This window comes from Saccharothrix sp. (assembly GCF_031180885.1).
GTDB lineage: Bacteria > Actinomycetota > Actinomycetes > Mycobacteriales > Pseudonocardiaceae > Actinosynnema.
In genome coordinates this window covers 133,850-190,440 of the sequence record NZ_JAPSLK010000003.1, presented here as the reverse complement: position 1 = coordinate 190,440, position 56,591 = coordinate 133,850, and the positions used below count along the sequence as shown (strand labels likewise).

The 56,591-nt window shown below is 73.2% G+C and carries 55 protein-coding genes (2 of these 55 running past the window's edge); 36 read left to right on the top strand and 19 right to left on the bottom strand.

Features of this window, described 5'->3' with window-relative positions; translation table 11 throughout:
* Positions 1-2,043: the 3' portion of a BTAD domain-containing putative transcriptional regulator gene (locus RIN75_RS07155; protein ID WP_309110993.1), read on the top strand. The gene continues 954 nt to the left of window position 1, outside the view; 2,043 of the gene's 2,997 nt are visible here — the last part of the coding sequence; the start codon falls outside the window, past its left edge; the stop codon is at positions 2,041-2,043.
* A gap of 362 nt (positions 2,044-2,405) precedes the next feature.
* Here RIN75_RS07155 and RIN75_RS07150 read toward each other — a convergent pair whose 3' ends face one another.
* Positions 2,406-3,245 carry an alpha/beta hydrolase gene (locus RIN75_RS07150; protein ID WP_309110992.1) on the bottom strand — a complete coding sequence of 280 codons (840 nt, stop codon included), beginning with the start codon at positions 3,243-3,245 and terminating at the stop codon, positions 2,406-2,408.
* Positions 3,246-3,272: 27 nt separating this feature from the next.
* Here RIN75_RS07150 and RIN75_RS07145 point away from each other — a divergent pair, with 27 nt between their 5' ends.
* Positions 3,273-3,737 (top strand): PPOX class F420-dependent oxidoreductase, encoded by a 465-nt coding sequence (locus RIN75_RS07145; protein ID WP_309110991.1) that lies wholly within the window; start codon positions 3,273-3,275, stop codon positions 3,735-3,737.
* Here the strand turns inward: RIN75_RS07145 and RIN75_RS07140 are convergent.
* Positions 3,734-4,348 carry a VOC family protein gene (locus tag RIN75_RS07140; RefSeq protein WP_309110990.1) on the bottom strand — a complete coding sequence of 205 codons (615 nt, stop codon included), beginning with the start codon at positions 4,346-4,348 and terminating at the stop codon, positions 3,734-3,736. The genes RIN75_RS07145 and RIN75_RS07140 overlap by 4 nt on opposite strands.
* Positions 4,349-4,408: 60 nt before the next feature.
* Positions 4,409-6,439 carry an EAL domain-containing protein gene (locus tag RIN75_RS07135; protein ID WP_309110989.1) on the bottom strand — a complete coding sequence of 677 codons (2,031 nt, stop codon included), beginning with the start codon at positions 6,437-6,439 and terminating at the stop codon, positions 4,409-4,411.
* 337 nt (positions 6,440-6,776) lie between these two features.
* Here RIN75_RS07135 and RIN75_RS07130 point away from each other — a divergent pair, with 337 nt between their 5' ends.
* The 4 genes from RIN75_RS07130 to RIN75_RS07115 all read left to right on the top strand — a co-directional run bounded on the left by RIN75_RS07130 (position 6,777) and on the right by RIN75_RS07115 (position 11,038).
* Positions 6,777-7,451: an HAD family phosphatase gene (locus RIN75_RS07130; RefSeq protein WP_309110988.1), complete on the top strand. Its 675-nt coding sequence runs from the start codon at positions 6,777-6,779 to the stop codon at positions 7,449-7,451.
* Complete coding sequence (locus RIN75_RS07125; RefSeq protein WP_309110987.1) at positions 7,448-8,452, top strand: phosphotransferase family protein; 1,005 nt, start codon at positions 7,448-7,450, stop codon at positions 8,450-8,452. Before RIN75_RS07130 ends, RIN75_RS07125 begins: the two co-directional genes overlap by 4 nt.
* Entirely contained in the window at positions 8,452-9,663 is a 1,212-nt protein-coding gene (locus RIN75_RS07120; RefSeq protein ID WP_309110986.1) for an acyl-CoA dehydrogenase family protein, read from the top strand. The genes RIN75_RS07125 and RIN75_RS07120 overlap by 1 nt, the downstream gene beginning before the upstream one ends.
* A 262-nt stretch (positions 9,664-9,925) precedes the next feature.
* On the top strand, positions 9,926-11,038 hold the full coding sequence (locus RIN75_RS07115) for a cytochrome P450 (RefSeq protein WP_309110985.1): 1,113 nt from the start codon (positions 9,926-9,928) through the stop codon (positions 11,036-11,038).
* A 5-nt stretch (positions 11,039-11,043) separates the two neighbouring features.
* Here RIN75_RS07115 and RIN75_RS07110 read toward each other — a convergent pair whose 3' ends face one another.
* Complete coding sequence (locus RIN75_RS07110) at positions 11,044-11,889, bottom strand: helix-turn-helix domain-containing protein (RefSeq protein ID WP_309110984.1); 846 nt, start codon at positions 11,887-11,889, stop codon at positions 11,044-11,046.
* A gap of 61 nt (positions 11,890-11,950) precedes the next feature.
* On the opposite strand from RIN75_RS07110, the gene glyA reads away from it, so the two are divergent.
* A complete protein-coding gene (glyA, locus tag RIN75_RS07105; RefSeq protein WP_309110983.1) occupies positions 11,951-13,294 on the top strand; it encodes a DegT/DnrJ/EryC1/StrS family aminotransferase in 1,344 nt (447 codons plus the stop codon).
* Here glyA and RIN75_RS07100 read toward each other — a convergent pair.
* Positions 13,281-14,234, bottom strand: a complete 954-nt coding sequence (locus RIN75_RS07100) for a YafY family protein (protein ID WP_309110982.1) — start codon at positions 14,232-14,234, stop codon at positions 13,281-13,283. The genes glyA and RIN75_RS07100 overlap by 14 nt on opposite strands.
* Positions 14,235-14,297: 63 nt before the next feature.
* Here RIN75_RS07100 and RIN75_RS07095 point away from each other — a divergent pair, with 63 nt between their 5' ends.
* Genes RIN75_RS07095 through RIN75_RS07080 form a run of 4 tightly spaced genes read left to right on the top strand, consistent with a single transcriptional unit; the run spans position 14,298 to position 18,145 of the window.
* Positions 14,298-15,386 carry an epoxide hydrolase gene (locus tag RIN75_RS07095; protein WP_309110981.1) on the top strand — a complete coding sequence of 363 codons (1,089 nt, stop codon included), beginning with the start codon at positions 14,298-14,300 and terminating at the stop codon, positions 15,384-15,386.
* Complete coding sequence (locus RIN75_RS07090; protein WP_309110980.1) at positions 15,383-16,438, top strand: winged helix DNA-binding domain-containing protein; 1,056 nt, start codon at positions 15,383-15,385, stop codon at positions 16,436-16,438. Before RIN75_RS07095 ends, RIN75_RS07090 begins: the two co-directional genes overlap by 4 nt.
* A 58-nt stretch (positions 16,439-16,496) precedes the next feature.
* Positions 16,497-17,018 (top strand): TetR family transcriptional regulator, encoded by a 522-nt coding sequence (locus RIN75_RS07085; protein ID WP_309110979.1) that lies wholly within the window; start codon positions 16,497-16,499, stop codon positions 17,016-17,018.
* Positions 17,015-18,145 carry an FAD-dependent monooxygenase gene (locus tag RIN75_RS07080; RefSeq protein ID WP_309110978.1) on the top strand — a complete coding sequence of 377 codons (1,131 nt, stop codon included), beginning with the start codon at positions 17,015-17,017 and terminating at the stop codon, positions 18,143-18,145. The genes RIN75_RS07085 and RIN75_RS07080 overlap by 4 nt, the downstream gene beginning before the upstream one ends.
* Positions 18,146-18,161: 16 nt before the next feature.
* Here RIN75_RS07080 and RIN75_RS07075 read toward each other — a convergent pair whose 3' ends face one another.
* Together RIN75_RS07075 and RIN75_RS07070 are read right to left on the bottom strand one after the other, a co-directional pair.
* Positions 18,162-19,271: a hypothetical protein gene (locus RIN75_RS07075; RefSeq protein WP_309110977.1), complete on the bottom strand. Its 1,110-nt coding sequence runs from the start codon at positions 19,269-19,271 to the stop codon at positions 18,162-18,164.
* A 467-nt stretch (positions 19,272-19,738) separates the two neighbouring features.
* Positions 19,739-20,638, bottom strand: coding sequence for a LysR family transcriptional regulator (locus tag RIN75_RS07070; protein ID WP_309110976.1), 900 nt, complete (start codon positions 20,636-20,638; stop codon positions 19,739-19,741).
* 89 nt (positions 20,639-20,727) lie between these two features.
* On the opposite strand from RIN75_RS07070, the gene RIN75_RS07065 reads away from it, so the two are divergent.
* From RIN75_RS07065 to RIN75_RS07045, 5 genes are all read left to right on the top strand, one after another.
* A complete protein-coding gene (locus RIN75_RS07065; RefSeq protein ID WP_309110975.1) occupies positions 20,728-21,930 on the top strand; it encodes an MFS transporter in 1,203 nt (400 codons plus the stop codon).
* A complete protein-coding gene (locus RIN75_RS07060) occupies positions 21,927-22,124 on the top strand; it encodes a hypothetical protein (RefSeq protein ID WP_309110974.1) in 198 nt (65 codons plus the stop codon). Before RIN75_RS07065 ends, RIN75_RS07060 begins: the two co-directional genes overlap by 4 nt.
* Before the next feature lie 159 nt (positions 22,125-22,283).
* Complete coding sequence (locus tag RIN75_RS07055) at positions 22,284-23,093, top strand: nitroreductase/quinone reductase family protein (RefSeq protein WP_309110973.1); 810 nt, start codon at positions 22,284-22,286, stop codon at positions 23,091-23,093.
* Between the two features lie 2 nt (positions 23,094-23,095).
* Positions 23,096-23,542: a GNAT family N-acetyltransferase gene (locus tag RIN75_RS07050; protein ID WP_309110972.1), complete on the top strand. Its 447-nt coding sequence runs from the start codon at positions 23,096-23,098 to the stop codon at positions 23,540-23,542.
* Between the two features lie 164 nt (positions 23,543-23,706).
* Positions 23,707-24,084 carry a DNA glycosylase AlkZ-like family protein gene (locus RIN75_RS07045; protein ID WP_309110971.1) on the top strand — a complete coding sequence of 126 codons (378 nt, stop codon included), beginning with the start codon at positions 23,707-23,709 and terminating at the stop codon, positions 24,082-24,084.
* Here RIN75_RS07045 and RIN75_RS07040 read toward each other — a convergent pair.
* The gene (locus tag RIN75_RS07040) at positions 24,081-25,235 is read right to left on the bottom strand and encodes an MFS transporter (protein ID WP_309110970.1); all 1,155 of its coding nucleotides are present in this window, start codon (positions 25,233-25,235) and stop codon (positions 24,081-24,083) included. The two genes, RIN75_RS07045 and RIN75_RS07040, sit on opposite strands and share 4 nt — an antisense overlap.
* A gap of 91 nt (positions 25,236-25,326) precedes the next feature.
* Here RIN75_RS07040 and RIN75_RS07035 point away from each other — a divergent pair, with 91 nt between their 5' ends.
* The 4 genes from RIN75_RS07035 (at position 25,327) to RIN75_RS07020 (ending at position 28,383) form a co-directional block, all read left to right on the top strand.
* Positions 25,327-25,767, top strand: coding sequence for a MarR family transcriptional regulator (locus RIN75_RS07035; RefSeq protein ID WP_309110969.1), 441 nt, complete (start codon positions 25,327-25,329; stop codon positions 25,765-25,767).
* Positions 25,764-26,726, top strand: coding sequence for a zinc-binding dehydrogenase (locus tag RIN75_RS07030; protein ID WP_309110968.1), 963 nt, complete (start codon positions 25,764-25,766; stop codon positions 26,724-26,726). The genes RIN75_RS07035 and RIN75_RS07030 overlap by 4 nt, the downstream gene beginning before the upstream one ends.
* 83 nt (positions 26,727-26,809) lie before the next feature.
* Positions 26,810-27,163, top strand: a complete 354-nt coding sequence (locus tag RIN75_RS07025) for a YciI family protein (RefSeq protein ID WP_309110967.1) — start codon at positions 26,810-26,812, stop codon at positions 27,161-27,163.
* Positions 27,163-28,383, top strand: coding sequence for an RNA polymerase sigma factor (locus tag RIN75_RS07020; protein ID WP_309110966.1), 1,221 nt, complete (start codon positions 27,163-27,165; stop codon positions 28,381-28,383). Before RIN75_RS07025 ends, RIN75_RS07020 begins: the two co-directional genes overlap by 1 nt.
* Here the strand turns inward: RIN75_RS07020 and RIN75_RS07015 are convergent.
* Positions 28,340-29,380, bottom strand: coding sequence for a beta-eliminating lyase-related protein (locus RIN75_RS07015; RefSeq protein WP_309110965.1), 1,041 nt, complete (start codon positions 29,378-29,380; stop codon positions 28,340-28,342). The genes RIN75_RS07020 and RIN75_RS07015 overlap by 44 nt on opposite strands.
* A gap of 87 nt (positions 29,381-29,467) precedes the next feature.
* Between RIN75_RS07015 and RIN75_RS07010 the strand changes: the two genes are divergently transcribed.
* Both RIN75_RS07010 and RIN75_RS07005 read left to right on the top strand, forming a co-directional pair.
* A complete protein-coding gene (locus RIN75_RS07010) occupies positions 29,468-30,022 on the top strand; it encodes an antibiotic biosynthesis monooxygenase (RefSeq protein ID WP_309110964.1) in 555 nt (184 codons plus the stop codon).
* Complete coding sequence (locus tag RIN75_RS07005) at positions 29,997-30,575, top strand: pyridoxamine 5'-phosphate oxidase family protein (RefSeq protein ID WP_309110963.1); 579 nt, start codon at positions 29,997-29,999, stop codon at positions 30,573-30,575. Before RIN75_RS07010 ends, RIN75_RS07005 begins: the two co-directional genes overlap by 26 nt.
* Position 30,576: 1 nt before the next feature.
* On the opposite strand, the gene RIN75_RS07000 is transcribed toward RIN75_RS07005, so the two are convergent.
* Together RIN75_RS07000 and RIN75_RS06995 are read right to left on the bottom strand one after the other, a co-directional pair.
* On the bottom strand, positions 30,577-31,506 hold the full coding sequence (locus RIN75_RS07000) for an NADP-dependent oxidoreductase (RefSeq protein WP_309111199.1): 930 nt from the start codon (positions 31,504-31,506) through the stop codon (positions 30,577-30,579).
* A 74-nt stretch (positions 31,507-31,580) separates the two neighbouring features.
* Positions 31,581-32,312, bottom strand: coding sequence for a metallophosphoesterase (locus RIN75_RS06995; RefSeq protein ID WP_309110962.1), 732 nt, complete (start codon positions 32,310-32,312; stop codon positions 31,581-31,583).
* Between the two features lie 100 nt (positions 32,313-32,412).
* On the opposite strand from RIN75_RS06995, the gene RIN75_RS06990 reads away from it, so the two are divergent.
* The 7 genes from RIN75_RS06990 to RIN75_RS06960 all read left to right on the top strand — a co-directional run bounded on the left by RIN75_RS06990 (position 32,413) and on the right by RIN75_RS06960 (position 41,297).
* Entirely contained in the window at positions 32,413-33,669 is a 1,257-nt protein-coding gene (locus RIN75_RS06990) for a hypothetical protein (RefSeq protein ID WP_309110961.1), read from the top strand.
* On the top strand, positions 33,666-34,643 hold the full coding sequence (locus tag RIN75_RS06985; protein ID WP_309110960.1) for a glutamate ABC transporter substrate-binding protein: 978 nt from the start codon (positions 33,666-33,668) through the stop codon (positions 34,641-34,643). Before RIN75_RS06990 ends, RIN75_RS06985 begins: the two co-directional genes overlap by 4 nt.
* Positions 34,644-34,647: 4 nt before the next feature.
* On the top strand, positions 34,648-35,721 hold the full coding sequence (locus RIN75_RS06980) for a hypothetical protein (RefSeq protein ID WP_309110959.1): 1,074 nt from the start codon (positions 34,648-34,650) through the stop codon (positions 35,719-35,721).
* Positions 35,722-35,762: 41 nt separating this feature from the next.
* Positions 35,763-38,111 carry a tetratricopeptide repeat protein gene (locus RIN75_RS06975; RefSeq protein WP_309110958.1) on the top strand — a complete coding sequence of 783 codons (2,349 nt, stop codon included), beginning with the start codon at positions 35,763-35,765 and terminating at the stop codon, positions 38,109-38,111.
* 59 nt (positions 38,112-38,170) lie between these two features.
* Positions 38,171-39,142 (top strand): protein phosphatase 2C domain-containing protein, encoded by a 972-nt coding sequence (locus RIN75_RS06970; protein ID WP_309110957.1) that lies wholly within the window; start codon positions 38,171-38,173, stop codon positions 39,140-39,142.
* The gene (locus tag RIN75_RS06965) at positions 39,132-40,415 is read left to right on the top strand and encodes a VWA domain-containing protein (RefSeq protein WP_309110956.1); all 1,284 of its coding nucleotides are present in this window, start codon (positions 39,132-39,134) and stop codon (positions 40,413-40,415) included. Before RIN75_RS06970 ends, RIN75_RS06965 begins: the two co-directional genes overlap by 11 nt.
* A gap of 447 nt (positions 40,416-40,862) precedes the next feature.
* Positions 40,863-41,297, top strand: coding sequence for an FHA domain-containing protein (locus RIN75_RS06960; protein ID WP_309110955.1), 435 nt, complete (start codon positions 40,863-40,865; stop codon positions 41,295-41,297).
* 602 nt (positions 41,298-41,899) lie between these two features.
* On the opposite strand, the gene hrpA is transcribed toward RIN75_RS06960, so the two are convergent.
* Together hrpA and RIN75_RS06945 are read right to left on the bottom strand one after the other, a co-directional pair.
* Positions 41,900-45,802 (bottom strand): ATP-dependent RNA helicase HrpA, encoded by a 3,903-nt coding sequence (hrpA, locus tag RIN75_RS06950; RefSeq protein WP_309110954.1) that lies wholly within the window; start codon positions 45,800-45,802, stop codon positions 41,900-41,902.
* 84 nt (positions 45,803-45,886) lie between these two features.
* Entirely contained in the window at positions 45,887-46,630 is a 744-nt protein-coding gene (locus RIN75_RS06945; RefSeq protein ID WP_309110953.1) for an isocitrate lyase/phosphoenolpyruvate mutase family protein, read from the bottom strand.
* Positions 46,631-46,677: 47 nt separating this feature from the next.
* Here RIN75_RS06945 and RIN75_RS06940 point away from each other — a divergent pair, with 47 nt between their 5' ends.
* A complete protein-coding gene (locus tag RIN75_RS06940; protein ID WP_309110952.1) occupies positions 46,678-48,030 on the top strand; it encodes a PLP-dependent aminotransferase family protein in 1,353 nt (450 codons plus the stop codon).
* Positions 48,031-48,035: 5 nt separating this feature from the next.
* Here RIN75_RS06940 and RIN75_RS06935 read toward each other — a convergent pair whose 3' ends face one another.
* Complete coding sequence (locus RIN75_RS06935; RefSeq protein ID WP_309110951.1) at positions 48,036-48,455, bottom strand: nuclear transport factor 2 family protein; 420 nt, start codon at positions 48,453-48,455, stop codon at positions 48,036-48,038.
* A gap of 98 nt (positions 48,456-48,553) precedes the next feature.
* On the opposite strand from RIN75_RS06935, the gene RIN75_RS06930 reads away from it, so the two are divergent.
* Both RIN75_RS06930 and RIN75_RS06925 read left to right on the top strand, forming a co-directional pair.
* On the top strand, positions 48,554-48,925 hold the full coding sequence (locus tag RIN75_RS06930) for a YciI family protein (protein ID WP_309110950.1): 372 nt from the start codon (positions 48,554-48,556) through the stop codon (positions 48,923-48,925).
* Positions 48,922-50,079, top strand: coding sequence for a sigma-70 family RNA polymerase sigma factor (locus tag RIN75_RS06925; protein WP_309110949.1), 1,158 nt, complete (start codon positions 48,922-48,924; stop codon positions 50,077-50,079). The genes RIN75_RS06930 and RIN75_RS06925 overlap by 4 nt, the downstream gene beginning before the upstream one ends.
* A 16-nt stretch (positions 50,080-50,095) precedes the next feature.
* Here the strand turns inward: RIN75_RS06925 and RIN75_RS06920 are convergent, their stop codons facing one another.
* On the bottom strand, positions 50,096-50,518 hold the full coding sequence (locus tag RIN75_RS06920) for a VOC family protein (RefSeq protein WP_309110948.1): 423 nt from the start codon (positions 50,516-50,518) through the stop codon (positions 50,096-50,098).
* 151 nt (positions 50,519-50,669) lie between these two features.
* Here RIN75_RS06920 and RIN75_RS06915 point away from each other — a divergent pair, with 151 nt between their 5' ends.
* Genes RIN75_RS06915 through RIN75_RS06905 form a run of 3 tightly spaced genes read left to right on the top strand, consistent with a single transcriptional unit; the run spans position 50,670 to position 52,699 of the window.
* Positions 50,670-51,644, top strand: coding sequence for a hypothetical protein (locus RIN75_RS06915; protein WP_309110947.1), 975 nt, complete (start codon positions 50,670-50,672; stop codon positions 51,642-51,644).
* A complete protein-coding gene (locus RIN75_RS06910) occupies positions 51,641-52,363 on the top strand; it encodes an MBL fold metallo-hydrolase (protein WP_309110946.1) in 723 nt (240 codons plus the stop codon). Before RIN75_RS06915 ends, RIN75_RS06910 begins: the two co-directional genes overlap by 4 nt.
* 36 nt (positions 52,364-52,399) lie before the next feature.
* Positions 52,400-52,699 carry a VOC family protein gene (locus RIN75_RS06905; RefSeq protein ID WP_309110945.1) on the top strand — a complete coding sequence of 100 codons (300 nt, stop codon included), beginning with the start codon at positions 52,400-52,402 and terminating at the stop codon, positions 52,697-52,699.
* On the opposite strand, the gene RIN75_RS06900 is transcribed toward RIN75_RS06905, so the two are convergent.
* Complete coding sequence (locus RIN75_RS06900; RefSeq protein WP_309110944.1) at positions 52,603-52,917, bottom strand: metalloregulator ArsR/SmtB family transcription factor; 315 nt, start codon at positions 52,915-52,917, stop codon at positions 52,603-52,605. The genes RIN75_RS06905 and RIN75_RS06900 overlap by 97 nt on opposite strands.
* 85 nt (positions 52,918-53,002) lie before the next feature.
* On the opposite strand from RIN75_RS06900, the gene RIN75_RS06895 reads away from it, so the two are divergent.
* Complete coding sequence (locus RIN75_RS06895) at positions 53,003-54,157, top strand: site-specific integrase (RefSeq protein ID WP_309110943.1); 1,155 nt, start codon at positions 53,003-53,005, stop codon at positions 54,155-54,157.
* Positions 54,158-54,538: 381 nt separating this feature from the next.
* Here the strand turns inward: RIN75_RS06895 and RIN75_RS06890 are convergent, their stop codons facing one another.
* The 3 genes in view from RIN75_RS06890 to RIN75_RS06880 are tightly spaced (at most 9 nt apart) and all read right to left on the bottom strand, a layout consistent with a single transcriptional unit that may run on beyond the window.
* Positions 54,539-55,228, bottom strand: a complete 690-nt coding sequence (locus RIN75_RS06890) for a histidine phosphatase family protein (RefSeq protein WP_309110942.1) — start codon at positions 55,226-55,228, stop codon at positions 54,539-54,541.
* Between the two features lie 9 nt (positions 55,229-55,237).
* Entirely contained in the window at positions 55,238-56,062 is an 825-nt protein-coding gene (locus tag RIN75_RS06885) for an undecaprenyl-diphosphate phosphatase (RefSeq protein ID WP_309110941.1), read from the bottom strand.
* Positions 56,059-56,591 carry the 3' portion of an LLM class F420-dependent oxidoreductase gene (locus tag RIN75_RS06880; protein ID WP_309110940.1) on the bottom strand. 517 nt of this gene lie beyond the right edge of the window, so 533 of the gene's 1,050 nt are visible here — the last part of the coding sequence; the start codon falls outside the window, past its right edge; the stop codon is at positions 56,059-56,061. The genes RIN75_RS06885 and RIN75_RS06880 overlap by 4 nt, the downstream gene beginning before the upstream one ends.

Sequence of the window (56,591 nt, the reverse complement as noted above, 5' to 3'; positions counted from 1 at the left end):
GTCGCGGCGCTGGCCGGGCGGGACGTGCTGCTGGTGCTGGACAACTGCGAGCACGTCGTGGAAGACGCGGCGGCGTTGGCGGGGGCGTTGCTCGTGGCGTGCCCGGGGTTGCGGGTGCTGGCGACGAGCCGGGAGGTGCTGGGGGTGACCGGGGAGACGGTCCGTCCGGTGCCGCCGCTGCCCGCGGTGGACGGCTCCTCCCCCGCTGTCGCCCTGTTCGCCGACCGGGCGGTCGCGGTGGACCCGTCGTTCCGGCTGGACGCGGAGACCGTGCCGCTGGTGGTGGCGATCTGCCGGGCGTTGGACGGGATGCCGCTGGCGATCGAGCTGGCGGCCGCGCGGGTGCGGTCGCTGCCCCCGGCCGAGGTGGCGGCGCGGTTGGACGACCGGTTCCGGCTGCTCTCCCGGGGCAACCGGGCCGCCGCGCCGCGGCACCGGACCCTGCACGCGGTGGTCGAGTGGAGCTGGGACCTGCTGTCGGAGCCGGAGCGGGTGGTGGCGCGGCGGCTGACGGTGTTCGCCGACGGGGCGACGCTGGAGTCCGCGGCGGCGGTGTGCGGGGTGGACGGCGTGGACGAGGTGCTGCCGTCGCTGGCGGACAAGTCGCTGGTGGAGGTGTCCGGGGGCCGGTACCGGATGCTGGACACGATCCGGGCGTTCGGCGCGGCCCGGCTGGCCGAGGCCGGTGAGGTCGAGGCGGTGCGGCGGGCGCACGCGGAGTGGTTCCTGCGGGTGGCGGTCCGGGCGACGCCGCACCTGTTGCGCGGTGAGCAGTTGGAGTGGCTCGCGGCGCTGGCCGACGAGCACGAGAACTTCAAGTCCGCGATCCGGTGGGCGGCCGGGTGCGCCGTCGAGCCGGCGTTGCGGCTGGTGGCGGAGCTGGGCTGGTACTTCTGGCTGCGCGGTTTGCGCACGGAGGGGTCGGTGCTGGCGGCGGAGGTGATGCGGGCGGTGGGTCCGGTGGCGCCGGCCGGGTTGACCGAGGAGTACCTGCTGTGCGCGTTGGCGGCGTCGTCGGTCGGTGAGGTGGTGCCGGGTGCGCTGTCGCCGCGTCAGGACGTGCCGGAGGGGTTCACGGGGCCGCCGACGCGGCCGTTCCTGACGATGATGTGGGGCATGGCCTACGGGGTGCCGGACCTGGGCGAGCCGACGTTGGACGCCCGGCGGGGGCACCTGGTGGGAACGGACCCGTGGTCGCGGTCGCTGGCGCTGGCCGGGTTAGGGATGCAGTACCAATACGCGGGCCGGTTGGGCGAGGCGCGGGAGGCGCACGAGTCGGCGTTGGCCGGGTTCCGGGCGCTGGGCGAGCGGTGGGGCATGTCGATGGTGCTGGCGCAGTTGGCGGAGCTGTCGCGGGCCACGGGTGACCTGTCGTCGGCGCTGGTCTTCCTCGACGAGGCGCTGGCGTTGGGCGAGCAGTTCGGGACGACCGAGCACACCGCGAACATGCTGGCGCAGCGGGCGGAGTGGCGGTGCCACCGCGGGTCGTTCGACGCGGCGTGGGCGGACCTGGAGCGGGCGGCGGTGATGGCCCGGTCGCAGGGGGCTGTGGAGACGTTGGCCGGGGTGCGGCTGGGGATGGCGGAGGTGGCGCGGCACCGGGGTGACCTGGCGGGGGCGCGGGCGTGGTGCGAGGAGGCGCTGCGGGTGTGTCCGCGGGGGTGGTTCGGGCCGGAGGAGGTGCGGGCGCACATCCACGTGGCGGTGGGGCGGCTGGAGCTGGCGGGCGGGGACGTGGCGGCGGCGCGGGCGGTGTGGGGGTTGGTCGTGGCGTCGGCGGCGGAGTGGGGGAACCCGATGGTGCTGGCGAAGGTCGCGGAGGCGTGGGCGCAGTCGTGCCTGGAGGAGGGGGACGCGGCGGGCGCGGCGGAGTTGTTGGGCGCGGCGCGGGGGTTGCGGGGGACGGTGGCGTTGGTGGATCCGGACGTGCTCGGGGCGGAGCGGGCGGCTTCGGCGGCGCTGGGTGCGGAGGGGTTCGCGGCGGCGTCGGGCCGGGGTGCGGCGATGGGGCGGGACGGGCTGCTGGCCGCGCTGCGCGGGTGAGGGTGCCGGCGAGCCGCGTGGCCGCTGTCGGTGACGGCGGGGGCGCGGCCGGGCGGCTGGGTTTGATCGGGTTCAGCGGCGGCGCACGATCGAGGGTCAGCGGTCGGCGACACGCGGAGCCCGGTTCGGCGGCGACGTGGTGCGGTCGGGGTGTCGGTGGCGGCGTTCGCGCAGTTCGGTTCGTCGCGCGGCGCGCCGAGGCGTGGCCTCCGGCCCCCGTCTCCATTGTCCCACGAGGGACCGACAATTCCGGTTGAAGCGCCCCGGGGTTCATTGTCCCATCGGGGTCCGACAATCCGGGGTGAGCGCCCCCTGGGGCTCATTCTTCCAGGGGGCACCGACAACCAAAGCCGGGCGGCGGGTTACACCAGGAACTCGGCCAGGCGTTCGACCATGAAATCCGGGTCGTCGATCCACGGGTAGTGGCCCGCGTCGGGCTGTTCCGCGTACTCCGCGCCCGGGATCAGCTCCGCCAGCTGCCGCACCATGTGCGGCGGGGACAGCGGGTCCGCGCCGCCCGCGTACACCAGGACCGGGATGGACAGGTCGGCCAGGGCGCGGCGGGTGTGGTCGGGGCTGAAGGCGCCCTCGGCCGAGAAGCCGCGTTGGGCTTCCGTGGAACGTTCGGCGTCCTCGGCCGCCGCGTGCTCCTGGGCGGCGGGGGTCCAGGCGCCGTAGAACAGGCGGGCGGCGGCGAGGCGGTTGTGGGGCGAGTCGTCGCCGGCCGACCAGGCGCGCAGGGCCGCCACGGCCTCGGCGTGCCACGGTTGGGCGGCGTGGCGGGCCAGGTGCTCGGCCCGGTCCTGCTCGGTCGGGGTCAGGCCGATCGCGCGCAGCGACGGGGTCAGCAGCACCAGGCTCGACAGGTTGTGCGGGAAGTGCTCGGCGTACGCCATCGCGATGCCCGACCCCGCCGAGTGACCCAGCACGTCCAGGCGGGTCAGGCCCAGGTGCCGGCGCAGCGCCTCCACGTCCAGCGCCAGCCGGTCCCGCCGGTAGGTGTCGGCCGAGGCGGGCACGTCGGACGCGCCGGTGCCGCGGTTGTCCAGCAGCACCAGGGTGCGGTGCGCGGACAGGCCGCCCAGGTCGCCCAGGTAGGACACGGCGCGACCGGCGCCGCCGGGCAGGCACACCAGCGGCTCGCCGGAGCCGACCACGCGATAGGCCAACCCGGTGCCGTCGTAGGAGGCGAAGCTGAGCATGGCCACATCCTCTCCTACGCTGACCCGATGCCGAAGATCGCCACCGCGCGCACCCCCGACCGCGCCGGGCTGCTGGAGTTCCTGCGACCCCGCCACCGCGCCCTGCTCATCACCACCCGCCGCGACGGCCGCCCGCAGACCTCGCCGGTCACCTGCGGCGTCGACGACCACGGCCGGATCGTCGTCTCCACCTACCCGCAGCGCGCCAAGTCCCGCAACGCCCGCCGCGACCCCAGAGTCAGCGTGTGCGTGCTCTCCGACGACTGGGACGGCCCCTACGTGCAGGTCGACGGCCACGCCGAGGTCCTGGACCTGCCCGACGCGCTGGAACCGCTGGTCGACTACTACCGGTCGATCTCCGGCGAGCACCCCGACTGGGACGACTACCGCGCCGCGATGGTCCGCCAGGGCAAGGTGCTGCTGCGCGTCACCGTCGACTCGTGGGGGCCGATCGCCACCGGCGGCTTCCCACCCGAACTCGGCCAGGGCTAGGAGGACGCCGCCCAGGTGCCGCCCCACCCGGCCGGGTCCTGGAGCACGGCGAACACCGCGCCGGCCGGGTCGGCGATCGACGCCACCACCCCCGTGGGCACCTCGGTCGGCCCGATCAGCACCGTCCCGCCGGTCTCCGCCGCCACCTCGCACGCCTTGGCCACGTCGGGCACCGCGAAGTAGCACACCCACCGCTGCTGCCCGTCCGCCACCAGCCGGCCCGCCACCGCGCGCTCCTCGGTGTCGTAGACGGTGAACGGCTCGTCCGGCGTCCGCGCCGCCCACCCCAGCTCGCCGGTCCAGAACGCGTCGTCCGCGGTGCCCATGAACTCCACCCAGCACGGCTCGCCCGGTCTCGGCTCCGGCGCCCACGGCCCGTGCAGCACCCGGCCGGAGTCCACCGCGGCGCCCTCCCGCAGCTCGCGCGGCTCGGTCCCGGCGAACACCACCCGGAACCCGTCCTCGCCCGGCCGCACGCGCAGCGCCAGCCGGTCACCCACCCAGCCGCTGAACACCCCGTCCGGCTCGGGGATCACCACCCAGCCCAGCAGGAAGGCGTAGAAGTCGGCGGTCGGCTCGGGCTCGGCGGCGCCCAGCTCGACGCGGCGCACGCCGCGTGAAGGGCTCGGGGAATTTCCGGACACGTCGGCGGGTCCCATCGGCGGGGGTGATCAGGAACGCGCCCCATCCTCCGCACCCACCCGGGGTGACGACAATGCTCCGTTCGGACGCACACCTTCACCCGAAAGGAGCTGCGTCAGCGGGATCGCGCGACCCAGGTGGAAACCCTGCCCGACCCGCACCCCCAACCGGGTCAACGTCTCCACCTGAGCGGGCCGCTCCACCCACTCCGCCACCGCCGACAGCCCCAGCCCGCGCGCGATCTCCACGATCCCCGACACCAGCACCGCGTCGGTGGACCGCTCGTCGATCCCGCGCACGAACTCGCCGTCGATCTTGATCCCGGTGATCGGCAGGTGCTTCAGGTGCACGAACGACCCGAACCCGGACCCGAAGTCGTCCAGCGTGATCCGGCACCCGAACCCGCGCAGCTGCAACGCCAGCGCCCGCGCCGCGTCCAGGTTCGTCACCGCCGCCGTCTCGGTGATCTCCAACCCCAGCCGGCCCGGCGCCACCCCCGCCGTGGCCAGCCGGTCGAGCACGAAACCGCCGAAGTCCTCGTCCTCCAGCGTCCGGCCGGAGATGTTGACGTTGAACCGCAGGTCCAGCCCCGGGTGGGCGACCAGCGCGTCGATCGCCGTGGACAACACCCACCGGTCGATGTCCAGCACCAGGTTCGACCGCTCCGCCTCGGCCAGGAACTCCGCCGGACCCAGCGGCGGGTCCTGCTGGTCCTCCAAGCGCAGCAACAGCTCGTGGCCCAGCGTGCGGCCCGACGCCAACTGCACCATCGGCATCGCGTGCAGCGCGAACCCGCCGTTCTCCAGCGCCGACCGCAGCCGGTCCATCACCGACACCCGCTTCGCGGTGTCCGCGTAGTGCCCCGGCTCGTACACCGTCACCCGGTTGCGGCCCGCCGCCTTCGACGCGTACAGCGCCAGGTCCGCGTTGGCCAGCACCAACTCCCACGTGTCCCCCGCGCCGTACTCGGCCACGCCCGTGGACACCGTGACCCGCGCCGACACCGCCACCGGCGGCAACGCCGCCACCGCGTCCCGCAGGCCCTCCGCGACCCGGCGCGCCCGCTCCGGCGGGCAGTCCGGCAGCACCACCGCGAACTCGTCCCCGCCCAGCCGGCCGATCAGCCCCGACCCGGACAGCCGCGACCGCAGCGTCCCCGCCAGCGCCTTCATCAGCCGATCGCCCACCGCGTGGCCGCGCAGGTCGTTGACGTCCTTGAAGTTGTCCAGGTCCAGCAGCAGCAACGACCCCTGCCCGCCGGAGGCCAACTGCCGCTCCAGCTCACGGGTCACCGCCCGCCGGTTCGCCAGGCCGGTCAACGGGTCCTGCTCGGCCAGCGCCAGCAGCTCGTCGTGCACGCGGCGGGCGCGGGTGATGTCGTGCGCGGTGCCCAGGGCGCGCAGCGGGGTGCCGTCCTCGGCGGTGATGATCTCGCCGAAGCACTCGAACCAGCGCTCGGTGCGGCGGTCGGCCAGCATCATGCGGTGGGTGTAGGAGAAGCCCGCGCCGGTGCGCATGGCGTGCTCCAGGGTCGCCTGGATCATCGACAGGTCGTCGGGGTGGACCAGGTCGGCGTAGCCGTCGAAGTCCAGCTCGGTGTCGGGCGGGAAGCCGAACAACTCCAGCAGGGTGTCCGACCAGACCACCCGGTCCTCGGCGATGTGCCACTCCCAGGTGCCCATGCGTCCCAGGACCTGGGCGCGGCGCAACGCGTCCGCCTCGTGCGTGGCCTCCAATTCGCGGTCGCGCCACGCGGTGACGTCCACGACGCGGTAGAGGAGTTCGTCGTCCGAGCCCAGCGGCTGGCAGGTGACCTCCAGCCACCGGTGACCCTTGCGGTAGGCCGAGGGCGTCAACAACGCCAGCCCCGACCGGGGCCGTTCGGGAGCGCCCGGCAGCAGCGCGGGCAGCGACCTGCCCGCCACCCGGTCCACCGCGACCCCGAGGATCTCCGCCAGCGCCGGGTTCACCCAGCGCAGCGTGCCCTGCCCGTCGGTCACACCGAAACCGACATCGGCCCGGTCCAGCACCTCCCGGTGCAACCCGCCGTTGCCGCTCACGCGCCCTCCTCGCCACCCCGCGCGCAATGATGGTCGAGTCCGCGCACCCCGGGCAAGCCGACCCCCTCACCCACCGCACACCCGCAGGCACCAACCGCACCCTTCTCCGCACCCCTGCGGCCCCAGCCGCTCGCCCCCCGAACACACCCCTGCGGCCCCTGCGGCCCGCCCGCAGGAAACCGCTTCGCCCGAGCCGAACGCACGCCGTGTCCCGCCCACCGGCCGTCCCGGCACCAGATCCCCGCCCGTGACCTGCGGTTCAGCGGCACCCGCCCGCGCAACGCCAAGCCGTCGACCCACCATTGCCTACATACCGACCGGTCGGTACCCTCGCGGCGTGGCTGACACCGAGCAACGGAGCGACCGGCAGGTCGACGCGGTCGTGCTGGACTGGGGCGGCGTGCTCACCGTCTCCGTGCCCGCCTTCGTCGACGACTGGCTGACCCGCGAGAACATCGACCGCGACCGCTACAGCACGACCATGCGCGCCTGGATGGGCCGCGACGCCGCCCCCGACAACCCGGTGTTCCGGCTGGAGACCGGCGAGTTGTCCGCCGACGAGTTCGAAGCCCTCCTGGCCGCCGAGCTGACCACCCTCGACGGCCGCGAGGTCGCCGCGAAAGGCCTGCTGCGCCGCATGTTCGGCAGCGCCACCCCCGACCCGGCGATGGTCGACCTCGTCCGCGCCGTCCGCGAGCACGGCATCCCCACCGTGCTGCTGTCCAACAGCTGGGGCGAGGGCTACCCCGAAGACCTCCTGCTCGAACTGTTCGACACCGTCGTCATCAGCGGCCGCATCGGGCTGCGCAAGCCCGACCCGCGCATCTTCACCCACACCCTGGACCTGATCGGCCTGCCCGCGCACCGCTGCGTGTTCCTCGACGACGCCCCGGTCAACGTCGAGGGCGCCCGCGCGGTCGGCCTGCGCGCCCACCGGCACACCGACGCCGAGTCCACCCGCGCCGTCCTGTCCGACCTGCTGGGGCGAGACCTCCCGGGAGCCGCACCGTGACCGACCTGCCGGGCCTGGACCTGCACAAGCTGGCCGCCCACCTCAAGACCCCGCCGCTGACCGGCGAGCTGATCCCCGGCGGACGCTCCAACCTGACCTACCGCGTCACCGACGGCGCCAACCGGTGGGTCCTGCGCCGCCCGCCGCTGGGCCACGTCCTGGCCACCGCCCACGACATGACCCGCGAGCACCGCGTCATCTCCGCGCTGGCCGGCACCGCCGTCCCGGTGCCCAGGACCGAGCACCTGTGCGAGGACCCCGAGGTCATCGGCGCGCCGTTCTACCTCATGCGGGAGGCGCCCGGCACCGCGCTGCGCCACCGCGACCAGTGCCCCTGGCTCACCCCGGACAAGGCCGCCGCCCTGTCCCACCGCCTGGTCGACGTGCTGGCCGACCTGCACGCCGTGGATCCCGCCGCGGTGGGCCTTTCCGACTTCGGCCGCCCCGACGGGTTCCTCCAGCGCCAGGTCACCCGGTGGGGCAAGCAGCTGGAGGCCTCCCGCAGCCGCGACCTGCCCGGCATCGACGAGCTGCGCGACCGGCTGGCCGCCACCGTCCCCGACTCGCCGCGCGCCACGATCGTGCACGGCGACTACCGCCTGGACAACGTCCTGGTCACCGCCGACCCGGTGGACATCAGCGCCGTCCTGGACTGGGAGATGGCCACCCTCGGCGACCCGCTGGCCGACCTCGGCCTGCTGCGCGTCTACTGGACCTGCGTCGGCCTCGACGACGACCCGGTCACCGGCACCGTGCTCGGCCTGCCCGGCTTCGCCACCGCCGACGAGCTGACCGAGCGCTACGCCGCCCGCAGCGGCGCCGACGTGTCCAACCTCGGCTGGTACACCGCGTTCGCCTACTTCAAGCTCGCCGTGATCCTCGAAGGCATCCACTTCCGCTTCACCACCGGCAAGACGGTCGGGGCGGGATTCGACCAGATCGGGAACCTCACCCTGCCGCTGGTCCGGCAGGGACTCGCCGCCACCGGAGGAGTGCGCTGATGGACTTCGCCTACGACGCCAAGACCGAGGAGCTGCGGCAGAAGCTGCTGCGGTTCATGGACGAGTTCGTCTACCCGGCCGAGGAGGTCGCCCACCGCCAGCTCGCCGAGGCAGCCGACCCGTGGGCGCGCCCGCCGGTGATCGAGGACCTCAAGGCCGAAGCCCGCCGCCAGGGCCTGTGGAACCTGTTCCTGCCCGACACCGAACACGGCGCCGGCCTGACCAACCTCCAGTACGCGCCGCTGGCCGAGATCACCGGCCGCAGCCCCCACCTGGCCCCGGAGGCGCTCAACTGCGCCGCGCCCGACACCGGGAACATGGAGGTGCTGGCCATGTTCGGCACCGAGCAGCAGAAGAAGCAGTGGCTGCGCCCGCTGCTGGACGGCGAGATCCGCTCCGCGTTCTGCATGACCGAACCCGACGTCGCCTCCTCCGACGCCACCAACATCGCCACCCGCATCGAACGCGACGGCGACCACTACGTCATCAACGGCCGCAAGTGGTGGTCCTCCGGCGCCATGGCCCCCAACTGCGCCATCTTCATCGTGATGGGCAAGACCAACCCCGACGCCGAACGCCACCGCCGGCAGGCCATGATCCTCGTCCCGCGCGACACCCCGGGCGTACGGGTCAAGCGCGGCATGCACGTCTTCGGCTACACCGACGCCGCCCACGGCGGCCACGCCGAGATCGTGTTCGACAACGTCCGCGTCCCCGCCGAGAACCTCATCGCAGGCGTTGGCGAGGGCTTCGCCATCGCCCAGGCCCGCCTCGGCCCCGGCCGCATCCACCACTGCATGCGCCTGATCGGCATCGCCGAACGCGCCCTGGAACTGATGTGCCGGCGCGCGGTCTCCCGGGTCGCCTTCGGCCGGCCCATCGCGCGGCAGGGCGTGGTGCAGGAGTGGATCGCCGAGTCACGTGTCCGCATCGAACAGGCCCGCCTGCTCGTGCTCAAGACCGCGTGGCTGATGGACACCGTCGGCAACAAAGGCGCCCACACCGAGATCCAGGCCATCAAGATCGCCACCCCGCTGATGGCGGAATGGGTGCTGGACAAGGCGATCCAGGCACACGGCGCGGGCGGCGTCTCGCAGGACTTCCCGCTCGCCGACCTGTGGGCCCAGGCCCGCACGCTGCGCCTGGCCGACGGCCCCGACGAGGTCCACCGCATGTCCCTGGCCAAGCGCGAGCTGAAGAAGTACCTGTAGCGCTCTGACCCCCCTTCACGGGTCCGTGCCCGGCAAGTCGGCGCCGGGCACGGCCGAGGGGCACACCGTGACCGTCCACGCGCCGATGCGGCCGGGCAGCTCAGCCCGGTCGGGCCGGACGCGCGGCCGGACGGCGGATTACCGCAAATCCGGGGAGACGGACGCCCGGGGTTCACCGATCATCACGTGATCGTTGGCCCCGCGTTCTCCTGGAAGGAACTCCGCCGTGGACTCAATGACGAGCCGGCCCAGCGTGTTACCCGTGACACTGCCCAACGGGGTGCCCGCATGGATCACCACCGGCTACGACGAAGCGCGCGCCGCGCTGGCCGAACCCACCCTGTGCAAGAGCGCGAGCCGCATCACCAAGGTCATGGAGGAGAAGCTCGCCGCCGCCGGACAGCCCACCACGCTGTCCGGCATGTTCAACCCCCACATGCTGTTCGCCGACGGAGCCGACCACGCCCGGTTGCGCGGCCTGGTCGCCCGCCAGTTCACCGCCCGCCGCGTGGAGGACCTGCGGCCCCGCGTCGAGCAGATCACCGGACACCTGCTCGACGCCCTGCCCACCGGCGAACCCGTCGACCTCGTCGCCGGACTGGCCGCCCCGCTGCCGATCACCGTGATCTGCGAACTACTCAGCGTGCCCGAACCCGACCGCCCGGCGTTCCGCGGCTGGGCCGGGGCCCTGCTCGAAGAGGTGCCGGAGGTGACCGCGCCCGCCTCCGCCGCCATGGAGCAGTACCTCGCCGGGCTCATCGCCGCCAAGCGCGCCGCGCCGGGCGAGGACCTGCTGTCCGCGCTCGTGTCCGCCCAGGACGACGACCGGCTCACCGAAACCGAACTGCTCGGCACCGCCGTGCTGCTGCTGGTCTCCGGCCACGAGACCACCACCAACCTGATCGGCAACGCCATCGTCCTGCTCCTGCGCCACGACGACCCCACCGTCTGGCGCAACCTCGCCCACGACCCCGACCTGCTCGACCGGGTCGTCGAGGAAGCCCTGCGGGCCGAGTCGCCCGCCGCGCTGACCTCGCACCGCGTCACCACCGAGCCGATCACCCTCGGCGACGTCACCATCCCGGCCGACGAGCTGGTGTTCATCGGCGTCGGCGCCGCCAACCAGGACACCACCCGGTTCCCCGACCCCGAGCGCTTCGACCCCGACCGGCCCTTCGACACCACCCGCCACCTCGCCTTCGGCCACGGCACCCACTACTGCCTCGGCGCGCCCCTGGCCCGCCTGGAAGGCCGCACCGCCCTGCGCGCACTCAGCGCACGCTTCCCCGACGCCCGCCTGGTCACCGCCGACCGGCCGGCGCGTCGCCCGTCGCCGTTCATGAACGGCCCCGACCAGGTCGTGGTCGTGCTCTGAAGGCTCTAACGGCGGCGGGCGAGGCGGGTCAGTTTCAGCGCCAGGTGCAGCTCCAGCCTCGCCCGCCCGTCCGCCGGGTCGCGCCCCGTCACCTCCGCGATCCGGCCCAGCCGGTAGTACAGCGACGTCCGGTGCAGGTGCAGCGCCTCCGCCGTCGCCCGCGCGTCGCACCCCGAGTCCAGGTAGACCTCCAAAGTGGACAGCAACGTCGGCGACAACCCGGCCAGCACCTCCTCCGCCGACCCGCCCAGCAGCAACCGGTACGCGCCCAGCTCCGACCACCGCACCACCCGCGGCAGAGCGGGGTCCAGCGCCGACAACTCCGCCGCCGCCAACGCCTGCTGGTACGCCGCGCCCGCCCGCTCCGGCGGGTGCGGCTCGCTCACCCCCACGTGACCCGGCAACGACGGCACCGGCGCACCCGGCTCCACCGTCCGCACCACCCGCGGCTCCCACGCCACGACCACCCGCACCGGCGACCGGTCACCCACCTCCACCGCCGCCGCCAACGCCGGCAGCCGCCCCGCCACCACCCCGACGTCCACGTCCGCCCCCAACACCCACAGGAACCCGACCAGCACCCCACCCCGCCGCAACGGGAACCCGACCCGCTCGGCGAACCCCAGCTCCGCGTTCGCCGGCACCCGCACCGGCCCGGTCGCCTCCGCCACCCCGTGCCGGTCCTGCCACGCCGCCACCTCCGGCGGCACCCGCCGCGCCAGGATCGCCCGCACCCGCGCCGGGTCCACCTCGTCGGTCTGCGCGCTGTGCCCGACCACCCGCCCGGACACGTCGTCCACCGACACCCCGCGCCCCAGCGCCCGCGACAGCTCGTCCAGCAGCTCCTGCATCCGACAAATGTAGGAAAACCTCCCGACCCGCGGCGCACGCCGGCCCGCCTACCGTCGACACGTGACCACCAGCAGGATCGCCCCGTGGGCCTCGCCGCGCGCCCAGGCCCGACTCGCCGAGGTCGAAGCCGCCGTCTCCGCCGACCTGTCCCCGACGGGCGTCGCCGACACCGTCCGCAAAGCCCTCGACGCCCACGCCGCCCAGGTCGACGACGACGGCATCGTGCTCTACGCGGGCACCAACGTGCTCAGCCCCGCCGCCGCGGCGGCCACCCTGCCCACCCTGTCCAACCGGCCCAGCATGGGTTGGCCCGGCGAGAAGTACCAGGTCGGCCTCGACCACCTGGACACCCTCGAAGTCCTCGCCCCGCTGCTGGTCGCCGACCTCATGGAAGGCGCGCACGCCGAAGTCCGCCTCCAGAGCGCCACCCTCGCCAACCTCGCCGTCTACACCGCCTTCGCGCGACCCGGCGACACCATCGCGGTGCTCCCCGAAGCCGCCGGCGGGCACGCCAGCCACCACGCCCAGGGCGTCCCCGCGGTGCGCGGCCTGACCGTGGTCGACCTGCCCTACGACCCCGCCCGCCTCGACCTCGACTACGCGGCACTACCGGGTTTCCTGCGCGAACACCGGCCGAAGATCGTCGTCATCGGCGCCAGCATGATGCTGTTCCCGCACGACGTCCCCGCCGTCCGCCAAGCGGCCGACGAGATCGGCGCGATCCTGCTCTACGACGCCTCCCACATGGCCGGACTCGTCGCCGGCAGGGTCTTCCAGCGCCCCCTGCACGAAGGCGCGCACGTCCTGACCTTCTCCACCTACAAGTCCTTCGGCGGCCCCTCCGGCGGCTGCGTCGTCACCCGCGACCCCGCCCTGGCCCAACGCGTCTCCACCGTCGCCTACCCCGGGATGCTCGCCAACTACGACGCCGGCCGCCTCGGCTCCCTCGCCGTCACCGCCGCCGAACTCGCCGCCCACGGCCCCGCCTACGCCCAGGCCTGCGTCCGAAACGCCCGAACCCTCGCGAAAGCCCTGGCCGACGAAGGGTTCACCGTGGTCGGCCGCGACGGCGAACACACCCGCTCCCACCACCTCGCCGTCGACGCCCACGACCTCGGCGGCGGCGACACCGCGGGCCTGCTGCTCGGCGAAGCCGGGATCTACCTGTCCGGCATCGGCCTGCCCTGGCAACACCCCGACGAGGGCCTGCGCGGCCTGCGCATCGGCACCCAGGAGATCACCCGCCGCGGCTTCACCCCCGCCGACCAACCCGCCATCGCCACCCTCGTGCGCCGCGCCCTGCTCGACCGCGAAGCCCCCGAACAGGTCCGCGCCGACGCCATCGCCCTGCGCCGCGAGATCAACGCACGCCAGGCCAACCCGCACCAGGTCAACCCGCGCTAGGCCGCACCGCACGCGCGAACCGGTCCGCCAGAGCACCCACCCGCTCCACCAGCTCCGGCGGACCGGTCACCTCGAAGTCCGCCTCCAGCATCCCCAGGTACACCGCCAGCAACCCCGGCGTGTCCGCCCCGACGCTGAGCACGCACCTCCCCTCGTCCACCGCCTCCACCGCCGCCGCCGGGACCTTCGCCGCCACCTCCTGCGCCGGCGCGTGCACCAGCACGTCCGCCCGGCACTTCCACGTCGCCGTCACCAGCCCCCGCGACACGTACGCCGCCAGATCGGGGGAGGGCAGCTCCCGCGGCGCGAACCGCGGCCCGGTCGGCACCCGCGGCGTCACCCGGTCCGCCCGGAACGTCCGCCAGTCACCCCGCTCCAGGTCCCACGCCACCAGGTACCAGCGGCCCCGCGCGTGCACCAGCCGGTACGGCTCCACCCGCCGCAACGACACCACACCGTCGTGCGAGGAGTAGTCGAACCGCAGCACCTCCCGCGCCCGGCACGCCGCCCCCAACGCCGTCAACACCTCCGCCGCCACCACCGGACCCGACGCCGCCGCCGGCACCGTCACCCCGACCAGCCCGTTCACCCGGTGCCGCAACCGCGACGGCAGCACCTGCTCCAGCTTCGCCAACGCCCGCGCCGAGGTCTCCTCGATCCCCGACACCCCGCGCGCCGTCCGCAACCCGATCGCGACCGCCACCGCCTCCTCGTCGTCCAGCAGCAACGGCGGCAGCGCCGCACCAGCCCCCAACCGGTAGCCACCGGCCCGCCCCGGCGTCGCGTGCACCGGATACCCCAGACCCCGCAGCCGCTCGACGTCGTTGCGCACGGTCCGCGTGGTCACCGCCAACCGCTCCGCCAACTCCGGCCCCGACCAGTCCCGCGGGGTCTGCAACAACGACAAGAGCCGCAACAGCCGCGCCGAGGTGTCCGTCATACCGCCAATATTGCCGGAAAACGCGGAACGATCCTTTCCGCAATGCCTCCTACCGTGGACACCATGACGATCACCGAGTTCCGCGTCGACATCCCGCAGACCGACCTGGACGACCTGCGCCACCGCCTCACCCGCACCCGCTGGCCCGTCCAGACCACCACCGGCTGGGAGCGCGGCGTCCCCGTCGAGTGGCTGCGCGAGATCACCGCCTACTGGGCGCACGACTACGACTGGCGCGCCCGCGAAGCCGAACTCAACGCCTTCCCGCAGTTCACCACCGACGTCGACGGCCGCCGCGTGCACTTCCTGCACGTCCGCTCCGCCAACCCCGACGCCCCCGCCCTGCTGCTGGTCCACGGCTGGCCCGGCTCACCGGTCGACTTCACCCGCCTGATCCCGCTGCTGCCCGACTTCCACCTGGTCGTGCCGTCCCTGCCCGGCTTCGGGTTCTCCGACCCCGGCGGCGGCGTCCGCCAAGCCGCCCACGCCCTCGGCGTCGTCATGCAACGCCTCGGCTACGACCGCTACTTCGCCCAGGCCGGCGACGCGGGCGCGGGCGTCATCGGCGCGCTCAGCAACCAGCACCCCGACCGGGTGACCGCCCTGCACGTCAACGGCCCCAGCCCCATGCCGTTCGGCCCGCCCCTGGAGGTCGAGAAGTTCACCGGCCGCGACCGCGAGCGCGCCGAGCGGTTCAACACCCTGCGCCAGACCGGCCTGGGCTACCTCCAACTCCAGACCACCCGCCCGCACACCCTCGGCTACGGCCTGCACGACTCCCCGGTCGCCCAACTCGCGTGGATCGCCGAGAAGTACGCCGAGTGGACCGACCCCGCTTTCGTGTTGCCGGACCAGGCCATCGACCGCGACCTGCTGCTGACCAGCGTCAGCGTGCACTGGTTCACCGGCACCGGCGCGACCTCCGCCCAGTTCCTCTACGAGAGCATGAACTCCGCCGACCCGTGGGCCGCCCCCGCCGCACCCACCGGTTTCGCCGTCTTCGCGGGCGACCTGGGCATCCGCAGCCTCTACGACCCGGACGGCGTCCTCCCGCACTGGACCGAGCACGACCGCGGCGGGCACTTCCCGGCCATGGAGACCCCCGAGCTGCTGGCGGAGGACGTGCGACTGTGGCTCGGGAACTTCAAGTGATCACGCGACGCGGCCTCAACCGCACCCTCCTGCACCGGCAGTCCCTGCTGGAGCGCACCGACCTGCCCGTCACCGCGATGGTCGAGCGGCTGGTCGGGATGCAGGCCCAGGAACCCTTCTCCGCCTACTACGGCCTGTGGTCCCGGCTGCGCGACTTCACGCCCGACGACCTCGGCGACCTGCTCACCGACCGGACCGTCGTGCGCGCCCCGCTGCACCGCGCCACCATCCACCTCGTCACCGCCGCCGACCACGCCCGCGTCGAACCCGTCGTGCGGGACCTGCTGCGCCGCCGGTTCACCTCGTCCCCGTTCAAGTCGATCCTCCCCGGCCTCGACCTGGACGAGTTCACCGCCGTCGCACACGCCCTCCTGGTCGAGCAGCCCCGCACCCGCGCCGACCTGGCCCGCGCTCTTGTCGAACGATGGCCCGACCGCGACGCCGAGTCCCTGGGCACCGCCGTGTCCTACCTGCTGCCCGTCGTCCAGGTCCCGCCCCGTGGCGTGTGGGGACGCTCGGGCCGCGCGATGTGGGCGGCGGCCGACCACTGGCTCGGCACACTCGGTTCCGAAGCCGACGCGGAGGGGTTCCTGCGCCGCTACCTGGCCGCCTTCGGGCCCGCCACCGTCAAGGACATGACCCTGTGGTCCGGCCTGACCCGCCTCAAGGACGTCGTGCGCGGCATGGACCTGGCGGTCGTGCGCGACGAGGACGGCCGCGAGCTGTTCGACCTGCCCGACGCGCCGCTGGTCGACCCCGACACCCCGGCGCCCGTGCGGTTCCTGCCCGAGTTCGACAACCTCCTGCTCGGCCACGACGACCGCACCCGGGTCATCTCCGACGAGGACTACCGGCGGGGGATCGTCATCGGCGGCAAGCCGACCCTGCTGGTCGACGGGTTCGTGCACGGCATCTGGAGCGTCGGCGACGGCCTGGACGTGCGGATCTTCCGGCCTGTGACCGACGCCCAGCGCTCGGACGTCATGGAGGAGGGCGCCCGGCTGCTGAAGTTCGCCGAAGCCTCCGGCGACGTGCGCATCACCCCCGCCTGAGCCGGGTTTGGACGATCGTCCAGTACGATCGTCCAAACCGATGTCGTGGAGGTGGGGGATGACGGTCCGGGACCGGCTGCTCGCGGCAGCCGCCGAACTCATCGCGGAGAAGGGCTGGGGCGCGGTCAGCACACGGGTGCTGGCCGAGCGGGCGGGCGTGGGGTCGGGGGTGGTGCACTACCACTTCGACTCCACCCAGGCCGTGCTGGTGCAGGCGTCGGTCGGGGCGTTGCGGGAGGCCCTGTCCGGGTTGCCCGCGCTGCTGGAGTCGGCCGCCGACCCGGAGTCGGCGCTGGACGCCCTGCTCGCGGCGTTGGACGAGGCCGGCGGGCAGGAGTTGTTCATCGAGACCTTCCTGGCCGCGACCCGCAACGACGAGTTGCGTGCGGCGGTGGCCGGGGTCCTCACGGAGTTCCGGGCCGCTTTGGCGGTGTGGCTGGCCGAGCGGGGCGTGCCGACGCCGGCGGAGACCGCGGCCGTGCTGGCGGCGGCGGTGGACGGGGTGCTGCTGCACCGCGCCTTGGACCCGGAGTTGTCGCGCGCGGTGGTCGTGCCCGTGCTGGCGAGGGTGCTGCGGTGAAGGTCGTCGTGTGCGGGGCCGGGATCGCCGGTCTCACCCTCGCCTGCCGCCTGGGTGCGGCCGGCCACACCGTCGTCGTGGTCGAACGCTCACCGGGCCCGCGCCCCGAGGGCTACATGATCGACTTCTTCGGCCCCGGCTTCGACGTGGCGGACCGGCTCGGGCTGCTGCCCCGCGTGCACGAGTTGGGCTACCGGTTCATCGAGGCCGGGTACCACGACGAGACGGGCCGGCGCCGCGCCGGCCTGAACTTCGAACGGTTCGCGCGGACCCTCGACGGCCGCATGATCAGCATCATGCGCCCCGACGTCGAACTCGTCTTGCGTGAAGCCCTGCCACCGTCGGTCGACCTGCGCTACGACTCAGCCGTTGCAGCCGTCGACAACCGGACCAACGGCGTATCGGTGACGTTGTCCGACGGCACCACCCTCGACGCGGACCTGCTGGTGGGCGCCGACGGCATCCACTCCACCGTGCGACGACTGGTCTTCGGCGACGGCTTCGTCCGCCACCTGGGTTTCCACACCGCGGCCTTCATCTTCACCGACCCCGAGGTGCACGCCCTGGTCGGCGGCCGGTTCTGCCTGACCGACACCGTGGGCCGCCAGGTCGGCTGCTACGGCCTGCGCGACGGCCGAGTCGCCGCCTTCACCGTCCACCGCACCGAGAACCCGGAGCTACCGGCCGACCCGCAGGCCGCCGTCCGCGCCGCCTACGCCGGCATGGGCTGGATCGTGCCCCGCGCACTCGCCCAATGCCCACCGCAGCTGTACTACGACCAGGTAGCCCAGGTAGTCATGCCCCGCTGGCACAAGGATCGGGTCGTCCTGGTCGGCGACGCATGCGGCGCGGTCTCCCTGCTCGCCGGACAGGGCGCGTCCCTGGGCATGGGCGGCGCTTTCGTCCTAGCCGACCACCTGGACGACCTCGCGGCCTACGAGCACCTCTGGCGCCCGGTGGTCGAGGAAAAACAACAGGTGGCCCGCAACGGCGCCCGCTGGTTCCTCCCGTCCACCACCGCCCGCCTACGCGCCCGCCGAGTGGCAATGCGCCTGGCGAGACTCCCGTGGATCGACCGCCGGATCGCCGTCAGCCTGGTAGGCAAACCCACCGCCCTGATCTCCTAACCACCCACCCCATCTCCTAGCCGCCCACCTGGTCGCCGCCGCTCTGCCGGGTCTGCTGCCGAAGCGCGGCGAGTTCGGCTGAGGCCCGATCCCACTGGGCCTCAGCCCGCTCGGCGCGGGCGAGGGTCTGCGCCCGGGCTTCCTCCAACGCCGCCACCCGCTCAGCGGTAACCCGCTCAACCTGCTCGACCCGCTCAGCCGCAGCCCGCTCGACGTGCTCCACCCGCTCCCGCAACACCTGCCGCTCAGCCACCAACTCCGCCCGAGCCCTTTCAGCCTCCCGCTCAGCCCGCCCCACCGCAGCGACAGCCCGCTCAACCTCCACCCGCGCCAACTCAACCCGCCGCCCAGCCTCGGCCTGCGCCTGCTCGACCTCGGCCCGCGCGTCCCTCCGCGCCCGCTCGACCGCCGCCGCAGCCTCGTCGCGCACCTTCCCGACCACGACTTCGGCCTCGCCCCGCGCCCGCTCGACCGCCGCCTCGGCCTCGCTGCGCACTCTCTCAACAGTTGCCTTCGCCTCGGCGCGTACGCGTTCCACCTCGTCCCGCGCCTCCGCCTGCGCCCGCTCGACGTCCGCCCGCGCGGCCTCCCGGACCTGCTCGACCTCCTTCACCGCCTGCCGCCGCGCCTGCTCAGCCGCCCGCACCGCATCGGCCTGCGCCTGCTCGACCCGAGCCTCGGCATCCCGGCGGATCTCCTCGACCACCGAGGCCGCCTCGGTCCGCGCTGCCGCGATGGCGGCCTCAGCCCGCTGGACGGCGGCAGTCGCCTCGGCCCGAGCCGCGTCCCGCTGCTCGAAGGCGACCGCCGCGTCCTGCTCCGCCTTCTCCGCCGCCCGGACCGCGTCCTCGGTGGTCTCCTCAGCCACCCGCCGCGCCTGCTCGGCGTCCCGCCGCCGTCGTTCGGCCTTGGCCAGTGCCCCTTCGGCCTCGGCAACCTTGCGCGCCGCTTCCGCCTCAGCCGCCTGCACCTGCGCCTCGGCCACCGCGGGATCGGCGATGGTCGACAACTGCTCCACGGCCGAACTCAACGTCCCCGACATCTGCTCGGCCAGCACCCGGAACCGCTCCAGCAATTCCTCGGCCCTGATCTTGCCCGCGGTAACCCCCTGCGGAACTTTCGTCACGGTGACGTTTTCCTCGCCCCCGCCCGCTTCCTCCTGCTGAGCCAACCGCTGGCGCTCCCGCCAAGCCCGCCACCGCGTGTGCTCCGCCAGATCGCAGTACTCCGAGGGCCGCCCAGGCCCACCTCCACGCAGCACTGGCCGCGTACATCCGGGGTAGTTGCAGGTCGCCGCAGGGCTGTCGGTCGTCGTCACGGCGATATCGTAGCACTATTCCGTCATTTCAAACGTTATGGCACGCAACGCAACGTTACCCGACAGCGGGATGATGACTTCCGATAAGTGAACCTTATCGGAAGTTAGGATTCGGGCGGATTGAGTGGAACGGAGCGGCGGGTCGCCGGGGCTCGGACTAGGGGTCGGCGTGCGGAAATCGGCACCTGCGGCGCCCATCGCCGCCGGCCAGGGCTACGACCGGGTCCGGCTGGCCCGGGACTCCGCGAACCCTGTCCCCTCCCGTGCGGTGGGTGCTAGTCGGCTGAACTCGCCCGGCACACCGCGACCACGGTGGTGCGCAGCCAGTGGTGGGCGGGGTCGGCGTCGAGGCGGGTGTGCCAGAGCAGGGACACGGTCACCTGGGGCGCGGGGAACGGCAGGTTGAACGTGTGGAGGTGTTCGCGCAGCGGGGCGGTGTGGCGGGACGGGACTGTGGCCACCAGGTCCGACGCCCTGGCCAACGCCAGCGCCGCGCCGAAGCCGTCGACCACCGTCACGACCTCGCGGTGGTGGCCGGTGGGATGCAGCGCCTCGTCGACCAGGCCCTCGGTCAGGCCGCGGCGGGAGACGTTGACGTGGCGGGCCTGCGCGTAGCGCTCGATCGTGACGGGGCCGGTTGCCAAGGGGTGTTGCGGGCGGACCACGCCCACGAACGTGTCGGAGAACAGCGGCGTGTCGAGGATGTCCGGGGATAGCGGGTCCTCGACGACCGCGGTGTCCAGGTCGATGGTGTCGCGCAGGGGTCCGGGGTTCTTCGTCGTCTTGCGCAGGAAACGCAGGCGCACGCCGGGCGCGGTGGCGCCGACGCGGGCGACCAGCTCGGGGCCGAACGCCTCCACCAAACCGTCGCTGCTGCGGATGGTGAACGTCCGGGACAGCGAAGCCAACTCCAAGCGGTGCGCCGGGCTCAGCACATCCTCCGCCTCCCGGACCAAGGCCCGAACCCGGTCACGCAGTTCCAGGGCGCGCGGGGTCGGCACCAGGCCCCGGCCTGCCTTCACCAGCAACGGGTCGCCGGTCGCGCGGCGCAGTCTGGCCAGTGCCCGGCTCATCGCGGACGGGCTCAGCGCCAGCCGCTGACCGGCCCTGGTCACGCTGCCCTCCTCCAGCAGGACGTCGAGCGTGATCAGCAGGTTCAGGTCCGGGCGCGCCACGGGTCGCGACGATACCTGGCGTCCGGTGCACAGGTGGCTTTACATCTGTGCGTCTTCCGACATGCCAGGGGCGGCCATACGTTCCGGGCATGAGATCACCCGCTGCCGCGCTCACCGCGCTCTCGCTGTCGATGCTGCTGCCGTCACTGGGCATCAGCATCGCCAACGTCGCCCTGCCCACCCTCTCCACGGCGTTCGACGCGTCCTTCTCCGCCGTGCAGTGGGTGGTCGTCGCCTACCTGCTGACGATCACCGTGCTGGTCGTGGTGCTCGGCCGGCTCGGTGACGTGTTCGGGCGGCGGCGGTTGCTGGTGGGTGGGATCGGGGTGTTCACCGCCGCCACGCTGCTGTGCGGGCTCGCGCCGACGCTGCCGCTGCTGGTGGCCGGTCGGGCGCTCCAGGGTGTCGGCGCGGCGTGCATGATGGCGTTGACCGTCGCGTTCGTCGGCGAGACGGTGCCGAAGGACCGCACCGGCCGCGCGATGGGCCTGCTGGGCACCATGTCCGCGATCGGCACCGCGACCGGTCCGGCGTTGGGCGGCGTGTTGATCGCGGTCGCCGGGTGGCCCGCGATCTTCCTCGCCGTCGTCCCGCTCGGTGTCGTCGCCCTGGTCTTGGCGCACCGCGTGCTGCCCGCCTCGCCGCCGCGCAAGGCCGAGCGGACGGGTGCGGTGCTGCGGGAGGTGGTCCGGGACCGGGCGCTGGTGGCCGGGTTGACCGCGAGCGCGCTGGTGTCGGCGGTCATGATGACCACGCTGGTGGTCGGCCCTTTTCACCTGTCCGGGGTGCTGGGCCTGACCCCTGCCCTGGTCGGGCTGGTGATGTCGGCGGGACCGGCGGTGTCCGCGCTGACCGGTGTGCCGGCCGGCCGGGCGACGGACCGCTTCGGCAGCCGGACCATGGTCGTGGCCGGGTTGAGCGGGATCATCGGCGGGGCGCTGGTGCTGGCGTTCGTGCCGCCGTCGTTCGGGGTCGCCGGTTACGTGCTGCCGCTGGTTGTGGTCACCGCCTCCTACGCCGTCTTCCAGGCCGCGAACAACACCGGCGTGATGAAGGACGTGCCGGCGCGCGACCGGGGCCTGGTGTCGGGCATGTTGACGTTGTCGCGCAACTTCGGGCTGATGACGGGTGCGTCGCTGATGGGCGCTGTGTTCGCCTTCGTCGCGGGGGATGTCACCTCGGCGGCGGAGGCGGCTCGCGGGACGCGGTGGACGTTCGTCGTGGCGGCGGGACTGGTGGCGATCGGACTCGCCGTCGTGCTGCGGTCGCGTTCCCGGATGCTGGTGGCATGAGCATCCGAACGGTGTCGTCGAAGGTCGTCTACGAGAACCGGTGGCTGTCGGTGCGGGAGGACCGGATCGAGTTGGCGGACGGGTCGGCCGGGCTGTACTCGGTGGTCGACAAGCCGGACTTCGCGTCCCCCACGCTCACCGCCTACCTCCTGCTGACGCTGAAGGAAAGATCGTTGCGGAACGCGAACGGGTGAGGCTAGAGTCCGTGCCGTGACTGCCGGGTCGGCCATGGGCCACTACCGAGACGGGCACCCGGCTCAGGTTTGAGCAGCGGGCGGGCCAGGGGTCCGCCGCACCTCCGGGAACCAGACGACTGTCCTTTGTGTACCGTCATCCCGGAGGGAAACCCTTTTATGACACTTGATTTCAACCAGCAGGTCATCGACGAGTTCCGCGCCAACCACGGCCGTGTCGGCGGCTTCTTCGAGGGCGCGCGCCTGATCCTGCTCACCACGACGGGCGCGCGGTCCGGCCGCCCGCACACCGTGCCGCTGGGTTACCTGCCCGACGGCGACCGCGTCCTGGTCATCGGCTCGGCGGGCGGATCGGACCGGCACCCGGCCTGGTACCACAACCTCGTCGCCGACCCGAAGGCCACCGTGGAGGACGGCGTCTTCACCTACGAGGCGAAGGCGACCGTCCTGCGCGGCGAGGAGCGGGACGCGGTGTTCGCCCGGGCCGTGGAGGCCGACGCCGGGTGGGGCGAGTACCAGGCCAAGACCAGCCGGGTCATCCCGGTGGTGGCGCTGGAGCAGGTCGCGGGCGGCCCGCCGAACGCGGCGTCGTTCGGGGAGGCGCTCAAGCTGCTGCACGACGCGTTCCGCCGTGAACTGGCGTTGATCCGCACCGAGGCCGCGCAGGCCGGGCCGCGGATCGGGGCGCAGCTGCGGGTGAACTGCCTGACGCTGTGCCAGGGCTTGGAGTTCCACCACCGTTCGGAGGACGGGGGCATGTTCCCGGCGTTGGCCGACCGCTATCCGGAGCTGGAGCCGGTGATGGCGCGGCTGCGGGAGGAGCACGCCACGATCGCCCGGCTGCTGGAGGAGTTGCGGGCGGCGTTGGACGGTGACGGCGTGCTCGCCGAGGTCGACCGGCTCATCACCGAGCTGGAGAACCACTTGGTGTACGAGGAAGAACAGCTCATCCCCCTGCTGGACGGGTGATCGTGACCGAACTGGACCTCACCGACGAGTCCACCGCCCGCGCGGTGCACCGGATCGGCCTGCGCGCCTACGCCGTGGAGGCGGCGCTGATCGGCTCGGACGCGATCCCGGCGCTGCACGAGACCCCGGAGGACGTGCGCGCCCTGCCGCTGCGGTGGCTGGGCGCGCACGTGGACGGTGTGCTCGCCGGGTTCGTCGGCTTCACCCGGGAGGACGGGGTGGTCGACGTCGACCGGCTGTGCGTGCACCCGGACTTCTTCCGCCGGGGCCTGGCGCGGCGGCTGGTGGGCGCGGTGCTGGACCTCGGTGACCCGGTGACGGTGTCCACCGGCGCGGACAACGGGCCGGCGGTCGCGTTGTACGAGCGGTTGGGGTTCGAGCGGGTCGGCACGGTCGAGCCGGAGCCGGGGTTGTTGCTGGCGTTGTTCAGGCACCCGGGACAGCACTGAGCATCGGCCGGGTCCGGGCACCGTCACCGCCCGGTTGGCCGCTACCCCCAGCGCCTGCATCCACCGCGGCCACTTGCCCCGGAACGCCTCTCCATCACCGGGTCACCCGCCCGCGGTCCCGTCCGCGCCACGACCTCGTCGGTCGACTCCGCCGCGGGCGCGCTGTGCTACGCGCCGAACAAGGGGCGCTGTTCCCGGGGTGGGCGGCGGAGCGGGCGTTGGCGGGTGGTCAGGCGGGGAACTTCCCGGTGGTGCTGGTGGACGGGGTCGTGGGCGGGGTGTGGCACCAGCGGCGGTCGGGGCGGCGGGTCGTGGTGACGGTGGAGATGTTCGACGAGGTGGGTGCGCGGCGGGGGCGTCAGCTGGAGGAGCAGGTCGAGCGGGTCGGGGCGGTGGTGGAGGGGCGGTGGTGGAGGGGCGGTGGTGGAGGGGCGGGTGGAGTGGTCGCTGGGGCCGGTGTCGGTCGGGCCGCACGCCTAGCCCGCCAGGGCGCCCGGACGGTTGGCCGCACGCCTGGTTCGCCAGGTGCGCAGCACGCCTAGCTCGCCAGGGTGACGCCGGCGGACGCGCCGATCTGCATGCTGACCGGGACGGTCGCGCCGGCCACGCCGGTGTCCGGGCCCGCGTCGAGGGTGGCGGTGTTGTTCGCGGTGGCCATGACCCAGCCGCCGCCCAGGCCCATCAGGATCATGGCGGGCAGGACCGTGGTCGGGTAGTCGCCGTTGCCGAGCCAGAGCAGCGCCACGGCCGAGGCGGCCAGGACCAGACCGGTGACCAGGGGGAACGGGATGCGGACCCGGGCGGACAGGAGGATGGCGGCGGTGTGGGGCAGGAACGCCAGGCCGGCCAGGGCGGGGCTGAGGCCCATGGTGTCCTGCAAGTGGAACGTGAGCGTGTAGAGGACGCCGAAGGACGCCGTCGACAGCGTCAGCACCGACAGGTACGCGGCGGCGCGCGGGCGGTGGCGGAGGATGCGGGGTGGGAGCAGCGGGGTCGGGGTGCGGTGCTGGTGCCACCAGAACACCGCCAGCGGGATGATGCCGAACCACCAGCCGTGGACGATCATCGCCAGGCCCGCGGTGGCCAGGCCCGCGCCGACGCCGTCGATGCGCCCACCCGTGCCGGGGGTCGGGAGGACGGTGAGCAGCACGCCGGCCAGGGCGACGGCGGCCAGCGGCAGGCTGATGAACATGCTCCAGCGCCAGCCCAACGCCTCCGTGAGCGTGCCGCCGAGGATCAGGCCGACGCCGGACGAGCTGCCCATGATGGTGCCCCAGATGCCGAACGCCCTGGCCCGGTCGTCGGGTGTGGTGAACGACGTGCCCAGCAGGGCCAGCGCGGCCGGGGTGTAGAGCGCGCCGAACAGGCCTTGCAGGGCGCGGGCGGCGATGATCATGGGGCCGTTGGCGGCCAGGCCGCCGAGCAGGGACGCCGCGGCGAAGCCGACCACGCCGACGACCAGGCACCGGCGGCGGCCCAGGAGGTCGGACAGGCGTCCGCCGACCAGCAGGCAGCCGCCGAAGGCCAGGGCGAACGCGGCGACGACCCAGCGGGTGCCGTCGTCGGACAGGTGCAGGTCGTGGCGCAGGGACGGCAGCGCGATGGTCACGATCGTGGCGTCCACGGCGATCATGAGTTGGCCCAGGCCCAGGGCGATCAGGCCCCACCAGCGGCGGGTGTCGGTCAGCAGCACGGCGCCCCCTAGAAGGTTGGTTACACCAATGTTGGTTGCGCCAACGCTAGTCGATCGTTGGTGTCGCCAACAAGTGGGTAGACTGCGGCGCATGGAGTCGAGAGGGGCGCCCGCGCGGTTGCGGCGCACACCGAGCTGGCTGATCAACGAGGTCGCCGTGCACGCGACCCGGCTGGTGTCCGAGGGCTTCGCCTCGGCCGAGTCGCGCCGCTACCACTACAAGCTCCTGGCCACCCTGGACGAGTTCGGGCCCGCCAGCCAGGCCGACCTGGGCCGGCGCGGCGGGGTGGACCGCAGCGACGTCGTGGCCGCGGTCAACGAGCTGGCCGAGCGCGGGTTCGTCGAGCGCGCGGTGGACCCGGCCGACCGGCGGCGCAACATCGTCACCATCACCGCGGCGGGCGCCGAGCACCTGCGGCACCTGGACGAGGTGCTGGCGGTCGCCCAGGACGCGCTGCTCGCGCCCCTGTCCGCCGCCGAGCGGCAGGAGCTGGTGCGGATGCTGTCGCGACTCGCGGAGCACCACTCATGAGGGCGGTCGTGCTGAGCGGGCCCGGCCCGGTGGAGAACCTGTCGCTGGTCGAGCTGCCGGTGCCCGAGCCGCCGGAGGGGTGGGTGCGCATCCGGGTGCGGGCGTTCGGGATCAACCGGTCCGAGCTGCACACCCGGCTGGGCCTGGCCGAGGGCGTGGTGTTCCCGCGCGTGCCCGGGATCGAGGCCACGGGCGTGGTGGACAGCGACTGCGACCTGCCGCGCGGGCAGCAGGTGGTGGCGATGATGGGCGGCATGGGGCGGGTGTTCGACGGCGGGTACGCCGAGTACGCGGTGGTGCCGCGGGCGTGCGTCGTGCCGTTCGACTCGGAGTTGCCGTGGGAGGTGCTGGGGGCGATCCCGGAAACCCTCCAGACCGCCTACGGCTCGCTGACCACGGGGCTGGACCTGCGTGGCGGGCAGACCCTGCTGATCCGCGGCGGCACCTCTGCGTTGGGTTTCGCCGCCACGGCGCTGGCCAAGGACCTCGGGGCGACGGTGCTGGCCACGACCCGTTCCGCGGACCGGCTGGGAGTGCTGCGCGAGCACGGCGCAGACCACCCGTTGGTGGACGACGGCGAGGTGGCGGCGCAGGTCAGGGCGCTGTGCCCGGACGGTGTGGACGCGGCGCTGGAACTGGTCGGTACCCCCACGTTGCCCGACACGCTGGCCGCGACCCGGGTGCACGGGACCGTGTGCTTCACGGGGATGCTGTCCAACCAGTGGCTGGTGCGCGACTTCTACCCGATCGGGTATCTGCCCAAGGGTGTGCGGCTGACGGCTTACAGCGGTGAGGCGGCCGACCTGCCCGCGGAGGTGCTCCAGCGGTATCTCGACCAGGTGGCGGCGGGCGAGGTTTCCGCCGGGCCGAGGACGGTGTACCGGTTGGAGGACATCCGGGCCGCGCACGACGACCTGGAGCACAACCGGCGCGTCGGCAAGCTCGTCGTCGTCCTGTAGCGGCTGAAGAAGTTCGGGGGTGGGTGTCGAATACGGGTTCGGCCGTTCGTGTAAAGGGCGAACCGACCCACGGGAGGAACGTCATGACGCACTACCTGATCAGCGTGATCGAGCCGACCGGCTACGACATCCCCGAGCCGGACGTGCTGGAGAAGATCATGCACGACGTGGAGGCCGTCGACCGCGACATGCGCGAGCAGGGCGTGTGGGTGTTCGCGGGCGGGCTGCACGGGCCCGAGGCGGCGACCACGTTGCGGCCGGACAACGGCGAGGTGCTGGTCACCGACGGGCCGTTCGTCGAGGCCAAGGAGCACATCGGCGGGTTCTCCATCATCGACGTGCCCGACCTGGACGCGGCGCTGGAGTGGGGGCGCCGGATGAGCGTGGCGTGCACGTTGCCGGTCGAGGTGCGGCCGTTCCACACCCTGCCGGGCTGATGGGCGACCCGGTCGAGGAGGTGTTCGGCCGGGAGTACGGGCGTTCGGTGGCCGTCCTGGTCCGCGTGTTCGGCGACGTCGACATCGCCGAGGAAGCGGTCCAGGACGCGTTCGCCGAGGCCGTGCGCCGGTGGCCGGAGACCGGTGTGCCGCCCAGCCCCGCCGGCTGGATCATCACGACCGCCCGCAACCGGGCGGTGGACCGGCTGCGCCGCGAGGCCCGCCGGGACGACAAGCACGCCCAGGCCGCGCTGCTGCACGCCCGTGACGAACCGGAGGTCCCCGTGGTGGGCGACGACCGGTTGCGGCTGATCTTCACCTGCTGCCACCCCGCCCTGGCGCTGCCCGCGCGGGTCGCGTTGACGCTGCGCCTGCTGGGCGGGCTGACCACGGCGGAGATCGCGCGGGCGTTCCTGGTGCCCGAGGCGACCCTGGCGCAGCGGCTGGTGCGCGCCAAGAACAAGATCCGCGACGCCCGCATCCCCTACCGGGTGCCCGGCGAGGCCGAGCTGCCCGACCGGCTGCGGGCCGTGCTCGCGGTGGTGTACCTGGTGTTCAACGAGGGCTACTCCGCCTCGCGCGGCGAGCACCTGGTGCGCCGGGACCTGTGCGTGGAGGCGATCCGGCTGGGTCGGCTGCTGGTGGAGCTGATGCCCGACGAGCCCGAGGCGGTCGGGCTGCTCGGGCTGATGCTGCTCCAGCACGCCCGGCTGCCCGCGCGGGTGTCCGACGACGGCGGGCTGGTGCGGCTGGCCGACCAGGACCGGTCCCGGTGGGACGCCGACCTGCTGGCCGAGGGGCGGGCGCTGGTGCGGTGGTGCCTGCGGCGCGGCCGGCCCGGGCCGTACCAGATCCAGGCCGCGATCAACGCCGTGCACAGCGACCCGCCGCCCACCGACTGGCGGCAGGTGGTGGCCCTCTACGACCAGCTCATGGCCTGCGCGCCGTCTGCCGTGGTGGCGCTGAATAGGGCGGTCGCCGTGGCAGAGGTCGACGGGCCGGCGGCCGCAATGGACCTTGTGGACGCGCTGTCCCTGGGTAACTACCACCACTTCCATGGTGTCCGGGCGGAACTACTGCGCAGACTGGGGCGCGCGGACGAGGCGGCACGGGCTTACCGGCGGGCTTGGGAGCTGGCCGGGAACGAGGCGGAACGATCACTGTTGGCGCGGGCACTCAGCGAAGTCGGCGGAGCAGCTCCGCCACCTCCTCCGGCGTGAACTCGAGCGCCAGGTGCCCGATGGTCAGCTCCACCGCGCAGGTGCCGGGCGCGACCGACTTGGGGAACCGGGGCAGTTCGATCCCGGTCTCCGCCAGCAGTCTCCCCGCGGCGGGCTTGACCGCCTCGCGCGGCACCGGCAGGTGGATGTGGAACAGCGGTGTCTGCGGCACGTCCGGCACGGTACGCGCATAGCCGTCGGCGTTGACGGCCGCGGCTATCGCGCGGGCGTGCGCGAGGAACTCCGGCATCCGCGGCAGGGTCTCCGAAAGCCCCAGGTCGGCGGCCACCGCGAGCGGCCACAGGTCGGGCAGGTTGCCGCCCAGTCGCGTTCGCCACACCCCGGCGTGGTCGATGGTGTCCTGGTCACCGGCCAGGATCGCGCCCCGGAGGCCCTCCAGGCCCTTGTACAGCGACACGTACACGGTGTCGAACAGGGCGGCGATCTCGGCGTGCGGCCGGTCGTAGTAGGGCTGCGCCTCCCACAGCCGGGCGCCGTCGACGTGGGTGGCCGCGCCGCGCTCGGCGGCCCACTTGGTCTGGGCGACCAGGTCGTCCCACTCGGGCAGCAGGCCGCCGATCTCCCGCTGCGGCAGCTCCAGCAGCAGGGTGGACACCGGTTCCTTGATCCCGTCGAGGTCGTCGGTGGTGATCAGGCCGTTGGGGTCGCCGACCGGCCGGTGCACGAGGTGGTGGACGGCGTTGTAGCCCTGCTGCTCCCACAGCGCGACGTGCGCGGTGGGGTGGGCGGCGAAGGTGCGGTGGCCGGTGCGGTCGGCGTGGATGCGCAGCGCGACCTGCTGCGCCATGGTGCCCGAGGGGAAGAACAGGGCCGCGGGCTTGCCCAGCAGGGCCGCCACCCGGGTCTCCAGGTCCTTGACCGGCTCGTCGGGGCGGGTGCCCGGCGGGACGCGGTCGAGCAGGCGGCGCAGCGTGGCGTGGGGGTCGCGGCGCAGCCGGGAGTGCTGGACGAGGGACCGGCGGATCTCGGGTGCCATGCGCGCGAGTCTGCCACCGGGCGGCAACAGCTTTTCCAGTCGACTGACTGATTCGGCGGACGACCTGCGGTTCGTAGCGTGCTGGTCGTGAAACCTGATCTGGGGCGCGCCGACGCCGACGTCATCCTGGTGGCACCGTTCTCCGACGAGTTCGCCGACCGGCCGGCCGGTCTGGTGGCCGCGCACCGGCTGGTGGGCGAGGAAGGCGACGAGGTGACCGTCGCCCAGTGGTCTCAGCCGGCGCAGCGGGACGGGTTCACCGCCTACCGCCGGTACCGGTCGATGTCGCGGGAGGGCCTGGAGCCGGGCTGCGTGGTGCTGGTGAGCGTGGAGTTGACGCCGGGGACCGCGCCGGAGTGGGTCGACCTGGTGTTCGACGCGCTCGCCGCCGAGCAGGACCCGCACCCCGGCGGCATCTCCGGCCACTTCCACGTCAGCGACGACGGTTCGAAGGTGCTCAACTACGCGGAGTGGGTGTCCGCCGAAGCTCATGTCGAGGCGCTGACCCGCGGGAACGGGTCGGTGGGCGTCAACGAGCGGTGGCAGCGCGTTCACGGTTTCCACGGGTTGAAAAGTTCTACCGTGCGGCGGTACCGGCTCGCGCATACTGGCGATCATGGGCAAGGTCTACGAGCGCATTGACGGAAGGTTGAAGAAGTTCATCGAGGCACAGCCGATGTTCTTCACCGCGACCGCCCCGCTGGCGGCCGACGGTCACGTGAACCTCTCCCCCAAGGGCCGCGCGGGCACGTGGCGGGTCCTGGACGAGCAGCGGGTGGCCTACCTGGACTTCGGCGGGTCGCACGCGGAGACCATCGCCCACCTGCGGGAGAACGGCCGCATCACGCTCATGTGGTGCGCGTTCGAGGGGCCGCCGAACATCGTGCGGGTGCACGGCGTGGGCGAGCCGGTGTTCCGCGACGACCCCCGGTTCGCCGAACTGGTCGAGGGGTTCGGGGCGGCGGACGGGCCGGGGCTGCGGGCCGTGGTGGTGGTGACCGCGAAGCTGATCAGCGACACCTGCGGGTTCGCCGTGCCGTTCCTGGACTACCGGGGCGACCGGACCCTGCACGCCGAGCACTTCGGCCGCAAGACCGACGAGGAGTTCCGCGCCTACTGCGAGACCAAGCCGTTCAACCACGAGAGCATCGACGGCCTGCCCGCGGTGCCCCTGCCCCTGCCGCCGCGCCCGTAGCTCAGTCGACGGTCAGCACGATCTTGCCGCGGGTGCGGCCGGTCTCCAGCAGTTCGTGGGCCTTCGCGGCCTGCTCCAGCGGCAGCACGGTGTCCAGTTCGGTGCGCAGGGCACCCCGTTCGACCAGGTCCGCGAGGGCGAGCAGGCCGTGGCGGTCCGGTTCGCACAGCACCGCGGCGGTGCGGACGCCGGTGCCGGCCGCGGCGGCGTCGAGGGTGTCCCGGGAGCGGCCCAGGATGGTGACCACGATGCCGCCCGGTTTGACCGTCGGCACGGATCGGGCGCCGATGTCCTCGCCGACGGTGTCGAAGGCCACGTCCACGTCCCGGACCACGTCGGCGAAGTCGACCGCGGTGTAGTCGACGACCTCGTCGGCGCCCAGCGACCGGACGAAGTCGTGCTTGGCCGCGCCGGCGGTGGCGATGACGTGCGCGCCCCGCGCCTTGGCGATCTGCACGGCGACGTGCCCGACACCGCCCGCGCCGGCGTGCACGAGGACGCGTCGGCCGGGCCGGACGTCGGCGGTCTCCACGAGGCTCTGCCACGCGGTCAGCCCGACCAGCGGCAGGGCCGCGCCGTGCGGGTGGTCCAGGGCGGCGGGCTTGTGCACGAAGTGCCGGGACGGGGCGACGACGTACTGCGCGTAGGCGCCGGCCTCGTGCGGGAACCGGGGCATGCCGATGACCTCGTCGCCGGGCGCGAACAGGGTGACGCCGAACCCGACTTCCTCGACCACGCCCGACACGTCCCAGCCCAGCACGCACGGCGGGGTCAGGAACCCGCCGTTGGCGCGGGTCTTGGCGTCGACCGGGTTGACCCCGGCGGCGTGGACGCGGACCAGGACCTCGGTGGGGCCCGGTTCGGGGACCGGTCGGGCGACCTCGTGCAGCACGTCGGGTCCGCCGAGCCGGTCCTGGCTGATGGCGCGCATGGTGCTCATGACCACGATCCTCATCGACGTCGCCGCGGCCCGGCCAGTCGGGCGCGGGCCAAGGTCCGCAAAGTTCAGGCCACGACCCGGTAGTGGGTGGTCAGCCGCCGGTCGTCGGACAGCACGTGGAAGGCGACGGCGGGCGGCAGGTCCAGGTCGATGACCCGGTCGGACTCCCACGGCAGCAGCAGCGTGCTGGCCACGCCGGGCGCGACCCGCAGCGGAATGCCCGCGAACGTCGAGGCCGCGCCGGTGTGGGCGTGCCCGCACAGCACGCCGACCACGTTGTCGTGCCGGAGCAGCACCTCGGCCAGGCGGTCCTCGCCGAACTGGCGGATGCCGTCGATCATGGACTGGTGCAGGGTCACCGGCGGGTGGTGGAAGCACACGAACGTCGGCGCGCCCTCCCCCAGCACGCCGTCCAGCCAGGTCAGGGTGTCGTCGTCGAGCAGGCCGTCGTCGCGGCCGGGGATGGACGAGTCGCACAGCGCGAACACCACGTCACCGACCTTCTCCACCTGGTTCACCGGCTCCGGACCCGCCGACCCGCCCAACAGCACGCGGCGGAAGTTTCCACGGTCGTCGTGGTTGCCCGGCAGCAGCAGGACGGGGAACTTCGAGGTCAGGTGCTCCCGCGCCGCTTCGTACTCGGAGGTGAGGCCGTGGTCGGCGATGTCCCCGGTGACCAGGACCGCGTCCAGCCGGCCCGGCAGGCCGTCGAGGTAGTCCATGACCCGCCGGACCCGGCCTGCGGCGCGCGGGCCGCCGTCGAAGTGGGTGTCGCTGAGGTGCGCGATGACCGTCACTGCGTCGAGCGTAGTGACCGAACGGCCCCCTGTCCGATCACGGTGGATCTACGCTAACGGTGTGGCGTGTGGCGCCGATCACCTCGGAAAGGGGGCGGTCGTGCTGGTCGAAGCTCAGCGGAACCCCGTGCGCCGGGTGACCGGGCTCGCGCGCAGCACGCCGGGCCGGTTCACCCTGCTGGCGCTGCTGCTGGTCGTCTCGACGCTGCTGGTCGGCGCGCTGACCGCGTCCTCGGTGCAGCGCCGCTCGGACGCGCTGACCGCGCTGGCCGACCGCAGCGAGCCGCTGGCGTTCGCCGCGCAGGAGGTCTACCGGGCGATGGCCGACGCCGACGCCACGGCGGCCAGCGCGTTCCTGTCCGGCGGTGTGGAGTCGGCGGCGCTGCGGCAGCGGTACGAGGCGGACGTGGCCAAGGCCGCGGCGGCGCTGTCCACCGCGACCGGCGAGATCACCCGGTCACCGGAGCTGGTCGACGCGCTGTCGACGCTGTCCGGGCAGCTGCCGGTGTACACGGGGCTGGTCGAGACGGCGCGGGCGCACAACCGGCAGGGCAACCCGGTGGGCGCGGCCTACCTGCGGGAGGCCTCGACCCTGATGCGCGACCGGCTGCTGCCCGCCGCCCAGTCGCTGTACCGGACGGAGAACGCGAACGTGGCCCGCGACCTGGGCGGGGCGACGACGTTGCCGTGGCTGGAGCTGCTGCTGGGCGCGGCGCTGCTGGCGGTGCTGGTGGCGGCGCAGCGGTACCTGACCCGCAAGACCAACCGGCTGCTCAACGTCGGGCTGGTGGCGGCGACCGCGGCGTCGGTGGTGTCGTTGCTGTGGGTGCTGGGCGCGTCGGTGGTGGCGGTGTCGGGCGCGTCGTCGAGCCAGGACGACGCCGAGGTGGTGGACGTGCTGGCCCGCGCCCGGATCGCGACCCTGGCCGCACGCGGCAACGAGACGTTGACGCTGGTGGCGCGGGGCAGCGGCAAGGAGTATGAGGAGGCCTACGCCGCGCGCGCGGAGGAGTTGCAGGGCCTGCTGGCGCGGGCCGGCTCGGACAAGGCGCGGGCGGACTTCGTGCGCTGGCAGGACGCGCACGTGCGGCTGCGGGAGGCCGACGACCGGGGTGACTACACCGCGGCGGTCGGGTTGGCGCTGGGGCCGGGGCCGGACGGGGCGGCGGAGGCGTTCGACGCGCTGGACACCGACCTGCGGGAGTCGCTGGACGCGGCGCGGGCCGGGTTGACCGAGTCGATCGCGCGGGCACGGGGCGCGTTGACCGGCGCGGTGCCGGCGGTGGTGCTGTTGGCGCTGGTGGCGGCGGTCGCGGCGGCGGCGGGCCTGTGGCAGCGGCTGAAGGAGTACCGATGAAGCGCGCGGGGGTGCGGGCGTTGCTGGCCGGCGTGGTGGCGGCGGTGGCCGCCGCGTGCGCGCCGGTGCCGAGCGCGGCGCCGGACATCGGCGGGGCGTCGGCGGTGGTGCCGAGGCCGGCGAACGCGACCGAGCTGACCGCTCCGCCCAGTTCGGCCGCGGCGGCCGTGCCGTCGTGCGACGCGACGGCGAGCCTGCGGCCGCAGGGTGCGTTGCCGGCGGTGGGGCAGATGCCGGCGGGGTCGACGATGGAGCGGATCGTGCGCAGCGGCCGGCTGCGGGTCGGGGTGGACCAGAACACCTACCTGATGGGGTTCCGCAACCCGTTCTCCGGGCAGTTGGAGGGCTTCGACGTCGACATGGCGCGGGAGGTCGCGCGGGCGCTGTTCGGCGACCCGGAGAAGATCCAGTTCAAGGTGCTGACCTCCGAGCAGCGCATCCCGGCGCTGGAGAACGGCGAGGTGGACATCGTCGTCCGGACGATGACGATCAACTGCGAGCGGTGGCAGAAGGTGAACTTCTCCACCGTGTACTACCAGGCCGGGCAGCGGGTGCTGGTGCCGTCGTCGTCGGACGCGACCGGGATCGAGTCGTTGGGGGGGAAGAAGGTGTGCGCGACCCGGGGGTCGTCGTCGCTGGTCAACGTGGCCAACGCGCCGTCGCGGCCGATCGCGGTGGAGGTGCCGAACTGGACCGACTGCCTGGTGATGCTCCAGCAGGGCCAGGTCGACGCGATCTCCACCGACGACACGATCCTGGCCGGGTTCGCCGCGCAGGACCCGTACACCAAGATCGTCGGGCCCCAGTTCACCGCCGAGCCCTACGGGATGGCGATGCCCAAGGCGTCGGAGGACTTCGTGCGGTTCGTCAACGCCCTGCTGGAGCGGCTGCGCGCGGACGGCACGTGGGCGACGATCCACCGGCGGTGGCTGGGTGAGCCGCCCGCGCCGCCGGTCGCGAAGTACCGGGACTGAGCCGATGGACACCGGCGCGGAGGTGGCGCGGCTGCTGGCGGAGAGCGACCGGGTGGCCCAGGCGCTGCTGGCCATGGAGGACCACCCGGGGCACCTGCTGCTGCGCGGCTCGGGCGTGACCGGTGCGACGGCCGCGCGGTGGGCCGGGGCCGAGGCCGCGGTGGTCGTGCTGTGGGAGTGGTTCGACACCTACCGGCTGTTCCTGGACGAGGTCCGCAAGGCTCGGGACGAGGCGGTGCTGGAGCGGCTGCTCACCGGTGCGGAGGTGGTGCTGTCGGCGGCGGTGCCGGTGCGGACGCTGACGTCGCCGGCGGTGGCGGCCGAGCGGGTGACCGTGGCGGAGCTGGTGGCGCGGATGAAGGCGCACTACGCCGAGGTGACCGCGTTGTTCGACGAGGTCCACCGGGCGTGGTCGGCGCGGCTGGCCGAACTGGACCCGCTGGAGCGCCGCCTGGCCGGACTGGCCGGGACGCAGGTGGAGGAGTTGCGGCGGGAGTTGGCCGCCGCGCACGAGCGGGCGGTGTCCGACCCGCTGGAGCCCGACCCGGCGGTGGGCGACCTGGCGCGCCGGGCGGCGGAGGTCGCCGACCTGCACGAGGGTTTCGCCGCGCGGGTCGAGGCGGTGGCGCGGCGGCTGGACGAGGCGGACGCGGTGCGCGCGGAGGCCGTGGCGGTGCGCCGCGAGGTGGTCGCGACGATCGTCGGCGATCATCCGCGGGTGCCGGAAACTTCCGGGCCGCGCGGGGCACTGGAGGCGCTGCGGGTGCGTTTTCCTGAGGTAGCCGAAGCGGAGGTGGTGCGGGTGGAGTCGGCGGCGGTCGCCGTGGCGGACCGGGTCCGGGCGGTGCGGGCGCACCTGTCCGGGTCGCTGGCCCGCCGCGCCGAGCTGCGCGGACGCCTGGACGCCTACCGCGCCAAGGCCGGCGCCCGCGGTCACGCGGAGGACGCCGAGCTGGCGGCGCTGCACCGGGCGGCGCGGTCCGCGCTGGACGCGGAACCGTGCGACCTGCGGGCGGGGACGGTCGCGGTGGGCCGCTACCAGCGCGCGGTGCTGGACCGGACGGAGGGGCCGCGATGAGCACGCTCGACGGGCCGGCGCGGGATGCGCCAGGGGCCGCGATGAGGACGTGTCCGCGGACCGGGTGCGGCGGCCGAATCGAGGACGACGGTTTCTGCGACCGCTGCGGCCTCGAAGCCCCTGTGCTGCCCGACACCGCCCCGGCCCCCGTGTCGGCCGGTGCCCGCCGCGCGCCGGGCCAGGCCACCGCCGGCTCCGGCGCGGGCTCGGCGCGCAGCGGATCGGTCGGCGCTGGATCGGTCGGCGCGGGGTCGGCGGGGACCGCGGCGGCCGCTCCGGACTTCGGCTCGGGGCCGGGCACGGCGCCCTGGACCGCCTCCCCCTCGACGTCGTCGGCGGGGCGGTCGCGGCCGCTGTCCACCCGGTCCTCGGGGCGCGGCAGGTTGGGCGCGGGGCTGGTCGAGGTGCCGCGGGTGCCCTACCGGGACCCCAAGACCGCCGTCCTGGACAACCCGGAAGTGCCCGAGGCGAAGCGGTTCTGCTCCTCGTGCGGCAAGGAGGTCGGGCGCGGCCGGGACGGGCGGCCCGGCCGGGTCGAGGGGTTCTGCCCGCACTGCGGCCACCACTTCTCCTTCACCCCCAAGCTCGCGCCCGGCGAGGTCCTGCACGAGCAGTACGAGGTCCTGGGGTGCCTGGCGCACGGCGGTCTGGGCTGGATCTACCTGGCCGCCGACCACGCGGTCAGCGACCGGTGGGTGGTGCTCAAGGGCCTGCTGGACTCCGGTGACGCCGACGCGATGGCCGCCGCGATGGCCGAGCGCCGGTTCCTGGCCGAGGTCGAGCACCCGAACATCGTCAAGATCCACAACTTCGTGCGGCACGCCGACCGCGCCACCGGCGAGCTGGTCGACTACATCGTGATGGAGTACGTCGGCGGCACGTCGGTCAAGGACATGATCAAGTCCATGCGGGCGGCGGGCACGGGCTCGGAGTCGCTGCCGGTGGCGCAGGCGATCGCGTACGCGCTGGAGGTGCTGCCCGCGTTGGGCTACCTGCACGGCGTGGGCCTGCTGTACTGCGACTTCAAGCCGGACAACGTGATCCAGACCGAGGAGCAGCTCAAGCTGATCGACCTGGGCGCGGTGCGCCGCGCCGACGACCGGCACTCCCCCATCTACGGCACGATCGGCTACCAGGCGCCGGAGATCGGCACGATCGGCCCGTCCGTGGCCTCCGACCTGTACACGGTGGGCCGGGCGCTGGCGGTGATGAGCTTCCAGTTCGACTTCCGCGGCAAGTACAAGGAGTCGCTGCCCGAGGACCAGCCGGTGCTGCGCCGGCACGACTCGTTCCGCCGGTTCCTGCTGCGCGCCACGCACCGGGACCCGGAGCAGCGGTTCGCCTCGGCCGAGGACATGGCCGAGCAGTTGACCGGGGTGCTGCGGGAGGTGTTGGCGCAGCAGGACGAGGTGCCGCGGCCGGGGTTGTCGCGGCAGTTCACGCCGGAGCGGCGGGCGTTCGGCACCGAGGGCGCGCCGGGGGCGTGCGCGGTGGCGGGGTGCCTGCCGGTGCCGCAGGTGGACACCGCGGACCCGGCGGCGGGGTTCCTGGCGACCGCGACCACCGGTGACCCGGACGAGCTGGTCACGGCGTTGCGGGCGGCTCCGGTGACGACCGTGGAGGTGCGGTTGCAGGTGGTGCGGGCGCTGATCGAGGCGGACCGGGTGGCCGAGGCGGTGGCGGAGCTGGACGAGCTGGAGTCGCCGGCGCTGTTCGACCCCGACGACCCGCAGGCGCCGGCCCCGGACGACTGGCGGCCGGGCTGGTACCGGGGGTTGGCGGCGCTGGTCGGCGGGGACGCGGCGGCGGCGCGCGAGCGGTTCGAGCACGTGTACGACGTGCTCCCCGGTGAGGCCGCGCCGAAGCTGGCGGTGGCGGTCGCGGCGGAGCTGGCCGGGGACCGGGAGTCGGCGGAGGCGTTCTACCGGGTGGTGTGGCGCACCGACCACGCCTACGTCAGCGCGGCGTTCGGGTTGGCGCGGGTGCTGCTGGCCGGTGGCGACCGCGAGTCGGCGGTGGCGGTGCTGCACTCGGTGCCGGAGACCTCCAGCCACCACGTGGCGGCGCAGGTGGCGGCGGTGCGGGCGCAGGCCGGTGGCGAGCTGTCCGACGTGGTGGCCGCGGGCACCCGGCTGTCGGGGTTGGAGCTGGACGTGGCGCGCCGGGTCGGGCTGACCGCGGAGCTGCTGCGCACGGCGCTGGAGTCGTTGCCGCGCAACGGTTCCGCGGCGCCCGCCGACCGGCTGCTGGGCTGCGAGGTCAGCGAGCAGGGGCTGCGGCTGGGTTTGGAGCGGGCCTACCGGCAGTTGGCGCGGCTGGCGGACACGCCGGAGGAGCGGATCGCGCTGGTGGACCGCGCGAACGCGGTCAGACCCAGGACGCTCGTGTGACCGGACCACCGCCGACCCTTACCGAACGAAGTGATGACGACCGTCGAGATGAGCACCGGATGAGCATGGAAACCTGCCCGGAGTGCGCGGCCCCGGTGTCGCCGCAGGACCGCTTCTGCGAGGAGTGCGGGCGCAACCTGCGCGTGCAGCGGACGGTCGTCGGCGGCCCCGAGGTGGTGGCGCGGTGCGTGTGCGGCGGTGCGAGCGGGTTCGACGCGGACGGGTTCTGCGCGGACTGCGGCCGGGCGCGGCCGTCGTCGCGGGACCGGGTGGAGTTCGTGCTGCCGGGGCTGGCCGGGGTCAGCGACCGGGGCAAGCGGCGGCAGCGCAACGAGGACTCGATGGCGTTCGGCCGGGTCCGGGGGCGCGGGGTGGCCGCGGTGGTGTGCGACGGGGTGGCGTCCTCGGAGCGCGCTGAGCAGGCCTCGCAGGTCGCGGTGGACACGGCGGTGGACGTGCTGCTGACCGCGGTGCAGTCGGGCACCGACCCGGAGGAGGCGACCCGGGACGCGGTGCTGGCCGCGGACGCGGCGGTGGCCCGGTTGGCGCGGCCGGGCGCGGAGGAGGTGGCGCCGTCGTGCACGTTCGTCTCCGCGGTGGTCGCGGATGACACCGCGACCGTCGGCTGGGTCGGCGACTCCCGCGCCTACCTGGTGGCCGACGCGGGCGCGGCGCGGCTGACCACGGACGACACGTGGGCGGCGCAGCTGGTCGCCGAAGGGGTGCTGACCGAGGACGAGGCGCTGACCGACCGGCGGGCGCACGTGCTGTCGCGGTGGCTCGGCGCGGACTCCGGGTTGGCCGGCCCGCAGACGGTGACCTTCCGGGTGGAGACGCCGGGGCTGCTGGTGCTGTGCAGCGACGGGCTGTGGAACTACCTGCCCGAGCCGGAGGACCTGCTGGCGGTGCTGCCGCGCGGGGTGCCGCCGGTGGAGGTGGCGCGGGAGCTGGTGGAGGTCGCGTTGAAGTCCGGTGGCCACGACAACATCACGGTCGTGGTCGTGACGCTGCGGGGTGGGCATGGCGCTTGATTTCGCCGTCGAGGTGTTCCAGAACGAGTACCTGCCCGAGGGGGCGGCCGAGGTCAACGCGATCCTGACGGTGTCGGCCACCGGGACCGCCGCGCCGGCGCCGGTCGGGGGCGCGGCGGAGGTGCTGATCGTGGACACCTCGGGGTCGATGCGCTACCCGCAGACCAAGCTCGCCGCGGCCAAGCAGGCCACCGAGGTCGCGATCGACACGTTGCGCGACGGCGTGTTGTTCGCGGTCCTGCGCGGCACCGACGAGGCCGAGGTGGTGTACCCGCCGGGGTCGGGGCTGGTGGCGGCGTCGGAGCAGACCCGGAAGGCGGCCAAGCAGGCCGTGGCGCGGCTGCGCGCGGACGGCGGCACGGCGATGGGCCGGTGGCTGCTGCTGGCCGACCGGGTGTTCGCCGGGCACACCGGGTCGGGGCCGCGGCACGCGATCCTGCTGACCGACGGGCAGAACCAGCACGAGACGCCGCAGCAGCTGACCCGCACGCTGGACCGGGTGGCGGGCCGGTTCACCGTGGACTGCCGGGGTGTGGGCACCGACTGGGAGGTCGCGGAGCTGCGGCGGATCTCGGAGGCGATGCTGGGGACGGTGGACATCGTCGCCGACCCGGCCGGGCTGGCCGAGGACTTCCGGGCGATGACGGCGGCGGCGATGGGCAAGGCGGTGGCCGACGTGTCGCTGCGGCTGTGGACACCGGAGGGCGCGGAGGTGGTGTTCCTCAAGCAGGCCGCGCCGGGGTTGCGGGACCTGACGGGTCGGCGCGCGGAGTCCGGGGTGCGGACCGGGGACTACCCGACGGGGGCGTGGGCCGGTGGGGAGAGCCGGGACTACCACCTGTGCGTGCGGGTGAAGCCGGCGAAGGTGGGGGACCGGATGCTGGCGGCGCGGGCGAGCCTGGTGTCCGCGGACGGTGAGGTGCTGGGGCAGGGTCGGGTGCTGGCGGTGTGGACCGACGACTCGGCGTTGTCGACGCGGATCAACGCCGAGGTCGCGCACTACACCGGTCAGGCGGAGTTGGCGGCGGCGATCCAGGAGGGGTTGGAGGCCCGGAAGGCCGGTGACGCCGAGACGGCGACCGCGCGGTTGGGGCGGGCGGTGAAGCTGGCGCACGAGTCGGGCAGCACGGACACGGCGAAGCTGCTGGCGAAGGTCGTGGAGGTGCAGGACCCGGCGACCGGGACGGTGCGGCTGCGCTCGCGGGTGGCGGACGCCGACGAGATGACCCTGGACACCCGTTCGACGGTGACCCGCCGGGTCCGGAAGGGCTAGCGGATGGCCACCTGCCCGTCCGGCCACACCTCGGCCACCGACGACTACTGCGACGTCTGCGGCGCCGCCATCGCCGAGCCCACGCCCACGCCGGCCTCGGGCTCGGCATCGGCGGCGCCCGCCTCGGCCGGCGCGGCCACCGAGTCACAGCCGGAGGAAACGTGCGCGGCGTGCGGCGCACCCCGCGTGGGCCGCTTCTGCGAGGAATGCGGCCACGACTCCCTGAGCCCGACCCCGCCGCGCATCGCAGCCCCGCAGCCCTCGACCGCATCAGCCGCATCGCCCGGCCAGTCCCCGCCTGGCCAGTCCGCGCCCACGCAGCCGCCGGCCCTCTCGTCCGGGCAGCCGCCGGCACCAGCCCCCTCGCCGGCGCCGGAAGTGTCGTACCCCGGTGGGACAATGAGCCCCGGGGCGCTTCAGCCGGGAATGTCGTACCCCCGTGGGACAATGGAAGCGGGGGCCGGAGGCCGCGCCCGCGCTGTCTGGCACGTCACCGTCGAAGCTGATCGGGCCTACTACGACCGCGTGGTCGCCGAAGGTGGGCCGGACGCGACCGCCCTGGACTTCCCGCCGTTCTGCCCGCCGCGCCGCTTCGACCTGGTCGGCCCGCAGGTCACCATCGGCCGCCGCAGCCGTTCCCGGGGCATCTTCCCCACCGTCGACCTCGTCGGCCCGCCCGAGGACCCCGGCGTCTCGCACAGCCACGCCCTCCTCGTCCCCACGAGCGACGGCTGGTCGGTCGTCGACCTCGCCTCGACCAACGGCACGACCGTCAACGACGACCCGGAACCGTTGCGCCCCAACACACCCCGCCCGCTGACCGACGGCGACCGCATCCACGTCGGCGCCTGGACGACGATCACCCTGCACCGCACCGCCTGACCGCGCGCGACGACCTTCCGCGCGGTGTTCTGCCGGGCGCGTCGTGCTTGCGCGCCAACACCCATCGAGGCGCGGTGGTCGCAGCCGAGCGTGACGATCAGCTCGTCGGCTGGAACGCGTCGGCGTGTTCGGCGGCCCACCGGGCGAAGGTGCGGGCGGGGCGGCCGGTGACGCGTTCGACCGTGTCTGGTGCGGGCGGTGAAGGACCGCAATGCCGAGCTGTTCGGGCTGTACGCGGGGATGAACTCGGCGATGGACGACTTGCCGGCGGGGTACTCGGCGGACGAGTTGGTGCTGTTGGGCGACTTCCTGCGGCGGACCACGGAGGCGGGGCGCGCGGCGACCGAGGACCTGGGGAGGGCTGAGGACCTGGGGAGGGCCTGGGGAGGGCTGACCCGGCTGCGGCCTGCGGTGGCGCGCCGTTTTGGTTTGGGCGCTGGGTCTTGCGCTGGGTCTTGGGCGCGGCCTCCGGCCCCGCTGCCACTGTCCCACGGGGCACCGACAAAACCCGCTTCCGCCGGAACTGGGCGCAGAACTCGGGAGCAGAACTCGGGAGCGGGACCGGGGCGCGGAAGCGGGCCGGCGGTGCGCTGGTGCGGAGGTTAGCGGGGGACGGCGTCCAAGGCCTTGTAGACGCGTTTGTCGGAGACGCTGCCGCGGGTCGGGATGGTCTGGGCGAAGTAGCTCAGCCGCAACTCCTCGATCATCCACCGCACCTCGTCCAACTCCGGCTGCGGCTCGTCGGCCGGCAGCGAGGCCCGCAGGTCGCGGTACTCGGCGTGGACCTCGTGGACCCGGTCCATCCACTCGCGGTCGCGGGCGAGGTTGGTGGGCAGCTTCTCCAGGCGGCGGGAGATGCCCTGGAGGTAGCGGTGGGTGTCGGAGAGGCGGGCGGCGCCTGCTTCCGTGACGAAACCCTTGTGCACCAAGCCGTTGAGCTGGGCGCGGATGTCGGCCAGGGACTCCTCGTAGGCACCGCCGCGGATGCCGGACAGGCGCAGCTCGGCGTCCTGGGCGGCGTCCAGCACGTTCCGCACCTCGCGGACCACGTCGAACACCGTCTCGCCCAGGTACTTGCGGACGTAGTCGGTCAACCGGGCGAAACCGCGGGCGTCCCACGCCGGGCCGCCGGCGGAGGTGACCAGGTGGTCGACGGCGGCGGAGATGCAGTCGGCCAGCAAAGCGGCCACGCCGCCGTGCGGGTTGCGGGTCAACGTGAGCTTCTCGGCGTTGGTCAGCCCCCGCTGGAGCAGCTTCACCGGGGACGGCACGGTGAGCAGCAGCAGGCGGCGGGTGCCGGCGCGCATGGCGTGGGCCTGGCGGCCGGGGGTGTCGAGGATTTCGATGGCGGCGCTGTCGCCCTTGTCCACCAACGCGGGGTACGCGGTGACGGTGATCCCGGACTGCTGCTCCTGCACCGTCTTCGGCAGCGACTCGAAGTCCCAGCTGGTGATGCCGGTGCGGGTCAGGCTCGCCGCGGCGGCGGCCAGGGACTCGCGCAGCCGGCCGCGCAGCTGCTGCTTCAACGCCACGAGGTCCTTGCCCTGCGCCAGCGCGCGGTCCTGCTCGTCGACGACCTGGAACGTCAGCTTCAGGTGTTCGGGCACCTGGTCCAGTTGCCAATCGGAACGGGTGACGATCACGCCGGTCAGCTTGGTGAGTTGGCGTTCCAGAGCGGGTAGCAGTGGTTCGTCGGGGCTGATGCCGGACAGCGCGGCGGCGGCCACGTCGGGCACGGGCACGAAGTTGCGGCGGATCGTCTTGGGCAGCGACCGGATCAACGCCACCACGAGATCCGTGCGCATCCCGGGCACCTGCCACGAGAGCGAGTCGTCGGGCAGTGTGGTCAACGCGGGCAGCGGCAGCCGCACGGTCACGCCGTCCACGGCCGCGCCCGGCTCGAACCGGTAGGACAGCGGCAGCGTCAACCCGCCCCGGGTCAACTGGTCGGGGTAGGCGTCCGGCTCGACCTCGGCCCGCTCGTTGACCAGCATCGCCTTGTCGAACGTCAGCAGTTCCGGTTGCGAAGCGCGGGTCTTCTTCCACCACGTGTCGAAGTGCCGCGCGGACACGACCTCCGCGCCCACCCGCTGGTCGTAGAAGTCGAACAACACCTCGTCGTCCACGACGATGTCCCGCCGCCGCGCCCGGTTCTCCAGCTCGGCGACCTCCGCCAGCAACGCCCGGTTGCGGTGGAAGAACTTGTGGTTGGTGGTCCACTCCCCCTGCACCAGCGCGTGCCGGATGAACAGCTCACGGGACACGCCCGGGTCGATGCGCCCGTAGTTGACCCGCCGCCCGGCGACGATCGGCACCCCGTACAGGGTCACCTTCTCCATCGCCATCACCGCGCCGCGCTTGGCGTCCCACGCCGGCTCGCTGTACGTGCGCTTGACCAGGTGCTCGGCGAGCTTCTCCGCCCACTCCGGTTCGATGCGGGCGACGATCCGCCCCCACAGCCGCGAGGTCTCGACCAGTTCGGCGGCCATCACCCACTGGGGTGGTTTCCGGAACAACGCCGAGCCGGGGAAGATCGCGAACTTCGCGTTGCGGGCGCCCAGGTACTCGGTGGACTGCCGCTTGCCTGGCTCGCGCTTGAGCACGTCCTTGACGCCGATGTGCGACAGCAGACCGGACAGCAGCGAGATGTGGATGCCGCGCGGGTCGGCGGGCTGCTCGTTGACGTGCACACCGAGCGTCTTGGCGACCTGCCGCAGCTGCTGGTAGATGTCCTGCCACTCGCGCACCCGCAGGTAGTTCAGGAACTCGTTGCGGCACAACCGGCGGAACTGGTTGGACGACAACGCCTTCTGCTGCTCGCGCAGGTAGGTCCACAGGTTCAGGTAGGCCAGGAAGTCCGAGTCCGGGTCCTTGAACCGGGCGTGCAGCTCGTCGGCGGCCTGCTGCTTGTCCGACGGCCGCTCCCGCGGGTCCTGGATGGACAGCGCGGCGGCGATGACCATGACCTCGCGGACGCAGCCGTTGCGGTCGGCTTCCAGCACCATCCGCGCCAGCCGCGGGTCCACCGGCAGCTGGGCGAGCTTGCGGCCCAACGGGGTGAGCCTCTGCTCGCCCGCCACGATCGCGCCCAGTTCCTGGAGCAGTTGGACGCCGTCGTTGATGTTGCGCGCGTCCGGCGGGTCGATGAACGGGAACGCCGCGATGTCGCCCAGCCCGATCGCGGTCATCTGCAGGATGACCGAGGCCAGGTTGGTGCGCAGGATCTCCGGGTCGGTGAACTCCGGGCGGGCGTCGAAGTCGTCCTCGCTGTACAGGCGGATGCAGATGCCCTCGGAGACGCGGCCGCAGCGGCCCTTGCGCTGGTTGGCCGACGCCTGCGACACCGGTTCGATCGGCAGCCGCTGCACCTTGAGCCGGTTGCTGTAGCGGGAGATGCGCGCGGTGCCCGGGTCGACCACGTACTTGATGCCCGGCACGGTCAGCGACGTCTCGGCGACGTTGGTCGCCAACACCACCCGCCGGCCCCGGTGCGGCTGGAACACGCGGTGCTGCTCGCCGAACGACAGCCGCGCGTACAGCGGCAGGATCTCCGTCGAGGGCAGGTCGAGGGCGGCGAGCGCGTCGGCGGTGTCGCGGATCTCCCGTTCGCCGGACAGGAACACCAGCACGTCGCCGGGTCCTTCGGCCTGCAGTTCGCGGACCGCGTCGCAGATGGCCTGGGTCTGGTCGCGGTCCGGGTCGGCGTCCGGGTCGTCGGGGTCCACGATCGGGCGATACCGGACCTCGACCGGGTAGGTGCGGCCGGAGACCTCGATGATCGGCGCGTCGCCGAAGTGCCGCGAGAACCGCTCCGGGTCGATCGTGGCGGAGGTGATCACGACCTTCAGGTCCGGGCGGCGGGGCAGCAGCTGCTTGAGGTAGCCCAGCAGGAAGTCGACGTTGAGGCTGCGCTCGTGGGCCTCGTCGATGATGATCGTGTCGTAGCGCGACAGCATCCGGTCGGTCTGGATCTCGGCCAGCAGGATGCCGTCGGTCATCAGCTTGACCAGCGTGTCGTCACCGGACTGGTCGGTGAACCGGACCTTGAACCCCACCGCCGAGCCCAGCTCGGTGTCCAACTCCTGCGCGACCCGCTCGGCGACCGTGCGGGCGGCCAGCCTTCGGGGCTGGGTGTGGCCGATCTGACCGAGCACGCCCCGGCCCAGCTCCAGGCAGATCTTGGGGATCTGGGTGGTCTTGCCCGACCCGGTCTCGCCCGCGACGATCACCACCTGGTGGTCGCGGATCAGCGCGGCGATGTCGTCCTTGCGCGCCGACACCGGCAGCTCGGCCGGGTAGGTGATCTCCGGCACGGCCTCGCGGCGCAGCGCCACCCGCAGCTCGGCCTGCTCGACCTCGGCGGCGATCTCGGCGTGCACGGCCGCGCGCGCCTTCTCGTCCCGCACCTTGCGGGCGCCCTCCAGCCTGCGGCGCAGCCGCCGCTGGTCCCGGGTCATCAGGTCGGACAGGCGTCGGTGCAGGTCGGGGTGCGCGGTGGTGTTCATGCTGCCGATCAGGATAGTGGTGCGGGTCCGGGCGGGTCGTTCGATTATCCGCCCGGCCCCGCACCGCACCGACGTCGCGCGCCGTCAACGCCGGTACGGCGAACCCCCCTCGTGCACGACGTCCACCAGCCGCTCCAACTCGGCGAGCAGCACCCGCTGCAGGCCGGGGCCGAAGCTGACCCGGGCGACCCCGAGCGCGCCCAGCTCCGCCGGGGTGGGACCGTCGGGGGTGTGGGCGACGTTGACCGGCCCGCCGACCGCCCGGCAGAACTCCTCGACCCGGTCCACCGGCATCCCGATCGGGTACACGCAGTCCGCGCCCGCCGCCAGGTAGGCCCGCGCCCGCTCCACGCCCTCCTCGACGTCCCGGCTGCCGTGGACGAACACGTCCACCCGGGCGTTGAGCACCAGGTGCGGGTCGGCGGCGCGCACCGCGCCCAGGAACTCGACCTGCGCGGCCAGGTCGACCATCTCCCCGGTGGCGGGTGCGGAGTCCTCCAGGTTGCAGCCCACCGCCCCGGCGTCCGCGAGCCGTGCGGCGATCTGCGCCGGGTCGAGGCGGTAGCCGCGCTCGACGTCCGCGGTCACCGGCACGTCCACCGCCCGCGCCACGCGCGCCACCGCCGCGAACGCCTCGTCCGCGGGCATCCCCTCACCGTCGCCGTACCCCAGCGCCGCCGACACCGCCGCGCTCGCCGTCGCGACCGCCGGGAACCGGGCCGCCACCACCTTCGCCGACGCGGCGTCCCACACGTTCGGCAGCACGACCGGCGTCCCGGGCACGTGCAGGGCGCGCAGCACCGACGCCTTCTCCTCGCGGGTGATCATGAGCGACACCCTAGGGACCCCTTGGCACCTTGCTAAGGTCCAATCCCGTGTCACAACCGTGGGCCACTTCCGGGGTGGACCTCCACCTGGACCTCGACCCCGGCACCGGCCGCCGCACCGGCCTGGAGCACGCCCTGCGCGACGCCATCCGCACCGGCCGCCTGGCCCCCGGCGCCCGCCTGCCCGCCACCCGCCGCCTCGCCGTCGAACTCGGCCTGGCCCGCAACACCGTCGCCGCCGCCTACGACCAGCTCGTCGCCGAGGGCTACCTGACCGCCCGCCGCGGCGCCGGCACCCGCGTCGCCACGCTCCCCCAACTCGCCGCCGACGGCCCGGCCACCGGCCACGACACCACCGCCCCGCGCCTGGACCTGCGCCCCGGCTGCCCCGACGTCACCACCTTCCCCACCACCGCCTGGCTGCGCGCCACCCGCCGCGCCCTGCTCGCCGCACCCGCCTCCGCGCACAGCTACGGCGACCCGCGCGGCCTGCCCGTCCTGCGCCACGCCCTCGCCGAATACCTCGGCCGCACGCGCGGCGTCCACGCCGACCCCGACACCATCGTCGTGACCTGCGGCTACGTCCACGGCCTCGCGCTGCTCGCGGGCGTGCTGGACGGACCGGTCGCCATGGAGGACCCCGGCCTGCCGTTCCACCGCGACGTCGTCCGCCGCGCCGGCCGCACCGTCGTGCCCCTGCCGGTCGACGACGACGGCGCGCACTCCTTCCCCGACCACGTGGCCGCCGCCGTCGTCACACCCGCCCACCAGTACCCCACCGGCGTCCCCCTGCACCCCGCCCGCCGCCACGCCCTGGTCGACTGGGCCCGCGACACCGGCGCGGTCGTCGTCGAGGACGACTACGACGGCGAGTTCCGCTACGACCGCCAACCCCTCGGCGCGGTCCAGGGCACGGCCCCCGACCACGTCGTCTACGCCGGCAGCGCCTCCAAGACCCTCGGCCCCGGCGTCCGGCTCGGCTGGCTGGTCCTGCCGCCCCGCCTGGTCGAACCCGTCGTCGAGGCCCGCCGGCACACCGACCTGATCACCGCCGCGCCCACCCAGCTCACCCTCGCCGACCTGATCACCAGCCACGCCTACGACCGGCACATCCGCGCCTGCCGCCTGCGCTACCGCCGCCGCCGCGACCAACTGGTGGACACCCTCCACGGCCACACCGCGCTCGGCGTCTCCGCCGGCCTGCACGCGGTGATCCCCCACCCCGACGAGACCGCCGTCCTGGCCGCCGCGGCCGCCGAAGGCCTCGCCCTCGGCGGCCTGCGCGACCACTGGCACGACCCCGAAGGCCGCCCCGGCGGCCTCGTCGTCGGCTACGGCACGCCACCCGAACACACCTGGCGAACCGCTCTGGACGCACTCGCCCGCGTGCTCAGCGCCTGAAACCTCTACGGCGTGAGCCCGACCGCCGCCGAGAACGACCCGTCCATGTGGAACGGCACCGACGTGTGCTCGTGCGCGATCCGCCACACCCCGTCGACCCGCCGCAGGCACACCGTGGACCGGAACCACAGGTCGAACCGCTCCGGGTAGCCCTTCGGCAGCGCCGACATCCGGTTGAGGCTGTGGCAGAACGCCACATCCCCCTCCGCCACCACCTCCAGGTCCCGCACCTCGTAGTCCACCGCGCTGTCGAACGTCGCGAACCACTCGCGCAACGACCCCGGATCGGTCAACCCCCGGTGCGCCAGCGGCGGCGCCATCGTGAACGCCACCGCCCCCGGCAGGTAGTCCGCCGCCAACGCCACAGCGTCCCCCGCGCGCATCGCCTCCGCGCGCCGCGCCACCAGCTCCCTGACCTCGTCCACGTCCACTCCCATCACCACCGGGCACCCCCGACGGGCACCGCTCACCCCGGACGTAGAAGCTGGAACCGCGCTCTCGACACACCCTGCGGAGGAAACCGGTGAAATACGTCATCCTCATCTACGGCAACCCCGAGTCCCGCGCCATCTGGGACAACCTGTCCACCGAGGAACGCGCCCGCGGCCTGAAGGACTACGAGCGCCTCAACGAAGACCTCGCCGAGTCCGGCGAACTCGTCCTCACCGAAGCCCTCGCCGACCACGCCCAGACCAAGCGCCTGGTCGTCCGCGACGGCCAGAAGACCATTACCGACGGCCCGTTCGCCGAGGCCAAGGAACTGCTCGCCGGGTTCTACGTCGTCGACGTCGACAGCCTCGACCGCGCGATCGAGATCGCCTGGCGCGTCCCGGAAGCCGAACTCGGCCTGGTCGAGGTGCGGCCGGTGATGACCCTCGACGACTTCCTGCGGTGACCCTCGGACCACTCCTGCGCGACCTCGCGCCCCAGGTCCTGGCCATCCTCGTGCGCCATTACGGCGACTTCGCCGACTGCGAGGACGCCGTGCAGGAAGCCCTGCTCGCCGCCGCCACCCAGTGGCCGGTCAAAGGCGTGCCCGACAACCCCAAGGCGTGGCTGGTCACCGTCGCCTCCCGCCGCCGCATCGAGACCTGGCGCCAGGACACCGCCCGCACCCGCCGCGAACGCACCGCGTTCGCCCGCACCCCGCCCGACCCCGACCCGCCACCGGGCGAGGACGACACCCTCACCCTGTTCCAGCTGTGCTGCCACCCCGCCCTGACCCCGCCGTCCCGGGTCGCGCTGACCCTGCGCGCCGTGGGCGGCCTGACCACCGCCGAGATCGCCCGCGCCTTCCTGGTCCCCGAAGCCACCATCGCCCAACGCATCAGCCGCGCAAAGCAACGCATCAAAGGCACCCGGTTCACCCCGTCCGGCGACCTCGACGCCGTCCGCCACGTCCTCTACCTGATCTTCACCGAGGGCCACACCGCCAGCTCCGGCACCCGCCTCAACCGCGTCGACCTCACCACCGAGGCCATCCGCCTGACCCGCCTGCTCCCCCACGACGGAGAAACCGAAGGCCTCCTGGCCCTCATGCTCCTCACCGACGCGAGACGACCCGCCCGCACCACCCCCGACGGCGCCCTCATCCCACTGGCCGACCAGGACCGCACCCGCTGGGACACCGCCGCCATCGCCGAGGGCACCGGACTCGTCCGGCACGCCCTGGCCACCCACCCCATCGGCCCCTACCAGCTCCAAGCTGCCATCGCCGCCGTCCACGCCGAAGCCCCCACCGCCGCCGACACCGACTGGCCCCAGATCCTCACCCTCTACGACCTGCTCAACAGCATCACCCCCGGTCCCATGGTCACCCTCAACCGCATCGTCGCCACCGCCATGGTGCACGGCCCCCACACCGCCCTCGACGCCCTCGACCAGGCCGAAACCGACCCCGCGCTCACCGACCACCACCGGGTCCACGCCGTCCGCGCCCACCTCCTCGACCTCGCCGGCCGCCACGACGAGGCCCGCGCGCACTACGCGCGGGCCGCCGCCCTCACCCAGAGCCTCCCCGAACGCCGCTACCTCGAAAGCCGCGCCTGATCACCACTGCGCCTGATCACCACTGCGCCTGATCGTCGTGGGCGGGCAGCCCCGGCCGGTGCGTGCCGAACGTCCACTCGAACCCCTCCGGGTCCAACACCCGGAACCGGTGGTTGCCCCACTCCGTGTCCCCCGGCTCCCACACCGGCACCGCACCCTCCGCCACCGCCCGCGCGAACAACCCGTCCACCTCGCCGGCGTCGTCCACCGCCACGTACACACCCTGCCCCGACGTGTCCCCACGCCGCGGCGCCCGCGAGTACCCGTCCCGGTCGCTGAACACCACCAACGCCGCATCACCCAGCCGCAACTCCGAGTGCGCCACCCCGCCGTCCTCGTCCGGGAACCGCATCGTCGTCTCGAACCCGAACGCCTTCCCCAGCCAGTCGATCGCCGCCCCGGCGTCCCGGTACCCCAGGTACACGTGCAAAGAAGTCATGCCCGCCACCCTGCCCGGCAACCAGGACAACCACCGCCCTCGATCACCGCGCGCCACGGAAACCGCCGTTCGGCGGATACCGAACGGGCCTCACTCTCGGTGAGGTAGTCAGGTCGATGCGTCGGGGGACCATCGAGGGAGAGATCGCGACTTGTTCCGTCCCGTGCCGGTGCCCGCCCTACCACCCAGCACCGCACTGGCCGACCTGGCCATGACCCGCGACGACCACGCCTGGCTCGCCGGCACCACCGGCGTGTTCACCAGCCGCCCGTCCACCCCGCTCGTCCTGCGCTGGACCGGCGCCGACTGGACCGAGGAACACCTCCCCGCGCTGCCCACCGCCGCCAGCCTCGCCGGCATCTCCGCCGCCGCCCCCGACGACGTCTGGGCCGTCGGCAACACCGCCGGCCACCCCCTCGTCCTGCACTACGACGGCATCCGCTGGCACACCGTCACCACACCCCGCATCCCCTGGGCCAAAGCCGTCGCCGCCATCACCCCCGACGACGTCCACATCGTCGGCACCGGCGCCGACACCCTGCACTGGGACGGCCGCACCTGGACCCGCCACACCGTCCTCACCTCGGCCCGCGAATCCCTCCACACCATCACCGCCGCCGCGTCCGACGACGTCTGGGCCGGCGGCGGCGGCCTCACCGGAGCCGGACCCGCCGTGTACGAGTACCCCGTCGTCGTCCACTGGGACGGCACCACCTGGAGCGACCTGCACGGCCCCCGCCTCGACCACGGCCACATCACCGCCCTCGCCGCCGACGGCCCCCGCGACGTGTGGCTGGCCCACGCCCGCGACTCCGACGGCCTGCACATCCACCACTACGACGGCGAGCGCTGGCACCCCGTGCCGCCACCCACCGACCCCGACCGCCTCAGCCTCCACGGCGTCGCCGCCCGCTGGACCTGGGGCGTCCGCGCCAGCCGCCGCACCTTCGAAACCCGCCCCGCCTACCACCGCTGGACCGGCGAGGACTGGGCCGAACAACCCCTGCCGGACAACCTCGCCCGCACCTCCGCCTCCCACGTCGGCCTCGCCACCGACGGCACCACCACCTGGGCCTACCTCAAAACCGCGGCCGGCGTGCACGTCCTGAGGCACACTGCGGCGTGACCTTCACCCTCACCACCCTGGGCACCGCCAGCCCGTACCCGCGGCCCGGCCAGCCCTGCTCCGGATACCTCCTGCGCACCGACACCACCACCGTCTGGGTCGACGCGGGCCCCGGCACCCTCGCGGCACTCCAGCAACACACCAGCCCCGACCGCGTGGACGCCATCTGGATCTCCCACACCCACGCCGACCACACCGCCGACCTGCTCCCCCTCTACTACGCCCTCCTCTACGCAGACCTCCACTTGGACCGCCCCATCCCCCTCTACGCCCCACGAGGCCTGGCCCAACGCCTGGAAACCTTCCTGGCCGGCGCCCGCCCCAACCCGGCGAGCGCCGCCTTCACCGTCCACGACCTCCACGACGACCACCGCACCGAGATCGGCGACATCACCCTGCACACCCTCGCCGTAGACCACGGCCTCCCCGCCTACGGCCTACGCGCCACCCATTCCGGTGCCACCTTCGCCTACTCCGGCGACACCGCCCCCTGCCCCGCCCTCAACCGCCTCGCCGAAGACGCCACCCTGTTCCTCTGCGAGGCCGACACCACCACCCCATCCCCCTACCACTGCACCCCCGAAGACGCCGCCAAAGCCGCCCAACGCGCCCACCACCTCCTCCTCACCCACATCGGCCCCACCCTCACCGAACACGAAGCCACCGACCGAGCCCACGCCCCAGCCACCCACCCCGGCGACCACCACCCCATCGCCTGACCCGCACATGACCGCCGGCCCCACGACACTGGACGGGTGATCGAACTGACCGCAACCGTCCTCGACGCACCAGACCCCAGCGCCCTGGCCCGCTTCCACAGCGACCTCCTCGGCTGGCCCGTCACCAGCGACGAGCCAGGTTGGGCCACCAGCCGCCCACCAGATGGAACCAGGGGCCGGAGGCCGCGCCAGGCCACAGATCCGCACCACCCCGCCGTACCCCGGACGCCCCACCGACTTCAAACGGCTGTGCCGCTGACGGCCCGGGTGATGGACTCCAGCACGCCCGGGAACCGCTGCTCCATCTCCTCCCGACGCAACTCGTGCGTCCGGTAGCTGCCCTGCGGCGTCACGCGCAGCACGCCCGCCTCCCGCAGCACCTTCAAGTGGTGCGACAGCGTCGACATGCTCACCGGCACGTCGAACTGCCCGCACACGATCCCGCCCGACCGCGCCAGCTCCGCCACGATCCGCAACCGCACCGGATCGGCCAACGCGCTGAGCACCGCGGAGAGCCGGATGTCCTCCACAGCGGGGTGTTGTAGCGCGCGCATGCCGGGGATGGTAGCCCCCGATCAGAGATTCCATTTCTGTCTACACTGAAGGAATAAAGATCATTGACCTGGTAGCGTTCCGACCATGAGCCTGCCGGAGCCGGTCCGCGCCGAACTCGACCGCGTCACCCACCCGGTCCTGGTCGACGTCGCCGCCCTGGACCAGGTCCGCCGGCGCTTCGACGACGAGCAGGCCGCCGCCCTCGCGGGCTACCTCAGCGCCGCCCAGTCCCCCAACACCCTCCGCGCCTACCGCGCCGACTGGGTCTCCTGGGCGGCTTGGTGCCTGCAGGAGAACCGCCAAGCCCTCCCCGCGGACCCGGTCGACGTCGCCGTCTACCTCGCCGTGGCCGCCGAGAGCCGGAAACCGGACGGCTCCCCCGCGTTCAGCCCCTCCACCCTGGAGCGCAAAGCCGCCGCGATCGCCGCCGTGCACGCCGCCGGCGGACTCCCCTCCCCCACCAGATCGGACGTCGTCCGCCTGACCTTGAGGGGTATCCGCCGCACCCGCCGCGATCAACCCCGCCGCAAGCGCCCGGTCCTCCTCGACACCCTGGCCGACCTGCTCGCCGAACGCCCCCCGCCGGGCTGGCCCACCGGTGTCGCCCGCCGCCGCGACGCCCTCCTGCTCCTGGTCGGCTTCGCGGGCGCCCTCCGCCGCAGCGAGCTCGCCGCTCTCCGACTCGAGGACGTCACCGTCGACGTCGACGCCCGCACCCAGGAACCCCTCCTCCTGGTCGAACTCGGCGTCACCAAGACCGACCAGACCGGCGTGCACCGCCAGCGCGTCGTGCTCCCCCGCGGCGCCCGCCGCCCGACGTGCCCGGTGTGCGCGTTCGCCGACTGGGTCGACGTCCTCACCGCCGCGGACCCCAGGAGCCTCCTGGAAGACGAGCCCGACGGCGAACCCACCCACCGCTGCCACAGCTACCGCCCCCAAGCCCACCAAGGCCCGCTGTTCCCGGCGGTGAGCCGGTACGGCCGCATCGCCGCCAAACCGATGTCGGACAAGGCCGTGTCGGACCTAGTGAAGCGGTACGCGCTCAAGGCGGGCCTGGACCCGGCGCTGTTCGGCGGGCACTCGCTGCGCGCCGGGTTCGCCACGCAGGCGGCGCTGGGCGGGGCGAGCGACCGGGAGATCATGCGGCAGGGCCGGTGGACCAATCCCCGCACCGTGCACCGCTACATCCGCACCGCCAACCCGCTCGAGGACAACGCGGTCACCCGTCTGGGCCTGTGAGGACGTCGTCCGGGAGTGTGACGCAGAGCGCACGACCGGTTGTTAACTGTAAACAGGCCCCGTCCGGGCGGACTGGACCGAACGGGGCAGCGAAATGCGGCACCAGACCGCTTGCCACGATTTGTTTCCGTGGTGTTTCCACATAGTTTGAGCTGCGGTTTTGCCAGTTTTCGGGGTCGGATGCAGGCAGCTGACCTGCACTGCTCGGAGACTCATGAAACCGTCTCACGTTCTAAGAGGTCATTTACCCGCGCATTAACGGCAATACGATCAGTCCACCCGGTCGCCCCCGCCACGACCACCGGCTTTCCGCCGCCAGGCCGTGGCCCCCGGACTACCCTGCACTGTCCGGGGGCCACCGTCACCCTCCGAAGACCCGCGTCAGGTCGTCCCGCCGACCACGGCGTCCGACGACGGCTCCTCGTCGCGCTTCTCCGGCGGCGGCACGACCCCGGACAGGTCGCCGCCGTTGTCGTTGACCCGCAGCACGAACGGCCGGGTCGGCGTGTAGGACACCACCGACACCGACGCCGGGTCGACGACGATGCGCTGGAAGCCGTCCAGGTGCACGCCCAGCGCGTCGGCCAGGACCGCCTTGATCACGTCGCCGTGGCTGCACGCCACCCACACCGCGCGCGGCCCGAACTCCTCGGTCACCCGGGCGTCGTGGGCGCGGATCGCGGCCACCGCGCGGGCCTGCACGGCGGCCAACCCCTCGCCGCCGGGGAACACCGCGGCGGACGGGTGCTGCTGCACCACCTGCCACAGCGGTTCCTTGAGCAGGTCCTTGATCTCCTTGCCGGTCCACTCGCCGTACTCGACCTCGGCCAGCTCCGGCTCGACCACCGGCTCCAGCCCGCGCGCGGCCAGCAGCGGCGCCAGGGTCTGCGCGCAGCGCTCCATCGGCGAGGTCACGACGGCGTCGACCGGCACGCCGGCCAGCCGCTCCACGAGCTTCTCCGCCTGCACCACGCCGCTGTCGGCCAGGCCCACTCCGGGAGCACGACCCGCGAGGACACCGGAGCCGTTGGCGGTGGAGCGGGCGTGTCGGAGCAGGATCACGGTTGCCACGAAGACACCTTATGTCGCGTTGATGAGACCCATCGACAGCAGGCCCATCAGCACGATGCCCAGCAGCAGCCGATACCAGACGAACGCCGAGTAGCTGTGCTTGGACACGTACCGCAGCAGCCACGCGATCGTCGCGTAGCCGACCGCGAAGGACACCAGCGTCGCCACGATCATCTGCGGCACGGACGCCGCGTTGGGCTCCGACCGGTCCAACACGTCCGGGATGCTGAACAGCCCCGCGCCGAACACCGCGGGCAGCGCCAGCAGGAACGAGTACCGCGCCGCCGCGGCCCGCTCCAGGCCCAGGAACAAGCCCGCGGTGAGCGTGCCGCCGGACCGGGAGACACCGGGGATGAGCGCCATCGCCTGCGCCAGGCCCATGCCGACGGCGTCCTTCAGCTCCAGCCGGGTGCGGATGTGCTTGGCGAACCGGTCGGCCACGCCGAGCAGGATGCCGAACACCACCAGCACGGTCGCGGTGATCCACAGGTTGCGCAGCGAGCTGCGGATCTCGTCCTTGAACACGTAGCCCAGCACGCTGATCGGGATCGACCCGATGATCACGTACCAGGCCATCCGGTAGTCCTCGGTCTTGCGGGCGGCCTTGCTGAACAGCCCCTTGACCCAGGCCGCGATGAAGTTGCCGATGTCCTTGGCGAAGTAGATCAGCACCGCGACCTCGGTGCCCAGCTGAATCACCGCGGTGAACGACGCGCCCGCGTCGTTGCCGAAGAACAGCGTCGAGACGATCCTGACGTGCGCCGACGACGAAATGGGCAGGAATTCCGTCAAGCCTTGGACGATCCCGAGAACCAGGGCCTGCAACCAGCTCAACTACCCACTCCTGCCAGATCCAGAGCTTCGGTCGCGGTGCGTAGCGCCGCGATCCCCTGCTCGAGATCTTGCAGCATGGGCGAAAGGGTGAGTGTGGTGACCCCCGCTTCGGCGTAGACCTTCATCCGCTCGGCGATGCGCTCGCGGGTGCCCAGCAGCGAGGTCGAGTCGAGGAAGTCCACCGGAAGTGCGGCCATGGCGCCCTGGTAGTCGCGCGCCAGGTACTTGTCCTGGACCTCCGCGGCCTCGGCGGCGAAGCCCATGCGCACGGCCAGGGCGTTGTAGAAGTTCTTCTCCCGGCTGCCCATGCCGCCCACGTACAGCGCGGCGTAGGGGCGGACGGTGTCGGCGCACGCGCGCCAGTCCTCGCCGACCACGAGCGGCACGGTCGGGACGACGTCGAAGCCCTCCATGGTCTTGCCGACCTTCGCCCGGCCCGCGCGGATCGAGTCCAGGGAGGCGGCGGAGTGCTCGGGCGAGAAGAACACGCCCAGCCAGCCGTCGGCGATCTCGCCGGTCAGCTCCAGGT

Bases quoted from the DNA above. Each gene is read 5' to 3' on its own strand.
- RIN75_RS07150 (WP_309110992.1), bottom strand. From the start codon at position 3,245: ATGCTCAGCTTCGCCTCCTACGACGGCACCGGGTTGGCCTATCGCGTG.
- RIN75_RS07145 (WP_309110991.1), top strand. From the start codon at position 3,273: ATGCCGAAGATCGCCACCGCGCGCACCCCCGACCGCGCCGGGCTGCTG.
- RIN75_RS07120 (WP_309110986.1), top strand. From the start codon at position 8,452: ATGGACTTCGCCTACGACGCCAAGACCGAGGAGCTGCGGCAGAAGCTG.
- RIN75_RS07110 (WP_309110984.1), bottom strand. From the start codon at position 11,889: ATGCAGGAGCTGCTGGACGAGCTGTCGCGGGCGCTGGGGCGCGGGGTG.
- RIN75_RS07100 (WP_309110982.1), bottom strand. From the start codon at position 14,234: ATGACGGACACCTCGGCGCGGCTGTTGCGGCTCTTGTCGTTGTTGCAG.
- RIN75_RS07095 (WP_309110981.1), top strand. From the start codon at position 14,298: ATGACGATCACCGAGTTCCGCGTCGACATCCCGCAGACCGACCTGGAC.
- RIN75_RS07085 (WP_309110979.1), top strand. From the start codon at position 16,497: ATGACGGTCCGGGACCGGCTGCTCGCGGCAGCCGCCGAACTCATCGCG.
- RIN75_RS07065 (WP_309110975.1), top strand. From the start codon at position 20,728: ATGAGATCACCCGCTGCCGCGCTCACCGCGCTCTCGCTGTCGATGCTG.
- RIN75_RS07060 (WP_309110974.1), top strand. From the start codon at position 21,927: ATGAGCATCCGAACGGTGTCGTCGAAGGTCGTCTACGAGAACCGGTGG.
- RIN75_RS07055 (WP_309110973.1), top strand. From the start codon at position 22,284: ATGACACTTGATTTCAACCAGCAGGTCATCGACGAGTTCCGCGCCAAC.
- RIN75_RS07035 (WP_309110969.1), top strand. From the start codon at position 25,327: ATGGAGTCGAGAGGGGCGCCCGCGCGGTTGCGGCGCACACCGAGCTGG.
- RIN75_RS07030 (WP_309110968.1), top strand. From the start codon at position 25,764: ATGAGGGCGGTCGTGCTGAGCGGGCCCGGCCCGGTGGAGAACCTGTCG.
- RIN75_RS07025 (WP_309110967.1), top strand. From the start codon at position 26,810: ATGACGCACTACCTGATCAGCGTGATCGAGCCGACCGGCTACGACATC.
- RIN75_RS07020 (WP_309110966.1), top strand. From the start codon at position 27,163: ATGGGCGACCCGGTCGAGGAGGTGTTCGGCCGGGAGTACGGGCGTTCG.
- RIN75_RS07015 (WP_309110965.1), bottom strand. From the start codon at position 29,380: ATGGCACCCGAGATCCGCCGGTCCCTCGTCCAGCACTCCCGGCTGCGC.
- RIN75_RS07005 (WP_309110963.1), top strand. From the start codon at position 29,997: ATGGGCAAGGTCTACGAGCGCATTGACGGAAGGTTGAAGAAGTTCATC.
- RIN75_RS07000 (WP_309111199.1), bottom strand. From the start codon at position 31,506: ATGCGCGCCATCAGCCAGGACCGGCTCGGCGGACCCGACGTGCTGCAC.
- RIN75_RS06985 (WP_309110960.1), top strand. From the start codon at position 33,666: ATGAAGCGCGCGGGGGTGCGGGCGTTGCTGGCCGGCGTGGTGGCGGCG.
- RIN75_RS06980 (WP_309110959.1), top strand. From the start codon at position 34,648: ATGGACACCGGCGCGGAGGTGGCGCGGCTGCTGGCGGAGAGCGACCGG.
- RIN75_RS06975 (WP_309110958.1), top strand. From the start codon at position 35,763: ATGAGGACGTGTCCGCGGACCGGGTGCGGCGGCCGAATCGAGGACGAC.
- RIN75_RS06970 (WP_309110957.1), top strand. From the start codon at position 38,171: ATGAGCATGGAAACCTGCCCGGAGTGCGCGGCCCCGGTGTCGCCGCAG.
- RIN75_RS06965 (WP_309110956.1), top strand. From the start codon at position 39,132: ATGGCGCTTGATTTCGCCGTCGAGGTGTTCCAGAACGAGTACCTGCCC.
- RIN75_RS06960 (WP_309110955.1), top strand. From the start codon at position 40,863: ATGGAAGCGGGGGCCGGAGGCCGCGCCCGCGCTGTCTGGCACGTCACC.
- hrpA (WP_309110954.1), bottom strand. From the start codon at position 45,802: ATGAACACCACCGCGCACCCCGACCTGCACCGACGCCTGTCCGACCTG.
- RIN75_RS06945 (WP_309110953.1), bottom strand. From the start codon at position 46,630: ATGATCACCCGCGAGGAGAAGGCGTCGGTGCTGCGCGCCCTGCACGTG.
- RIN75_RS06920 (WP_309110948.1), bottom strand. From the start codon at position 50,518: ATGACTTCTTTGCACGTGTACCTGGGGTACCGGGACGCCGGGGCGGCG.
- RIN75_RS06900 (WP_309110944.1), bottom strand. From the start codon at position 52,917: ATGCGCGCGCTACAACACCCCGCTGTGGAGGACATCCGGCTCTCCGCG.
- RIN75_RS06895 (WP_309110943.1), top strand. From the start codon at position 53,003: ATGAGCCTGCCGGAGCCGGTCCGCGCCGAACTCGACCGCGTCACCCAC.